45 protein-coding genes and 1 tRNA gene (1 of these 46 cut by a window edge) are annotated in these 46,147 nt (G+C 38.2%); 17 read left to right on the top strand and 29 right to left on the bottom strand.

All coding sequences use genetic code 11. The features are described 5' to 3' along the window. Together fabF and BM015_RS10590 are read right to left on the bottom strand one after the other, a co-directional pair. Positions 1-920: the 5' portion of a beta-ketoacyl-ACP synthase II gene (gene fabF / locus BM015_RS10585; protein WP_090658100.1), read on the bottom strand. Its footprint begins 334 nt before the window's first position; the window shows 920 of its 1,254 coding nt (coding positions 1-920); its start codon is at positions 918-920; the stop codon falls past the left edge of the window. A gap of 189 nt (positions 921-1,109) precedes the next feature. Beyond that, entirely contained in the window at positions 1,110-2,756 is a 1,647-nt protein-coding gene (locus BM015_RS10590; protein ID WP_177191879.1) for a DUF4836 family protein, read from the bottom strand. 314 nt (positions 2,757-3,070) lie between these two features. Here BM015_RS10590 and BM015_RS10595 point away from each other — a divergent pair, with 314 nt between their 5' ends. Both BM015_RS10595 and BM015_RS10600 read left to right on the top strand, forming a co-directional pair. Next, on the top strand, positions 3,071-3,982 hold the full coding sequence (locus tag BM015_RS10595; RefSeq protein WP_090658104.1) for a UbiA prenyltransferase family protein: 912 nt from the start codon (positions 3,071-3,073) through the stop codon (positions 3,980-3,982). Positions 3,983-3,984: 2 nt separating this feature from the next. Then, positions 3,985-4,614, top strand: coding sequence for a class I SAM-dependent methyltransferase (locus BM015_RS10600; protein WP_090658106.1), 630 nt, complete (start codon positions 3,985-3,987; stop codon positions 4,612-4,614). Here the strand turns inward: BM015_RS10600 and BM015_RS10605 are convergent, their stop codons facing one another. Beyond that, complete coding sequence (locus BM015_RS10605; RefSeq protein WP_143075821.1) at positions 4,615-5,058, bottom strand: hypothetical protein; 444 nt, start codon at positions 5,056-5,058, stop codon at positions 4,615-4,617. It abuts the gene before it with no gap. Positions 5,059-5,182: 124 nt separating this feature from the next. Here BM015_RS10605 and BM015_RS10610 point away from each other — a divergent pair, with 124 nt between their 5' ends. Together BM015_RS10610 and BM015_RS10615 are read left to right on the top strand one after the other, a co-directional pair. After that, positions 5,183-6,106, top strand: coding sequence for a LuxE/PaaK family acyltransferase (locus BM015_RS10610; protein WP_245751359.1), 924 nt, complete (start codon positions 5,183-5,185; stop codon positions 6,104-6,106). A gap of 33 nt (positions 6,107-6,139) precedes the next feature. After that, positions 6,140-6,221 (top strand) — tRNA-Leu (locus tag BM015_RS10615). A gap of 108 nt (positions 6,222-6,329) precedes the next feature. Here the strand turns inward: BM015_RS10615 and BM015_RS10620 are convergent. From BM015_RS10620 to BM015_RS10675, 12 genes are all read right to left on the bottom strand, one after another. Next, positions 6,330-6,704, bottom strand: a complete 375-nt coding sequence (locus tag BM015_RS10620; protein WP_090658112.1) for a hypothetical protein — start codon at positions 6,702-6,704, stop codon at positions 6,330-6,332. A 48-nt stretch (positions 6,705-6,752) separates the two neighbouring features. Continuing rightward, on the bottom strand, positions 6,753-7,226 hold the full coding sequence (locus tag BM015_RS10625; RefSeq protein ID WP_090658114.1) for a Dps family protein: 474 nt from the start codon (positions 7,224-7,226) through the stop codon (positions 6,753-6,755). A gap of 60 nt (positions 7,227-7,286) precedes the next feature. Then, positions 7,287-9,428, bottom strand: a complete 2,142-nt coding sequence (gene dcp / locus BM015_RS10630) for a peptidyl-dipeptidase Dcp (protein WP_090658116.1) — start codon at positions 9,426-9,428, stop codon at positions 7,287-7,289. Positions 9,429-9,548: 120 nt separating this feature from the next. Then, complete coding sequence (locus tag BM015_RS10635; protein WP_090658118.1) at positions 9,549-9,854, bottom strand: RNA recognition motif domain-containing protein; 306 nt, start codon at positions 9,852-9,854, stop codon at positions 9,549-9,551. 200 nt (positions 9,855-10,054) lie between these two features. Further along, entirely contained in the window at positions 10,055-10,234 is a 180-nt protein-coding gene (locus BM015_RS10640) for a DUF3606 domain-containing protein (protein WP_090658120.1), read from the bottom strand. Positions 10,235-10,282: 48 nt separating this feature from the next. Then, complete coding sequence (locus BM015_RS10645) at positions 10,283-10,573, bottom strand: winged helix-turn-helix domain-containing protein (RefSeq protein WP_090658122.1); 291 nt, start codon at positions 10,571-10,573, stop codon at positions 10,283-10,285. A 51-nt stretch (positions 10,574-10,624) separates the two neighbouring features. Further along, positions 10,625-11,209, bottom strand: a complete 585-nt coding sequence (locus BM015_RS10650) for a hypothetical protein (protein WP_090658124.1) — start codon at positions 11,207-11,209, stop codon at positions 10,625-10,627. 9 nt (positions 11,210-11,218) lie between these two features. Then, the gene (locus tag BM015_RS10655; protein WP_090658126.1) at positions 11,219-11,821 is read right to left on the bottom strand and encodes a hypothetical protein; all 603 of its coding nucleotides are present in this window, start codon (positions 11,819-11,821) and stop codon (positions 11,219-11,221) included. 81 nt (positions 11,822-11,902) lie between these two features. Then, on the bottom strand, positions 11,903-12,583 hold the full coding sequence (locus BM015_RS10660) for a hypothetical protein (protein ID WP_090658128.1): 681 nt from the start codon (positions 12,581-12,583) through the stop codon (positions 11,903-11,905). Positions 12,584-12,589: 6 nt separating this feature from the next. Next, on the bottom strand, positions 12,590-12,874 hold the full coding sequence (locus BM015_RS10665) for a 2TM domain-containing protein (RefSeq protein ID WP_090658130.1): 285 nt from the start codon (positions 12,872-12,874) through the stop codon (positions 12,590-12,592). 19 nt (positions 12,875-12,893) lie between these two features. After that, entirely contained in the window at positions 12,894-13,340 is a 447-nt protein-coding gene (locus BM015_RS10670; RefSeq protein ID WP_090658132.1) for a DoxX family protein, read from the bottom strand. Between the two features lie 113 nt (positions 13,341-13,453). Further along, a complete protein-coding gene (locus tag BM015_RS10675; protein ID WP_090658134.1) occupies positions 13,454-15,685 on the bottom strand; it encodes a TonB-dependent receptor in 2,232 nt (743 codons plus the stop codon). A 271-nt stretch (positions 15,686-15,956) separates the two neighbouring features. On the opposite strand from BM015_RS10675, the gene BM015_RS10680 reads away from it, so the two are divergent. Beyond that, positions 15,957-16,352 (top strand): hypothetical protein, encoded by a 396-nt coding sequence (locus tag BM015_RS10680; protein WP_090658136.1) that lies wholly within the window; start codon positions 15,957-15,959, stop codon positions 16,350-16,352. 73 nt (positions 16,353-16,425) lie between these two features. On the opposite strand, the gene BM015_RS10685 is transcribed toward BM015_RS10680, so the two are convergent. Then, positions 16,426-16,617, bottom strand: a complete 192-nt coding sequence (locus BM015_RS10685) for a CsbD family protein (RefSeq protein WP_090658219.1) — start codon at positions 16,615-16,617, stop codon at positions 16,426-16,428. A 208-nt stretch (positions 16,618-16,825) separates the two neighbouring features. Between BM015_RS10685 and BM015_RS10690 the strand changes: the two genes are divergently transcribed. Further along, entirely contained in the window at positions 16,826-18,889 is a 2,064-nt protein-coding gene (locus BM015_RS10690; protein WP_090658138.1) for a prolyl oligopeptidase family serine peptidase, read from the top strand. A gap of 48 nt (positions 18,890-18,937) precedes the next feature. Then, entirely contained in the window at positions 18,938-19,114 is a 177-nt protein-coding gene (locus BM015_RS22015) for a DUF6728 family protein (protein ID WP_317040534.1), read from the top strand. A gap of 33 nt (positions 19,115-19,147) precedes the next feature. Here the strand turns inward: BM015_RS22015 and BM015_RS10700 are convergent, their stop codons facing one another. The 4 genes from BM015_RS10700 to ybeY form a co-directional block, all read right to left on the bottom strand. After that, positions 19,148-19,912, bottom strand: a complete 765-nt coding sequence (locus BM015_RS10700; protein ID WP_177191880.1) for a peptidase associated/transthyretin-like domain-containing protein — start codon at positions 19,910-19,912, stop codon at positions 19,148-19,150. A 68-nt stretch (positions 19,913-19,980) separates the two neighbouring features. Further along, a complete protein-coding gene (gene mnmG / locus BM015_RS10705; RefSeq protein ID WP_090658144.1) occupies positions 19,981-21,849 on the bottom strand; it encodes a tRNA uridine-5-carboxymethylaminomethyl(34) synthesis enzyme MnmG in 1,869 nt (622 codons plus the stop codon). Between the two features lie 68 nt (positions 21,850-21,917). After that, positions 21,918-22,583 carry a CAP domain-containing protein gene (locus BM015_RS10710; RefSeq protein ID WP_177191881.1) on the bottom strand — a complete coding sequence of 222 codons (666 nt, stop codon included), beginning with the start codon at positions 22,581-22,583 and terminating at the stop codon, positions 21,918-21,920. Then, positions 22,567-23,010 (bottom strand): rRNA maturation RNase YbeY, encoded by a 444-nt coding sequence (ybeY, locus tag BM015_RS10715; RefSeq protein WP_090658150.1) that lies wholly within the window; start codon positions 23,008-23,010, stop codon positions 22,567-22,569. Before ybeY ends, BM015_RS10710 begins: the two co-directional genes overlap by 17 nt. A 65-nt stretch (positions 23,011-23,075) precedes the next feature. Here ybeY and BM015_RS10720 point away from each other — a divergent pair, with 65 nt between their 5' ends. Beyond that, a complete protein-coding gene (locus tag BM015_RS10720; protein ID WP_090658152.1) occupies positions 23,076-23,297 on the top strand; it encodes a FeoA family protein in 222 nt (73 codons plus the stop codon). Between the two features lie 17 nt (positions 23,298-23,314). Further along, the gene (gene nadD, locus BM015_RS10725; protein ID WP_090658155.1) at positions 23,315-23,884 is read left to right on the top strand and encodes a nicotinate (nicotinamide) nucleotide adenylyltransferase; all 570 of its coding nucleotides are present in this window, start codon (positions 23,315-23,317) and stop codon (positions 23,882-23,884) included. On the opposite strand, the gene chrA is transcribed toward nadD, so the two are convergent. The 7 genes from chrA to BM015_RS10760 form a co-directional block, all read right to left on the bottom strand. Then, a complete protein-coding gene (gene chrA, locus BM015_RS10730) occupies positions 23,875-25,143 on the bottom strand; it encodes a chromate efflux transporter (RefSeq protein WP_090658157.1) in 1,269 nt (422 codons plus the stop codon). The two genes, nadD and chrA, sit on opposite strands and share 10 nt — an antisense overlap. 85 nt (positions 25,144-25,228) lie before the next feature. Continuing rightward, positions 25,229-26,176 (bottom strand): isopenicillin N synthase family dioxygenase, encoded by a 948-nt coding sequence (locus BM015_RS10735; protein WP_090658159.1) that lies wholly within the window; start codon positions 26,174-26,176, stop codon positions 25,229-25,231. 141 nt (positions 26,177-26,317) lie between these two features. Beyond that, positions 26,318-28,465, bottom strand: coding sequence for a PspC domain-containing protein (locus tag BM015_RS10740; protein ID WP_090658161.1), 2,148 nt, complete (start codon positions 28,463-28,465; stop codon positions 26,318-26,320). Positions 28,466-28,477: 12 nt separating this feature from the next. Continuing rightward, positions 28,478-28,849 (bottom strand): PadR family transcriptional regulator, encoded by a 372-nt coding sequence (locus BM015_RS10745; protein ID WP_090658163.1) that lies wholly within the window; start codon positions 28,847-28,849, stop codon positions 28,478-28,480. 190 nt (positions 28,850-29,039) lie between these two features. Then, positions 29,040-31,283 carry a patatin-like phospholipase family protein gene (locus BM015_RS10750; protein ID WP_090658165.1) on the bottom strand — a complete coding sequence of 748 codons (2,244 nt, stop codon included), beginning with the start codon at positions 31,281-31,283 and terminating at the stop codon, positions 29,040-29,042. 102 nt (positions 31,284-31,385) lie between these two features. Further along, a complete protein-coding gene (locus BM015_RS10755) occupies positions 31,386-31,898 on the bottom strand; it encodes a DUF2480 family protein (RefSeq protein WP_090658168.1) in 513 nt (170 codons plus the stop codon). Between the two features lie 93 nt (positions 31,899-31,991). Further along, complete coding sequence (locus tag BM015_RS10760; protein WP_090658170.1) at positions 31,992-34,106, bottom strand: peptidylprolyl isomerase; 2,115 nt, start codon at positions 34,104-34,106, stop codon at positions 31,992-31,994. 510 nt (positions 34,107-34,616) lie between these two features. On the opposite strand from BM015_RS10760, the gene nadA reads away from it, so the two are divergent. After that, positions 34,617-35,627: a quinolinate synthase NadA gene (gene nadA, locus BM015_RS10765; protein ID WP_090658171.1), complete on the top strand. Its 1,011-nt coding sequence runs from the start codon at positions 34,617-34,619 to the stop codon at positions 35,625-35,627. A 71-nt stretch (positions 35,628-35,698) separates the two neighbouring features. Here nadA and BM015_RS10770 read toward each other — a convergent pair whose 3' ends face one another. Next, entirely contained in the window at positions 35,699-36,784 is a 1,086-nt protein-coding gene (locus BM015_RS10770) for a mannose-1-phosphate guanylyltransferase (RefSeq protein ID WP_090658173.1), read from the bottom strand. 15 nt (positions 36,785-36,799) lie between these two features. After that, positions 36,800-37,765 carry a KpsF/GutQ family sugar-phosphate isomerase gene (locus BM015_RS10775; protein WP_090658175.1) on the bottom strand — a complete coding sequence of 322 codons (966 nt, stop codon included), beginning with the start codon at positions 37,763-37,765 and terminating at the stop codon, positions 36,800-36,802. A gap of 235 nt (positions 37,766-38,000) precedes the next feature. Here BM015_RS10775 and recQ point away from each other — a divergent pair, with 235 nt between their 5' ends. The 7 genes from recQ to BM015_RS10810 all read left to right on the top strand — a co-directional run bounded on the left by recQ (position 38,001) and on the right by BM015_RS10810 (position 45,914). Then, complete coding sequence (gene recQ, locus BM015_RS10780) at positions 38,001-40,298, top strand: DNA helicase RecQ (protein ID WP_090658177.1); 2,298 nt, start codon at positions 38,001-38,003, stop codon at positions 40,296-40,298. A gap of 207 nt (positions 40,299-40,505) precedes the next feature. Then, a complete protein-coding gene (locus BM015_RS10785; protein WP_090658179.1) occupies positions 40,506-41,168 on the top strand; it encodes an XAC2610-related protein in 663 nt (220 codons plus the stop codon). Positions 41,169-41,657: 489 nt separating this feature from the next. After that, the gene (locus tag BM015_RS10790) at positions 41,658-42,842 is read left to right on the top strand and encodes a tyrosine-type recombinase/integrase (RefSeq protein ID WP_090658181.1); all 1,185 of its coding nucleotides are present in this window, start codon (positions 41,658-41,660) and stop codon (positions 42,840-42,842) included. Next, entirely contained in the window at positions 42,775-43,485 is a 711-nt protein-coding gene (locus BM015_RS10795; protein WP_090658183.1) for a thermonuclease family protein, read from the top strand. Before BM015_RS10790 ends, BM015_RS10795 begins: the two co-directional genes overlap by 68 nt. After that, on the top strand, positions 43,482-44,576 hold the full coding sequence (locus BM015_RS10800) for a hypothetical protein (protein ID WP_090658185.1): 1,095 nt from the start codon (positions 43,482-43,484) through the stop codon (positions 44,574-44,576). Before BM015_RS10795 ends, BM015_RS10800 begins: the two co-directional genes overlap by 4 nt. Positions 44,577-44,582: 6 nt before the next feature. Next, on the top strand, positions 44,583-44,948 hold the full coding sequence (locus tag BM015_RS10805; protein ID WP_090658187.1) for a hypothetical protein: 366 nt from the start codon (positions 44,583-44,585) through the stop codon (positions 44,946-44,948). 273 nt (positions 44,949-45,221) lie between these two features. Continuing rightward, complete coding sequence (locus tag BM015_RS10810) at positions 45,222-45,914, top strand: HEAT repeat domain-containing protein (protein ID WP_143075822.1); 693 nt, start codon at positions 45,222-45,224, stop codon at positions 45,912-45,914. The last annotated feature ends 233 nt before the right edge of the window (positions 45,915-46,147 follow it).

Consider the following 46,147-nt stretch of genomic DNA (forward strand, 5'->3'; position numbering starts at 1 on the left):
GTGGCATGTGCATTTATATAATCCACATCCCCGGTGTTAATGCCGGCTTCGTTAAGCGCTTTCCGCATACTCAGTTTAGCACCACGGCCATCGGGTGGCGTGCCGGTTAAATGGAATGCATCAGCCGCCTGGCCTGTGCCAATAAGCTCTCCATAAATGGGCGCATTTCTTTTAATGGCATGTTCATAATCTTCCAGTATTAAGGCGCCGGCGCCTTCAGCCAAAACAAACCCATCGCGGTCTTTATCAAACGGACGTGATGCTGAAGCCGGGTCATCATTTCTTTTTGATAAAGCCTGCGCAGCATTAAAACCACCGATAGAAGAAGCTGTAATCGGCGCTTCCGATCCGCCGGCAATCATCATAAAAGCTTTGCCTGCACGTATTGTATCAAAAGCATTTATAATAGCTGTGTTGGAAGAAGCACAGGCTGATACCGGGCAATAGTTAGGCCCGTACAACTGGTAGCGGATTGAAATTACACCTGCTGCAATATCTTCTATTTTTTTAGGCACAAAAAAAGGAGAGAATTTAGTGCCATCGCCCTGATACAACAGGCTAACCTGTTCTTCAAAAGTGCTGATGCCTCCATTGCCGGAGCCCCAGATAACGCCAATATCAGCCCTTTCTTCTTCCGAGTAAGTGGAAAAATCTATCTGTGCGCTTTGTACGGCTTCTTCCGTGGCAGCTATAGCATATTGAGAAAAAAGATCGTATTTGCGGAGGTCTTTTCTTTCAAAATATTTTTCCCCGTCAAAATTTTTAACCTCGCAGGCAAAACGCGTTTTATATTTTGAAGCATCAAATTTTGTAATGGGCGCTGCACTGCTTTTACCCGCAACAATATTATCCCAGAATTCCTTTACCGAATTACCAAGCGGCGTTATGGCTCCTATCCCTGTTATAACTACTCTTCTCATGTATCAAATTTGAATTTTCCTTCCGGCATAATTGGTATTGCCAAAAACTGTGAATCTTAATTTTCTTATTGGCAATTTATAAATATACTATACAAACTGACAGGCATTAATATAAATATCAAAATTAGTGAACAATTCTGCAAACTAAATTTGGCAGCACTTTATATATACCGGCCTTAAAGTAATTAACTATTGGCCGTTAACCGAATCTTCCGTTATATCCAAACTGCCGGAATCTTTTAGGTGTGATGATACCATTCCTTTGCGCTCCATCGCTTCCGCGTGGGCAGCAACAATAAACTTAACAAGGCTTGCCATGCTGTTTTCGTTTTCATTTACGAAATTCAGCCGGTACGTTGATGCGATTGTTTTTCCATCGCCTTTATCTGCAAAAGCAACAAAGTTTTTAAAGGTTTCCTTTGCGTTTCCTGCAATCTTGTAACTGTAGTAATTATTATGTGCATGTATATCTGCTGAGGCAGAATCTTTCATTGGCTTATTGCGCAAGAACTGATTAATATCGAAATAAACCATCATTGATTTATTATTTAAATCTTTTTCAATGCCGGCAGGCAAAGGTTGTTTTTTATCAGGAGCCTGGTAAGTTTTTATCAATTCATCAGATGAAGCAATAAAAAGATTATTGTTGCCCGTTTCTATCACAAAGCCATGGCCGCCAGACAAACCTAACTGGTATTCATCACCATTCTTCGTTAATATCTTTTTATCCAGCAGGCCTGTAATTACTTTATCAAAAGCAGCTTTGTCGCCAATGGTTGCAGCAAGTAAAAAGCCACCATTTTTTATACTGTTCTCCATGGTATTTTGAGGATGGGAAGAAAACATAACCGCTATATCGCCGCTAAAAGCATTCATTATATCGGCAGTAGTAAAGCCTATATTGGAAGTAAATCCATCAGCTATAGCATCAAAACCAAGGTACTTTAAAATATCAACCAGCAATTTAGGATTGAAGGATACGATCCCAAACCCCGTTAAGGTATCAGGATAACTTTCAATCATTTCCTTTTTTATTTCCTGCGCCGGGTATTTATTAATAATGCCTGATAAGGTTTTATTATAGTGCGTTTCCGCAGAGGCGTTAATCACTCCTTTTTCAAAATTGATAACCCCGGCCGTGTAACTGCCTTCTGCCAGTTCAGATACTTTCGACATGCCCGGAACGCCCACTTCATTCAGCCTGCCTGCCGTATTTGTATAAAAATGTATATCACCCGGTTTTGAAAAGGGCTCTTTAAAAGCATCGGTTGATGCAATGGATCCAGATACTTTCTGGTTAAATAAACCTGTTAATTGTGATTGCAAAAGAGAATCGGGGCTATCGCTGCCGCTAACACCTGTAACAATTAAAACTTTGCCTGTCCATCCTGCAATAATATTATTATGCAGCTCAAGATATTTATAACCTGCAGCCGCCGAAATAGTGCTGCCTGGTTTTCTTGCTTTAAAAAATGCTTCCAGTTTGTTCTCATCGTTCACCTCAGCTATTAATGCGCCGCTTTTTATATGGCCCTGTTGTATTGAGTTAGTTTCCTTTGTAAAAACATAAAAAGGCTTGCTTATATCCACACCTGAATTCTCTATATCTTTCCATTTCAATCCATCGCCATTTTGTTCACTCATTATATCAGCAAGCGAGTCAATTGTAATGCCCGATGAAGCAACCTTATCCATAACAGATTTTGAATCTACTACAAAAACAGCCGATGCATCTTTTGGAACATATACTGCCAGCGATGACGTTGCCTGTTTACAGCTATTGAAAGCAAACAGGGCTGCACAGAATATAAAAGCTGCTGCAATCTTATTTTTCATTCGTACAAGTTTATTATTTAATGGTCTCATGGAACCTCGCCATATACATTCCCTTGTGTGCGAAGATTATCATGCTCGGTTTCATTCGTACAAGTTTATTTTTTAATGGTCTCATGGAATGCCCTTCAATAATCATTGCGTTGGGTATGCCTGAGATTTACGGCATTTCATATTGAATGAATTTAACGAAGATATTTATTACCGGCCATTATTATTCCCACGGAACTGCGAAAAAAGGATGAGCGCAAAAGCCGGGTTAACCGCCGGTTTATTTTTAAACCTGCAAAATCACGATGGCATTAACTTGCAGGCCAATGCTTAAGTTTATACGCTCGGTTTTCTTTGGCAATTATTTTATAGGGATCATTGCAATTGCACTCTCCATTGAATCCTGCGTGCAGTTACGGCTGCCTTTAAATTCCATAATGTATTATGCCATCCTTTTTTGCACAACCGTTTTTTATTACACGTATGCTTATCTGGGCCCGTTGAATACAGGCAAAATAATGAACCCGCGAAAAGCGTGGTACAACAATAACCACACATTTGTTGTATGCAGCCAGTTTTTTTTATTCGCTATGGCTATTGTTTTAAGCATTTATTTTTTATATAAAAATTTTACAGCCATTAAATCATTGCCTTCAGTATACTGGCTGTTGGCGGGCATTGTAGCGCTTGCCGGTTTTTTATATTATGAATTATTGCCAGGTGCAGCTTTTAAAATCAACCTCCGCAATACAGGCTGGCTTAAAGCTTTTGTTATTGGGTTTGTTTGGGCATGCGTTGCCAATATTCTATCATTTATTGCTGTGCAAATTGAAAGCGGCCCGCATAAAGTGGAGGCGCTTTTTTTAATATGGCTGTTTATAAAAAATTTCATGTTCTGCACTGTAAATGCCATCATATTCGATATAAAAGATTATGCAGATGATTCAAACAGGCAGCTGAAAACATTTGTAGTGCGCTTTGGATTAAGGAATACTATATTTTATATTCTATTGCCTTTGATTGTGATTGGGCTGATTTCCCTGGTTGCTTTTTCCATAAGCCATCATTTTGGCTTACCCGCCATCTTAATTAACCTGTTCCCATTTATTCTATTATTTATGATTGCATGGAGCATGCAGTGGCCGCATAAAATTTTATATTACCTTGTAATAATAGATGGCATTATTTTTTTTAAGGCTATATGTGGAATTATTGGAATGAATTTTATTGATTTTTAATTATGCGAAACGATTACAACGGCATTGCAAATTATTACGACAGGCTTAGCCGCATTGTGTTTCAGCGTTCCATAATAAAGGCGCAGGCTTACCTGCTTGAATTTGTGCAGGATAACAACCGCATATTACTGGTTGGCGGCGGCACAGGCTGGATTTTGGAGGAAATTTCGAAACTCAACAAACAAAATGTATCGGTTGTATATGTGGAGAAATCTGCTAAAATGACTGAGCTTTCCAAAAAAAGAAAATATAAAAATATATCCGTAGAATTTGTAAACAGTCCTGTAGAAACTTATACCACGCAACAGCAGTTTGATATTATATTAACGCCGTTCCTGTTCGATAATTTCATCGATAAAAAAATAAAATATATCTTTTCAAAGCTTGATACTTACCTTAAAAAAAGAGGGTTCTGGTTATATGCCGACTTTGTAAATGATAAGCAAAACAACAAAGCCTGGCAGCAACTGCTTTTAAAAACCATGTACACTTTCTTTAAACTTACAACCAATATTGAAACCCAAAAGCTGGTTGACCTTAAAGGCTATTTTGAAGAAAAATATGTAATGATAACACAGCAGTTCTATTACAAACATTTCATTCAGGCTGTTGCTTACAGGAAAATAAGATGATTATTGTTTCAGGAAAACAAGGTCGGGCGATTGCACCGTATCACTGGTATGATTGGCTTTATCACTCATCCAGAAACGGAAATAACTTGTATCATCTGCAAGTGAACAGGCAGCGAGGTTTGGCGGGTTAATATTGCCGTAATTATAAGTAAAAACAAAGTCTGCCTTTACGTTTTTCGGCGGGTCGAAATTGGGGATTAAAAAACTGTCAACGCGGGAAAGTGAAGCACAGTTAGCCACTTTTGAAATGCGCTGCACCCAAATTGTGTCAACAACATCACCTTCTTTATCGGTACATGTTAATTTAAACTCAACCACTGAAGGCTGCGGAAACACGGTTGCATTTACGCTTTCAAATTTTAATGCAGGTTTTGTATTGTAAGTATCCTTAGAGCAAGTTACAAATGCGAGCACCAATAAAACAGCGGCTGATAATTTCTTCATTTCTTTGCAATTAATATCAAATTTATACAAAAGGAAACAACATTTAAACATCAGCAATTAAGACTTCATTGTGAGCACTTCATTTGTTAACAAAATTTTTCAGGTTAAAAAAAACTTCACCGGATTGGCGCTTGAATTATTTCATTACCAGCATAAACAAAATACTGTTTATAAAAGTTGGTGCGATTGTTTGGGGATTGATATAAACAACATTTTATCAATTCAAAATATTCCCTTTTTGCCCATATCTTTTTTTAAAACACATAAAGTTTTAACCGGCAATGAAGCTTACGAACTTTTTTTTGAAAGCAGCGGCACCACGCAAACCAATAAAAGCCGGCATTATATAAAAGACATAAATGTTTATACAGAAAGTTTTACCAGGGGGTTTGAATTGTTTTACGGTGATATTAAAGAATGGTTCATTATAGGTTTGTTGCCATCTTATCTTCAGCAGCAACACTCATCGCTTATAAAGATGGTGGATGAATTAATAAAACGAAGCGGCCATGCTGAAAGCGGGTTTTACCTGGATGAAGTTGAAAAACTATACCGGGTTTTACAACAACTTGAACAGCGTCAGCAAAAAACTTTATTAATCGGTGTTACCTATGCTTTGCTTGATTTTGCGGAGCAATATTCAACTCAACTTTCATCAATCACAATAATGGAAACGGGTGGCATGAAGGGCAGGCGCAGAGAAATTACACGCGAAGAAGTGCACGCTATTTTAAAAGATCGTTTTAACCTTCAACAGGTACATTCAGAATATGGGATGAGCGAACTGCTTTCGCAGGCTTATGCCAAAGCCGGCGGCATTTTTAGTTGCCCGCCATGGATGAAAGTGCTGGTTCGGGATGAAGATGATCCGCTGCTGATAAAAACCAGAGGCAAGGGCGCTTTCAATATTATTGATCTTGCCAATGTAAACAGTTGCGCTTTTATTGCCACAGATGATGTGGGAGAAGTATTTGAAGACGGCAGTTTTTCTGTTGCCGGCAGGATGGATGGCAGCGATATTCGCGGTTGCAGTTTGATGGTTTTATAAATGCTGTTATATTTGCGCTCCGTTCTTTTTAATGCCCGGGTGGCGAAATTGGTAGACGCACCGTCTTCAGGTGGCGGCGCCGCGAGGTGTGCTGGTTCGAATCCAGTCCCGGGCACAAGCCTTCAATAATTGAAGGCTTTTATTTTAAATATTTTCGGGGATATACAAAAGGAGCCATGATGTTAATCATAGCTCCTTTACTTTTTAAAACCAGCCGCTTAATTTATACAGCCGGTTCTAATTTTTTGAACTCTTTTTTTGTGGCTGCAAATCTTTCCCTGAATGCTTCATAGCGTTCCCTGTTTGCTACGTGATTTATATCCTGCTTAACGGCTTCAATATCTAAATTTTCATCTTTTGACAAAGCAGCCAGCTTCATTTTTGTTATATGCATTTCATGCCTCAGGTCATCTAATTCTTTTCGCAGTTCTGAAAAGCTTTTTTCATAAAGCTTTATGCGTTCTTCAACATCATTGCTATTGTTATGTGTTTTAAGCCAAAGCACATAATCATTAAATATCCTCAGCACATTAATATCTGAATTCATTTCAGCAATCCAAAGCCTGTATTTTAAATGCAGGCGCATAACTGATGCCATTGTTAGAAATATTTAAGGTTCATTATTTTTATAGCATACGGGAAAAAATTATTTTAAATGGGCGCGTAACATCCAGGCCATTTTCTCATGCTTTTCCATCAGGCCGGTAATAAAATCTGCAGTGCCGGCATCATGTAATTTATCATTGAAATAATTAATGTTCTCACGTAAATGAATGATAATTGTATCATGATCATTCAACAGCGATTTTATAAACCCTTCAGCGCTGTTGGGCTGAACAGTTTCTTCTGTTAAATGCGTGAGCTCAATATATTGCCGCAAAGTTGCTACTGCATAATGGCCAAGCACACGAATGCGTTCCGCAATTTCATCAATCATATCCTGCAAAGCCTGGTACTGGCTTTCGAAGTACAGGTGCATGCTATGAAAATTGAGGCCTTCAACATTCCAGTGAGCACCTCGTGTTTTTGTATATAAAATAAATTCATCAGCCAGAATGGAGTTTAAAGCATGTGATACTGATGTAAGATTATCTGATTCTATTCCAATTGTTGGTTCCATAATAATAATTCAATTTGAGTTTTCAATATAACTAAGATATAATAAAAAATGCCAATAAAATTAATTAACCGGCAGGCCTAACTCTCTTTCCATAGCTTTTATATCGGGCTCATGTCCGCGAAAATCTTTAAACATCTTATTATAATTTTCTGTATTGCCGCGGGATAAAATCATATCGCGAAAACGCTGGCCGTTAGCCCTTGTTAAACCGCCATTTTCTGTAAACCATGAATAGGCATCTTCTTCCAGCATCTTCGTCCATTGATAGGCATAATAACCTGCAGCATAACCGTTGCCCCATATATGCAGGAAATAGCTGGAACGGTAACGCGGTGGTACCTGCGGCAGATCAAGGCCTGTTACATGCAGGGCATTTTTTTCAAAAGCATCTGCATCTGTTATGATTGTATCTGCGGGTAAAGTATGCCATTGCATATCCAATGCCGCAGCCGCTATAGCTTCCGTTAAAGCATAGCCCTGGTTAAAGGATGAAGCCTTTTTTATTTTATCAACCAGTTGCTGCGGAATAGGCTGGCCGGTTTTATAATGCAGTGCATAATTATTTAGCACTTTTGCATCCAATGCCCAATGCTCATTAAACTGTGAAGGAAATTCAACATAATCGCGGGCAACGTTAGTGCCGGAAAGCGATGGATAATTTTGATGTGCAAACATGCCGTGCAATGCGTGGCCAAACTCATGAAACATGGTTGTAACGTCGTCAAAACTTATGAGTGCAGGCTGGCCAAGCGCCGGCTTTGTGAAATTGCAAACATTATAAATAACCGGTTTTGTTTTTAATAAGAAAGACTGATCAACAAGATTACTCATCCACGCTCCGCCTGATTTATTATCGCGTTTAAAATAATCGCAATAAAATAGCGCCAGCGATTTGCCATTTTTATCAAACACTTCAAACACGCGTACATCGGGTTGGTAAACTGGTATATCATTGCGCTCTTTAAACGTTAACCCATATAATTGATTAGCCGCATAAAAAACGCCTTTTTCAAGCACGGTGTTTAATTCAAAATAGGGCTTTATTTCGCTTTCATCAAGGTCGTATTTTGTTTTGCGCACCTGTTCCGCATAAAATTCCCAATCGTAAGGCTGTAACTGAAACCCTCCATTTTGTGCATCAATCAATGCCTGGATATCGGCGGCTTCCTGTTTTGCCTTGCCGGTAACAGCGGGTACCAACGCATTCAAGAACTTATTTACAGCCTGTGGTGTTTGCGCCATTTGATCCTGCAATTTCCAGGCGGCATAATTTTCAAAACCCATCAGCTTCGCTTTTTTTGCACGAATGGCAGCAATGCGTATAATGCCCGCCCGTGTATCATTTGAATCGCTGCGTTCTGCCCGTATCCAGGAAGCTTTGAATAATTGTTCCCTTGCAGTACGGTTACTTAAAGATTGCAGCGCCGGTTGCTGTGTTGTATTTTGTAAAGGAATAAGCCACCCGTTCATATTCTTTGCTGCGGCATCCTGCGCAAATGCATCTTTATCTGACTGCGGTAAACCAGTTAAAGCGGCAGCATCTTCCACATGCAAGGCGCCTTCTTTTGCTGCGTTAACCAACTGGTTAACAAATTTTGCAGTGAGCGTTGCCTCTTCTGCATTTAATTTCTTCATCTGTTCTTTATCTACCGCGGAAAGTTTAGCGCCAGCCAATACAAACTGCTGGTAATAATACTCAACAAGCCGCCCGGATTCTTTATCGAGTTTAAGGTTATTGCGGTTTTCATAAATTGTTTTAACACGGTTAAACAATTTATCATTCAAATACATTTCATCATGCACGGCTGAGAGTTCCGGGGCAATAGTTTCCTGCAGTTGCTGCAAAGTATCATTTGTATTGGCACCCGTAACTGCATTAAAAGCATTATTTACGCGTCTTAATAAAGCCCCGCTTTTTTCGAGTGCAACAAATGTGTTTTCAAATGTTGGCGCTGCTGTATTACCAGCTATTGCCTCAATTTCATTTAATTGCTGTTTAATGCCTTCACGCAAGGCCGGCTCATAGTCTTCATTTTTTATTTTATCAAATGGCGGCGCCTGAAAAGGTAAAGTGCTGGCGCTGCTGAACGGATTGGATGCCGGGAGATCGTTTTTAATATTCATATTCACATCACTGTTATTTTTAAAAGATATTAATGCGGCAGAGATGCAGGCAAAAAACAACACAGCTATGTATTTCATATATTGTACGTTTTTACTAAAATACGCATTCTGTTATTTCAATAATAATTTATAACAGCCCCGTAAAACAAAAAAGAGCTCACTGTTTGTGAACTCTTTTTTTTAATGCGGTTATAAAGCTTACCACCTGCTGTTGCTATTACTGAAAGACCTTCTGTTGTTGTTATTGCTCCTTGGCCTTTCTTCACGAGGCTTTGCAACAGTTACGCTGATGGTCCTGCCATCAACAGATGCGCCATGTAATTCTGCAATTGCTTTTTCTGCTGCAGCATCGTCCGGCATTTCAACAAAACCAAAACCACGGCTGCGGTTTGTGAATTTGTCAGTAATAATTTTTGCTGAAGAAACTTCACCGTATTCTTCAAAATACTCTCTTAAGTCTTCATCCTGTACGTTGAAACTTAAGTTTGAAACATAAATGTTCATGCTTGTGTTATAAATTTAAATTAACTAAAGACTGAGAAAATAATATCGTAAAGAATCGGGATAACTATTAGCAGAAAATTCTGTAGCAGAAAATCTTGTTCAATTACTAAAACTATAAACTCAAAAATCGGCGCAAAGATACGTTTAAAAAGCTATGTATTTTCTAATAAATACTTTATTTATAATTCTTAACAATAAGGTTAATTGGATTGTTCCTGTAATAACTGCAATGTTTTTGAAATAGAATAACCCGATTGCTCAAATGCTTTTTGAAAAGCTGCAGGGCTGATATTAAACTTTTTTGACCAGTATGCAATTTCTTTGGAATGATTAAAATTAGTCTGAACGTTATTGCTGATCTTTTCTTTTGGTTGTGTCATTTAATTTTTATTATACCGGTTCAATTTACGTGCCTTTTTTTATAAAATTTATTTTTTTACCTGCAGGTATTGCTGTAGCGATTTTACATATTCTTCAAAAGCTTTAATACCTTTTGCCGTTATTTTACAGGTAGTATTTGGATAATTATCCTTAAACTCTTTTATCACTTCAATATAACCGGCCTCTTTTAATTTTTGGATCTGCACACTCAAATTTCCTGCGGTAGAATTTGTTTTTTCTTTTAAAAAAGTAAACTCAGCCTGCTTTACACTTATCAGTAAACTCATTACTGCAAGCCTTAACTGTGAATGTAATATCGGGTCTAAATCTTTAAACATTATGCTGCCCTGCTTTTATCTTCAACCAATAATATTCTTCTTAGTTATCTTTCAATTATGATATAGCTTTTTGAAACGCGCCCTTAATATTAAACCCGGCACCAGCCAAACTATGAGTGCGGTAACTGCCATTAACAAATAAATACTTGCACTTTGAACAAAGAAAGAAACAATGGCAATTAGCATGCAAACAAGCCCGCAAATAATATGGTAACGGAATTTTGTAATCATGCCTGTAATAAATGAAGCAAAAGCAGTAAGCAATAAAACAATCGTGATTATAATGTAACCGGCATTTATAAAATTGCCGCAAAGCGCTGCAAATACCGACAGAAAATAACCCGTCCATACATAATCGATTACTTCGTCGGTGAATGTTTTTGCTTTTTTCTTTTTTTCTTCTCTGTATTGAACCCATGCCTGTATAAAGAACACGGGCGTTAAAAGAAATAAAGGATGAAAAGGAAATGACATTGTATTGCTTTCAACAAGCCAGGAAAGCACACAACAAATAAAAATACTTATACCATATATAATACCGCCCAGGCCACTTTCATAAAAATAACCTTTGGCTTCATGTATCATACGGTTGATAAGCTTAAAGCTTTCTTCGCCTGTTAACTGTTTTTCTTCCATAACAAAATTTTATTGTGATTTATATTTTGCCCGCAACAAATAGCCGGGAATTATCCAGGCAGCCAGCATAGCGGCAGGAACACATAAAAACTGGTAATCGTAAACTTTAATAAAGGTTGACAGGATGCATAAAACCCAGCAGGCAATGCCGCCATATATCAATGGTTTAAACTTAATGACCACGCCGGTTAAAAATACCGGCATTCCATAAATTGCAAGCAGTATGTGAACGATGTGCGTATAGTATTCGCCCGATGTAAGAGGCCCCACAAGAAAACACAATAAAAAAATTACAATGGCAAAAGTTATCCATACATAACTAATTATGGAATCGGCATAAGTAACCGCTTTTTGCCTCCTGCGCTTTTTCTTTACATAATAAGCCTGGTAAATAAAAACAGGAATGGTTGCAAGCCAAACAATATAGTGATATGTATAACCAAACACATGCAATAAAACAAACTGCATAATACTGCACGCAAAAACCAGCCAGCCCCAAAGCAGGTACATAAAACCATCTTCTGCATACTTATCTTTTGCACGGTTTATCATGCTTTCAATAAGCTGAAGGCTTTGCTGCGGAGAAAAATTGTTTTCAGGATTTTCAATCATTTTGGAAAGTTAAGAAGTTGAATGATTGACAAATTGATCGGGTTGATACGAGTTAACCTATCAACTCAATTAACCAATCAACTATTGATATGTTGCCCAAACTTTTTCGCTTTGCTCCAGGCTCCAGCGCGGGTGCAATGGTTTTACCTGTTCTGCTTTGGCCAGTTCAACGGCTTTTTGCACCAATGGTTTTGCAGCATCTTTTCCGCCGCCAAATTGTTCCGGCGTACCATACACGCTCATAGCCTGCAAATAAGCAGCGCGGGGATTATTAGGATTTAACTGTATTGCTTTTTGCAAATCATCTGCAGCCTGTGCTCCATACGACATGTAACGGCTTTGCGGGTCAACAATCATTTGCTGTGTTGCAGCCATGTTGCGCACTGTTAATATTTCTGATTTTGCTTCGTTATCTTTTGCAACAGCATCAGCTTTATCTGCAATGGCATTAATACGTGCAGCAAGCGCATCAACTGTGCTGCCAAGGTCAGAAACCTTTACTGCAGTTACGCCTTTTTCATCGGGAAAATACATCCAGCCAATGCGCGACAAAGCAATACCCTGCCAGTAATATGGAAGCCACTGTGTTTTTTCTGCATCACCAATTCGTTGAAATGCCGCAGCTATGTTTTCATAATCGGCAACAGTTTTTGCAGAATCAAATTTTTGAAGCTGTTGCTGCATTGCAGCAGTGTATTTATCGCTCTGTGCCTGCGCTGCAACAGTACATACAATGGCGGCAGCTAATAGTAATTGTTTCATGGTTTATTAATTTTTATAATGATTGTTTTGCTGATTTTTTAACCGTTCATATTCCTGTTCATCTGTAAAAATGCTCTTGCCCTGGTAGGCAGCAAGGTATTGCATGAGTATGCCAAAGCCCCAGCCAATGATTGGCCATATTGGCCAGAAATAAGAACCGGGCCCGGAAGAAAAATACCATACGGCAATTAAGAATGCATTTACTACAACATACACAGAAAAACTGCGCTTGAACATGGCTCTTTTTTTGGCTATTTTCCATAGCGCTTCATCGCGTTCATCGTTATTCATATATGATGGTTTTAGTTTCTTATTTAACCGCGAAATAATAAACCCAGGCTATAAAGAAAATTTGCTCCGGTATTCTGAACCACAAATAATTTATTCCGTTACCAGAGTAATCTGATTTTTCAAGATTCACTTTTTTCATAGCTGCATAAATATTCGCAGGCAGAATCAACAAAAAAAATACAATCAATAAAATGCCTGTAATTTTTATAGTTGATGAAACAAGCAAGCCTACTGCTGCCAGCACTTCTATCATGCCGGTTATTAATACAATTTGTTTTTTGGCTGAAAAGAATGGAGGCATCATCATAGCCATACCATCAGGAAATTTAAAATGACCCATAGCTGTAAATGAAAGCATGGCCGACATAGCAATTCTTCCGCTTAAATTAATTTCAGTACTACCGATTAAAGCCGTTATGCCAAGGCATAATACAAAAACTCCGATAAGAACAATTAATGGCTTCATAACAATTTCCAGGTTTTGCTGAACAATGCAGATAGCTTCATAATAACCGGCCTTACGCCTGCAAGGCGCAAAACCGGTATGTATATATGGATTGCTGCTTTCAATATTTTGTTTTATAAATTATTATCAATCGCATCCTGGCTGCGGTCTATGCCCCAGCTTAAAAAGCAACCGATAAAATAACTGCGGTTTGCGGGCGGCAACACAGCCTGTTTATTTAAACCATTAAACGAATAATTATATCCATAAACCTGCTTCTGGCCAAGCACATTGGTGGCGCTTGCAAACAACACAATAAATGTTTTTGCATTTTTCTTTCCAAGTGTTGGCAAATATTCTGCACTAATGCCCATGCTGTTATAATTGGGCGTTCGTCCGTGATCGTTTATTATATATTTATTACCGGTTCCATTGTACAGAAAATTATAATAGGGCCTGCCTGTTGCAAAAGTGTAGGTAGCATTAAATCCCGCTTTCCATTTTGTAACAAATCTTTTTACAACAAGCGATGCAGTATGATGCGCCGCAAATGTTGGCTCAAGCATTTCAGGATAGTTTGCATAATCCCTTTTTGTATCAAGATAAGAATAGCTTAACCAATAATCAACGTTTTTAAATGTTGTTTTATCGCGCAAAAATAATTCAGCGCCTTTTGCAAAACCGGTTCCGCTGTTGTTATAGCTTGGAAAGCTTTTTACGAGATCGTGATATTTTTTATAAAATGCTTCAACACGGAATATACGGTTGTTGGCTGTTTTTTGATAGTTAACAATGTAATGCGTTGCCCTCGTGTAACCAAGATTGGTGCTATAAAAAAGTTCATTGTTCAAAGGCTTTTGATAGAAGATACCATACGCCATTGATACCTGGCCGCCTTCGCTTGTTTTATATGCCATTGAAATGCGCGGTGCAATATTCGCCTGTTTTATTATAGATGAATATTCATAACGCCCGCCTATTTTTAAAGCAAGGTCATTCGTAAGATAAATATCTGTTTCAGCAAAAGCCGCTGCATAATTATCTTTTAAAGTGTTGCTGTAATTACTATCAATATTGATGTATTGATTAGGACTATATCCATACCAATACTCACCGCCAAAACGTATAGCGCTTAAACCACCCAGTCTTTTTTCAAACACTTCTTTTATCTGAAATAAATCCTGCCTGCTTTTTAAATGAAAGTTCTTGCTAATCCACGGCTGGTAGTTGAATGTTTTATCATTGTTGGAAGAATCCTGCACCTGCTGGCTTATATCATCGCGGTTAGTGCTGTAGGAGAGGCCAAGGTTCATTTTCCAGCCATTACCTAAAGTTTGCCTCCAGCTAAGATTATTATACCAGTTGTGATTAACAATGTTGTAAGCATCTTTATAAATGCTGCTGTCAATATCGGACCTGCGTAAGCCAAGATGGTTATAATTAAACGTTGTGTAATACTTAATGATACCGCCGTTTGTTTTTATGCGGAAGTTGGCATCGCCGGAATGAAATTCGGGCATATCAAAATAATCTGGCGTTTGTTTTACGATCTTAAAATATACATAAGGATTAGCATAATTATAATCAACGCCCCAGGAAAAGTTTTTCTTTTTTGAAAGCTTTTGAATACCGCCACCAACAACTATGGGAGAAACAATGGCATTACCTGCAGTGCTGTCAGGAAAATCTATTGACTCAAGAATAACTGCAGATGATAAAGCCTGGCCATATAAAGCTGAATAACCACCAGTTGAAAATACAGTTCCTTTAAACAAAAAAGGGGAGAAGCGGCCACGTGTTGCAATATCTGGAACGCTGGTATAATATGGGTTGTTTACCAATGTTCCGTCAATAAACTGTTGTGTTTCTTCACCGGTGCCGCCGCGCACAAATAAACCTTGCTGATTGCCTATTTGCTGTGCGCCGGGCAATGTTTTTAACGCAGCAGTTATGTCTGCATTGGCTCCCGCCGTTGTAGCAATATCAATAGAGTTAAGCACCGTTGCAGCACGTTTATTATCGCCTGCTTCAAAAGCACCTGCGGTTACCGTTACCGCTTTTAATTCATTAAATTTTGGCTTTAATGAAACATTCATTGTTAAAGGCTGACCATTTAAAACAACAGGTGCTTCATAGTCTTCAAAATCATTGCTGGTAATAGTTATAGTATGTGTGCCTGCTTCTGTTGTTGTAAAACTGAAATTACCTGATGAATCGGAGGTAGTGCCGTCGTAAGAATCTTTCACGGTAATGCTGGCGGCAATAATCGGTTTTCCCCTATTATCTTTTAAATGACCGGAAATTTTGGTTTGCGCTATTGCACTTATCCCTAAAAACAAGAAACATATAATAAGGAAATTTTTCATTAAGCCGCGTTTCAATTTTCTTTCACAAACGTAGAGTAGTTTATAATATAAACCAAATTATATTTTAAATTTCCGGATTGTTTTTCGGTGAATAGCGGTTTAAAGAAGGTAAAGATGATGGTTGATTAACCTAGAAAACAAACTATAAAAACATTGATTATTTATTGCTTTCAACTCTTCCAGCAACTATTGTTATAAAGGTGTTATAAGCTTAGTCCTGCTTAATCTTTTTCCAATATTCAGCATCTTAAATAACGTAAATACAATCAATATGAAAAAGATAACAATTATAATTCTTTCATTCATGCTTGCTGCAGGTACTGTATCTGCGCAAAAGGTAGTTGTAAGGCCCAGGCCTGTCCCGGTTGCACCACATCCGAGGGTAGTTTATTATCCAAGACCTTATTATAACCCTTATTGGAATCCATATTTTTATGGAGGTTTAGGTTTTAACTTATATAATCGCCCGGCCTACCGGAATCATGTTACCAAAATGGAGAGGCAAATACAGGACATAGAAAACGATTATAAGGACCGGATTGAATCTGTGAGATCTGATAATGATTTAACAGGCAAGGAGAGGAGGCAAAAAGTTCGCGAATTAAAGCATGAACGCAACCAGGAAATTGCTAATTTTAAAAGCAATTATTATAAACAGTTTGAATAATAAATAAGTTTTAAAACAATTTTTAAAAAGCGGCCTGCAAAAAAATTTGCAGGCCGCTTTTTTACATGGAATATTAATTTGTTTCTCCTTTTAGCCATTTAACCAGCTCATCGCGGGTTTTACCGGTTTTCTGCTGAATACGGCCCCACAGTTCATCGTCTTTACCTTCTTCGTGTTTTAAATCATCATCAGTAAGATCGCCGAATGCCTGCTTTAATTTTCCTTTCCATTCATTCCACATTCCTTTAATTTCAAGTTTGTCCATAAAAGAAATTTTTTGGTTAACAATGCTGATGTTAACGCCAGAACTATACCACAAGTGAATACTCATTAAGACGCTGCTGATTTAAAAATTTACAATCATTTATTGTTGCTATAAATACACAGAAACATTTTAGAATGAACAGCATTTAAAATAAAAACTATCAGCTTCATTATATTTTTTAATTTTCACATCAATCAAATTACTGTTTATGAAAAGCATAATTTTTATATTCCTTGTTTTTGGTTTTTATGCAAATGCGCAAACAAAATTTCAGCCGCCAGCAACGCCTTCCATCCCTGTTGTAGATACATTGCATGGCGTTTTACTAACTGATAATTACCGCTGGCTTGAAGACAAAACTGATTCAAACGTTATTGCGTGGACAAAAGCCCAACATGATTATGGTATTGAGTATTTAAATTCAACACAAAAAATACACGACGGATTAAAAAATGATATCGCCAATTATATTGATATGGATTATGAAGGCCCTTTGAATAAAGAAGGTAAGAGGGTTTTTCAAACCGTTAAAAGAAAAGGTGATAAACAATATAAACTTTATACCATTTTAAATGGCAAACCGGTTCTTATATGGGATCCTGTTAAGCTTGATACATCGGGTAACACATCTACACAAGGCATTGCTTACAGCTATGATGGCGAACGCGCTGCAATAAGTGTTCAGAAAAGCGGCGCAGAAATTTCTTCAACTTATATTATAGATACAAAAACAGGAAAGATATTATATCCTGCGCTTGAAAACACATTCGGTTATCAATGGACAAAAGATCAGCAACATGCATATTTTACCATTCGCACACAGGATGATGTAAACAAACAAACACCATTAAAAACTTATTTATGGAAAGTTGGCGATCCAATAAGCAAAGCAAAATTTATTGGTACAACGAAAGATGCAAAGAATAGTTTTTTTGTTTACGATAACCGCTACAGCAATGTGAGTTTTTATGGCGAAGGCGATTTTTACAGCAACAAAGCATATATGTTTAAAACCGGGACAACAGATTCCGGAAGATTGATTTACCAGGGAGAAAAATCGAATGCTTATCCTGAAGCCATTGGTGATAAATTATACATTTTTACCAACGATAATGCACCTAATTACCGGCTTATGGTTGCCGGTGTAGATAATCCTGAATACAGTAACTGGAAAACATTAATTCCCGAGAGCGAAACGGTGATGCAGGGTTATGTTGTTACAAAGCACAACATCATTATCCAGGATAAAAAAGATATTCAAAGCAGGCTTACTTTATATGATTTTGATGGCAACAAAATAAAACAGCTCGAACTGCCCGAAACAGGTAATGTTGCAGGTATAGGTTATGACCGCGAAGAAGATTCTGTTTACCTCACGTTAAACACATTTACATCCACACCTAAAACATTTGTTGCTTCGGCCAATGATTTTAAATGGCGTTTGTATTATCAAAGAATATTGCCGGTTGATATGAGCAATATTGTTGGCGAGATTAAATTCTTTTTTTCCAAAGGCAGTACGAAAGTACCGGCATTTGTTGTGCATAGAAAAGATATTAAGTTAGATGGCAATAATCCTGTTCTGCTGAATGCTTATGGCGGTTTCCAGGCGGGCATTCAACCGGGCTATTTTGGTTTTTATGCCTCGTTAATAAATCGCGGCGTTATTGTAGTGCAGGCCGGCATTCGCGGCGGCGATGAATATGGTGAGAAATGGCACCGCGATGGCATGCTTGATAAAAAGCAAAACTGCTTTGATGATTTTTACAGTTGCGCAGAATGGCTTATTAAAGAAGGCTATACAAACACCAATAAAATAGTTGCTATTGGCGGCAGCAATGGCGGATTATTAATGGGTGCTGCAGCCACGCAGCGGCCCGATCTTTTTAAAGCCATTGTTTGTGAAGTGCCTTTGCTTGATATGTTGCGTTATGATAAATTCCTGATTGCCCGTTACTGGATTCCCGAATATGGTACGGCAGACAGCGCTAAAGATTTCAGATGGCTATTGCGTTATTCACCTTATCAAAATATTCGTAAGGGTGTAAACATGCCCACGATGCTTGTAACGGCCGGTGCTAACGACAGTCGCGTTGACCCCATGAATGCGAAGAAATTTATTGCCGCAGCCCAAAATAATGACGGGCAAATAAGCCCGGTAATTTTGCACATGGATTATAACAGTGGGCATGGCAGCGGGCAAAGCACCAAACAATCTATTGATAACTGGAGTTTTATTTTTGAATTCATATTGAATCAGCTGCAGTTATAACTCCCGGCGCCTTTTGTATTACCCACATTGAAGCTTAACTTTGTGCGTATGGGCATCTGGCGACAAATACAGGAATATCTTTTCATAAAAAAACGCGACCCGAACGCCCCAAGCAATTCTTATATCAAGATGATGCACGGCATGAACCGCATTTCATTGCTGCTGTTTATAGTGTGCCTTATAATTATGCTGGTAAGGTTTATTATTATTCCTTTGTTCAGATAAAATTATAAAATACTGATAATCAATGGTTAGCGATTAGTTTATGAAGTCTGTGCGCCTTCCCCTTTTCAGGAACATATAATTTTTATAGCACTGCTCAATGTAGTATCCCAGTTCAAGGTCATTCATTAATTGAAGTTCTTCATAAGATGGCCTGTAAAAATCCATAAAAGAATTCAGCTCTGTGCTATCAAGCTTTGTTAGCCTTTTTACGAGATATTTTGTGTAGCGGTGATCAATGTATTTATCCTGTTCATCCTGCAATAATCTTTGCTGGAAAGACAGCATCTGTTTATTTCGCCTGAAACGAAAGGCATTGATAATTTCATCAAGATCCAGCGCTGCAGTTACGCTGCCTGGAACATAAGATTGAGCGCTTGGCGAACTCTGCGAAAACCGTATGCCGGGCTTACGATAATTAAATGCCTTCACATAAGCTTCCCTGTTTGTAACGGAATCAAACCTGTAATCTCTTGTTTGCACTTTTACTTCGGGCAACCATTTGGCATCAACATATAAAGCAATATCGAAATTTTGCGGATGCGTTATGGTGTCTGACGGGTACTTCTGCGTTTGCTTATTCAGGTAACTAAACCAAACAGAATCATTTCTTCCCACATAAATAGAATAATGGCCGAGAGAGTCGCTGATAGTATGCCTGCCCTGCACTGTTTGTATTGTTACGGCTGTAAGCGGCGCTTTACTGTAATAATCTGAAACGGTGCCACTGATAACAACCTGGCTGCGGACAGTAATTGTTAACAGCAAAAAGAGGCAAGGAAAAAAAAGCTTCGGTTTCAATTAATTACGTTGAAGTGTAATATTACAATGAGTATGAAAATAATCGCGCAATCAAAAGTTAAAGGTTTTCATCTTCCCATATAAACCATCAGTATTTGCACATCGCTGGGATTTACGCCAGAAATACGGCTTGCCTGGCCGAGCGTTCTGGGCCTGATTTTTTTAAACTTTTGCAACGCCTCTGCACTTAGTGCAGACACTTTATCGTAATTAAAACTTTCAGGAATCAAAGCATTTTCCATAGCTGACATACGTTGCGCCAGTTCCTGCTCCTTTTCAATGTAACGCTCATATTTTACCTGGATTTCAGCCTGTTCAATTATATCCCTTGAAAAAGAATGCAGTCTTTCCCGCAATGCAGGAATTTCTTCTATCATTTCCGGAAGAGTAACGTCAGGCCTCAGCAATAACCTCATGGTTTTTTGCTTCTCTTCTATTTCAGCGGAATTAATTTTTTTAAGGTAAATATTTGCTTCTGCCGGCAATAACGAATAAGATTGGAGTACAGTTTTAATTTCTTCAACACCTTTTTGTTTGGCTAATACCAATTCCATTCTCTCCTGGCTGGCCAGCCCTAACCGGAAGCTTTTTTCAGTAAGGCGTAAATCAGCATTGTCCTGCCGCAAAAGTGTTCTGAACTCCGCACGGCTTGTAAACATGCGGTAAGGTTCTTCCGTTCCTTTACTAATAAGGTCATCAATCAAAACACCAATGTAGGCTTCATCCCGGTTTAATATAAGCGGTTCACTTTCAATAACTTTCTGATGAGCATTTATTCCGGCCATTAATCCCTGGCAGGCGGCTTCTTCATAGCCGGTAGTTCCATTAATTTGTCCCGCAAAGAAAAGATTGTCTATAATTTTTGTTTCAAGAGAATGTTTTAACTGGGTTGGCGGAAAATAATCATATTCTATGGCATATCCCGGCCTGAACATTTTAGCGTTCTCAAATCCGGGCATTTTGCGGATTGCTTCGTATTGAGTGTCTTCCGGCAAAGAAGTTGAAAAGCCGTTTACATATATTTCAACCGTATTAAAGCCTTCCGGTTCAACAAATATCTGGTGGCGGTCACGCTCAGCGAAGCGGTTTATTTTGTCTTCTATGCTGGGGCAATACCTTGGACCGGTTCCTTCTATGCGGCCACAAAACATCGGGCTCCTGTCAAACCCTTTCTTTAATGTTTCATGAACTTCCTTATTTGTGTAAGTAATGTGGCAAGGCAACTGTTCAGAAGCTTTTATTGTGTTTACAGGCAAAAAAGAAAACCCAGTTATCTCTTCGTCCCCTTGTTGAACTTCCATCGCACTATACTTCAGGCTACGGCCATCAATTCTCGGCGGCGTTCCCGTTTTTAGCCGGTCGCTTTCAAAACCCAGTTCCACTAACTGCTCTGTAATGCCCGTAGCATTTTTTTCCGATATTCTTCCACCACCAAAATTCTTCTCCCCTATATGAATAATGCCATTTAAAAATGTCCCGCTGGTAATTATAACAGTCTTAGATTGTATCTGGTGACCCAAGCCGGTAATCACACCATTCGCTCTACTGTCTTTTACGAGAATTCCTTTAACCGTATCCTGGTAGAAATCAACATTTTCAGTTTGCTCGAGCATTGTTCGCCAGGTTGAGGCAAAAAGCATCCTGTCGCTTTGCGCTCTTGGGCTCCACATTGCAGGGCCTTTGCTTTTATTAAGCATTCTGAACTGAATCATGCTTTTATCTGTAACAATGCCGCTATAACCGCCCAAAGCATCAATCTCCCGCACAATCTGGCCTTTGGCAATGCCCCCCATGGCAGGATTACAGCTCATTTGGGCTATTGTCTGCATATTCATGGTAATTAGCAGCACTTTACTGCCCAAATTGGCAGCAGATGCCGCAGCTTCACAGCCTGCATGACCTGCACCAACAACTATTACATCATATTCCGGAAACATTTGGCAAAGATAAACGCATGTTTTTCACGTGAAACATTTTAAACAAGCCTTTAGGTATATAAGGAGTATTATTGAGCGCAGGCAAAATCCTCAACCAGAAATGTATTACCATTAGCATATTTAGCTATGGATATACCGGTGTTTACAAAAGATGAATTCATTAAGGCCTTACGATGCCCTAAATTAGAAACATTTATATCCAGGTAGAGCATTACAAGCATAAATAAAGGGTCAGCCTCTCCTCCTCCATAACTTATATTTTCACCACCGCAATTTTTTAAGCCAACCTTCTTAAACCGGTCAATAAAAGTCTCTCCGTTGGTTGAATTATGAGAAGGATTAGCATTTGATGAAGTAATATCTTTTGCATGGGCCTCTGACATCTTCATTAATGCGGGATTTATCTGCAAAAGTGCTAAAGAAGCCCCGCTTTTTAAATCTTTTTCAAGCGAAATAAGGTTTGCTCCCTTCAATTGCGGATATGTTTTAACTACCGGCATTACGGCACTTTCAAAAAAGCCTTTAGGATTTTTGCGGCTATAATTCACCCAATACAAAAAATTCTTTTCCGGTTCGGATAATCTATTAAATCCCGGCTGCGCTTTATTCCATTGTATTATTTCCTGGTCATTCATTTCAGGCTTGGGAAGTTCAGCCTCCCGGAATAGTAACGTTTTCTGGCTTTTGCAGGAGAAGGCGATCAATAAAAGAAAAATGCTAAGAATTTGCTTCACGTGAAACATTAAACTGTTTTAAATAATAATCTTCTTTTTCACGCATTTGCGCTTTTTGAGGCTTTGTTTTATCGGTATAGCCACAAAGGTGCAATGCGCCATGAACCATAACTCGTAAAAGTTCGTTTTGGTATTCAACTTCAAAGGTTTTAGCATTCTCTTTTATTCTGTCTACACTTAAATAAACTTCTCCATAAACGGGTTCTCCCTCTTCAGAAAAAGGAAAAGTTATTACATCGGTTAACGTATCATGATTCAGGAATTGTTTATTTATCTGTAAAAGATAAGCATCGGAACAGAAAATATAGCTCAGTTGATCCAATGCTATGCACTCTTCCTCAAATAATGCAATAACCAAAGCTTTTACCAGGGACTTATGTTTGATATTAGCTATCTTGTCAGCGCTGTGCAGGTATATTTTATTCATTTGTTTCAGATTTCGTAAAGTTAAATAGCTATATAGCTAATAGCTTTGTAAATATTTTTGCGATTATGAAGTTATCTGATTTACGCCTGGGTCAAAGGGCAAGCATTATTGATTTTTCTAAGAGTGAAATATCAATCAAGCTCATGGAAATGGGCCTCGTGCCGGGCGAGATTATCTACATCGAAAAATTTGCACCCTTCGGCGACCCTATTTCAGTAGCCGTTGCAGGTTATAGCTTAAGCCTTCGTTTAAACGAAGCAGAGCATATTTCTGTTGAAATTTTATAAGATGCTATTTTTTGCCTATGAATATTGGTCTTTTCTTCGGTTCTTTCAACCCAATCCATACAGGTCATTTAATTATTGCCAGCACCGCTTTAAATAATTTACCGCTATCCCAGGTATGGTTTGTTGTTTCCCCGCAAAATCCTCTTAAAAAAAATCAATCGCTGCTTGCTGCTGATAAACGGTTATTGCTTGTTCAAAAAGCAACAGAAGATGATTCCAGGTTCCTGGTTTCTGATGCGGAATTTAACCTGCCCATTCCTTCTTATACAATTGATACATTAAACTATTTTGAAAAACAGTATTCGGAGGACACGTTTTACCTGATAATGGGTTCAGACAGTTTTTTACAACTGCCCCAATGGAAAAGTTATAAGGAGCTTTCAGAAAAAAACATTATTGTATATCAACGCCCCGATTATATTATACCTGAAACAACCCTGGCTGCAAATATTACTTTACTCAAATCTCCTTTGCTCAATATATCAGCCACTTCAATTCGAGATTTAATAAAAGATGGCAAGAACATAAAATACCTTGTTCCGGAAAAAGTACAGCAATTAATTGAGCAGGGAAATCTTTACAAGTGATAATAACTTACAGCCAATCCAATCAAAAGGCATAAAAGCGGAATAAACTGTGGGCGTATTTTAGTAAAAGCAAGCAAACAGAAAGTGCCGGTAATAACCATAATATTAGCAAAGGGAACAACAGACCCCACCGTAATATCTACAGAAATATCCTTCATTAAAAAAATAGTTGACCCGGTCATAATCCCAACCACAGAGGCATTGATACCTTCAAGCGACCGGTAAATGACGGCGTATTTTTTAAGATTTTGCCAAACCGGGAAGAAAAATAGGACCAATAAAAAACTCGGCAGGAAAAGAGCAATTGAGCCAATAACACAGCCAAGCAACTGCATTTTCACTCCACCTTCTTTTAAAGCAGAGCCGCCCATAAAAGCGCCTACTGAAAATACAGGCCCGGGAATTGCACGCACCATTCCTGAGCCAGTTAAAAAATCATCTTTATCAATTCGAAGAGCCCCTGGATTCTTTTCTTCTATACGTTCTGTTGCCGGGCGGGTAACATACTGCTGATACATCATAGGTATTAATACATCACCACCGCCAAATACAAGGCTCCCAAAACGGTAAAAGTTTTCAAAAAGATTATAAGGCCCGCGATTAGGCCAGTTATCTTTACGGGCAGTTTCACTCACATACCCGGCGAGACCTAAAACAGCAAAAAAAATGAGAATATTCGCCCATTTTATTTTTCTTGGCGGAGTCCCCTTTTGAGGAATGCGTTTACTGCTAAAATTTGTGGCTATTCCTGCAGCAATAATTATTGCCGGAAAAGACCAGGGCGTTTTAAAAAGAAAGAAGCTAATGATAGCAGCAACAATTGAAATTACAACGGTAATGGTATTAGTTACTGCCACCCTTGCCATTTTATAGGCTGAATAAGCAATAAAACCAACAGACATTGGCTGAATAAATTTAAATGTTCCTGCAACCGCTTCTTTATTGCCCATGTACTCAACCAAAAAAGAAAACGCGCCCATAAGAATGCTTGCCGGCGTTATCCAGATTAGTAAAGTAAGCGCAGCAAGAGGAATGCCTCCTCTTTTATATCCAATGAGAGTAAGCGTTTGGGTGGATGAAGCGCCCGGCAACATCTGGCAAAATGCATTATACTCTAACAGCTCCTGTTCAGTAATATCATGACGGCGATTGACAAAGTTTTTTATCATCATTCCAAAATGACCCTGAGGGCCGCCAAAAGCTCCAATGCTGTGAAAAAGCACGGCTTTAAGAAACCTGATATGCCGGTAAATCGTCAATTAAATTAGGTTTAATTTATTGATTTATAATAAATTACACATTATAGATTGCAGTTAGCTTAAATATTATGTTATTCCAAAGAGATTATTTTTTTAATCCTATTTCTTTCAGACGTTCATTAAGATATTCACCGGCTGTTATATCAGCGTATGCTTTTGGATGGTTTGCATCAATGCATTCATCTAAACAAGCAAGGCTCATTTCACTGCGGGGATGTAAAAAGAAAGGCATAGAAAACCTGCTCGTGTGCCACAGTTCCCTTGGTGGATTCACTACACGGTGTGTTGTGCTTTTTAATTTATTATTGGTTAAACGCTGAAGCATATCACCCACATTTACAACGATCTGTTCCGGTAACGATGTAACGCCAACCCAGTCTCCCTGTTTGGTTAAAATTTGTAAGCCATCCGCAGATGCGCCCACGAGCAATGTGATGAGATTAATGTCTTCATGCTGCTCGGAACGGATCGCAGATTCAGGCTCTTGTGTTATAGGTGGATAATGAATGCAGCGCAGGATAGAATTACCTTCCTGAATATATTCATCAAAATAATTTTCTGGCAAATTCAAATACAATGCAATAGCACTTAATAATGCCGAGCCGCTTGTTTCGAAATTTCTGTAAACAGTATATAAGGTAGTTTTAAAAGCCGGTATTTCTTTTATATCAACATTTTCAGGATACTCTTCAATAACAGGGTTCCCATTTTCAATTGTTTGCCCAAACTGAAAAAATTCTTTTAAATCCGGTGCTTCGCTTCCTTTTGCATGTTCTTTTCCAAAACTCGTGTAGCCACGCTGGCCCGCCAATCCTTCAATTTCATATTCCTTTTTCTTTTGAAGGGGAAGTGAAAAAAACCGTTGTACTTCATCATATAACTTTTTAATAAGTTCATCCGGAATTCCGTGATTTTTCACAGACACAAAACCAACTGTTTCATAAGCTTCACCAAGTGCATTTACAAAGGCTTGTTTTTTTTCTGCATCACCGCTTAAAAAATCAGCGAGGTCAACTACGGGAATCGTTTCCATTATAGCAGGTTTGATAGAGTGCCAAAGTACAAAACCTTATGAAGTTTTTGTATGCTCCAAATTAAAAAACTCATTTTCTTCTAAAAAAGAACCCCGCTGAAATCAGCAAGGGTTCCGTTTAGTCCCAACCTTAACCGAGTTTTATAAAGAAAGCCTTTCAAAAAAAGCTGACGTTATATCACTAATATTTACTGCCTTCTTAATGTTTTTTATTTCCTTTAAACTTGCCTGCACTTTTCTTGCCGGGGAATCTGCTGCTTCGCCGGAAGGTTCATAATGATATTTTGTTGAATCCGGTTTTTCCGGCGCAGCGGGAGCTTCAATAGGCGGTGGCGGAGCAACATTGTCATCATCATCGTCATCATCATTATTTACCGGGTGTGTGCGCTGCAAGCCGTCAGCCGTCATTATATATTCTACATCATGATCCCAGTTATAGCCTTCATCATCATTTCTCCAATACCAGTCATCCACATCACCGCCAAGTTCTATATGCACATCATTCCCCCAACCTACGCCATTCGTTACAATGATTTTCTTGCCAACCGGAACATATACGGTTACATATACTGACTGGTTGCGGAATTTTTCATTCTTTGTAATTGGAATACCGCGGTCAAAGAATAAAGTTGAATCCTGCTGAGTTATATTGAAGGTGATTTTGTCTGCCCTGTTCTGCGCCAGTTGTTTGGTTGAACCATAGGCCAGCTTAAGCATTTTAACCTGGAAACTATCGTTACCTGATTTTAAAATACGAAGGTGAATATTTCTTACAAATGCAGTGTCTTCATCTAAAGAAGCAAATGGTTCAAAGTGAAAGAAACTACTGTTGAAATAATACCTGTAATTCTTGGCATATTTTACTTCCAGCTTATTAACTGCAGGGTTTGCAATTTGTATGTTATTTTCTGCAGGCGTGTTATGATAAGAAAAATCATTTCTTAAAGAAGCAAGCAGGCCTATGAAGCAAATCCAGCCTAAAATCCACATGGCCGAAAAACCAAACCTCATAACGTTGCTGTTGCTCTTAGTTTTAGATATCTTTCTTATAATCCAGGTGATAATGCCAATTACCGGAACCCATATAAAGAAGATATAAGTACCCCAAACAAGAATGCTTTGCCATCCGGCACTGATAATATAAGGTTTGAAAGGAAGTAACCCCGTTACAGCGATGCCAATACCAAATAAAGCGCCAACAATACTGATTAAAACTATGGCCAGGATGAAGTAAACGAATATCTTAATGATTATCCCGATTATATTTCCCAGGGTGCTGCCACTCTTGCGCACTGTGGTACCCGCTTCAGAAGAGAATTGTTTTCCCCGTTTACCAATTTCGCTGCCAACTTTTGCAGCCCTGTCGCCTACTTCCTTCCCAAATTCCTTGGCCCGTTCGCCAAAACCTTCCATATCTTTTTGAATGGTATTCTTTATGCTGTTCAAATCTACTTTTTCACCTTTCATTTCAAGCTTATCTGAAGTAGTTACAGCTTCGGGCGTAATCAGCCAGAGAATAATATATACTAATACTGCCCCCGGGCTAAATGAAAGATTAATGAAGTTTGGAAAATTGAAAGCGCCCCAATGATTCCAGTTAGTAACAAAAGATAAAAAAGGTACAATAAATAATAACCTCGGAATCCAAACGCTTACGCCGAAATAGGAAGCAAGGCCGCCGCACACACCACCGATTATTTTATTATCGGGGTCGCGAAAAAGGCGTTTGCGGTAAGACCCTATTTTTTCAGAAGCTGAACTCGGAATGGCTACCCATAATATTAGATATACAATAAATCCAAAGCCAAAACCCATTGTAAAAATGATAAAGAGAATACGCACTACCAGCTTATCTATTCCGAAGTAATTGGCAAGCCCTGCGCACACGCCACCAATAAGCTTATTGTTTTCATCCCTGTAAAACCGTTCCGGGCGAACAGAACCGTGAGTTTGGGAACCTGCTTCGGAAGTAAAGGTCTTTTCTTCTGCTGCTCCGGAGGTTTTGCCATTTTGAAAATCAGCATCCTGGGCTTCAAAATCTTCAGGCCGGCCAATGCTGTGCATTATTGTATCCACATCTGCATCCGTAATACAAGGCTGGCCTTTTTTCAACTGCTCGCTGAATAATTCGCCAATCCTGCCTTCTATATCATTTATTATTTCATCCCGGCCTTCCTCATTTGCAAAAAACTGCCTCAGGCTTTCGATATACCGCTTCAGCATTTCATAGGCGGTTTCCTCTATGGGAATTACGCGGCCCTGAAAATTTATATTGATTACCTTTTTCATTTTACTTTTAGTTTATTGGTTATTGTTGGGTGTTTGTTCAGGAGAAACAGGTTCATCGTTTTGAGCTGTTAGCGTTTGCACCGCTTCTGCAAGCTCCTTCCATGTTCGTTCCAGTTCAGCATAAAACTGTAACCCCTGATCAGTCATTAAAAAATATTTGCGCGGCGGGCCTGAATTGCTTTCAACCCAGCGATAAGTTAAGTAACCGGCATTTTTTAGCCTGGTTAACAAAGGATAAAGTGTACCTTCCAAAATCTGCAGGTTTGCTCCTTTCATTTTATCAACAATATCACTTGGGTAAACTTCACCTTGCTTTATAATTGATAAAATACAAAACTCCAGTACACCCTTTCTCATCTGGCTTTGTGTATTCTGAATATCCATACAAGAGTTTTTATTAATTGATAATACAAATCTATAACTATTTTCAATACTATGCAATACATAATACTAAGTTTTTAAAGGTAATCTTTAAAGCAAATTATTAGCTATTGCATATTATATTGAAAATCAATCGTTTGAAATTTTACAACAATTTAATAATTGGATGGGCGGCAAAATATCTTGATGAAATTTATTCTGCCGATTCCAAGGTAGCCTTACTTAGGCTATCAATAATAGAAAAACTGCGTTGATTTGCTTCGTTATTAAGCGAATTGGCAATTCCCTTTTTCTCTGCCGCTGTGAGATGAAAGCTCAGCGAAGCAGAAATGGTATTAGGCAGGGCTTCATAACTAAAAGAAGTTTTATAAAGGTTAGGGCCATAAGCATCCAGCATATAATTTACCTGGTCTTTTTCATAATAATCCTGCACATTAAACCAATTGTTCTGCAAAACAAAAACCGGCTTGGTTATTAACCCGATTATTGAATTCACTTCATAAGGCCGTGACCAATCTTCTGCCGGCCTGTCGCGTATTTCAACTAAAACAACTTTTGATGTGTTTTCTTTAAGCCAGTCTTTAAAAAAGTTTATAAACCGCAGGCTTGTTTCATGCCCGAAATTATCCCGCAGCCCGCCATCCATTACATCTATCTCAGGCTTTGCAGGCATTTCCACATTTGGCAGTACAAAAGGAAATGTTGCATTCATTCTTAAAACTGTAAGAAAGCGGGTGTTGCCGGGGTTTTGATTTGCAAAAAAAGATTGATAGTCCAGCCCATCCACATCATAAATGCCAAGATTATTTTGCATGAATGATGGCTTCATCATAAACTTCATTTGCTGAGTACCAATCATCATTTTGCGGCCATCTCTCGTAATGGCTGTATTAAAAATCATGGTAGGAATAATGCCGCTGCTTTCTGCCTGCAGATAATTTTTCAAACGCTTATTTAAAATACCATTTGTATTGGCATTCAGCTTTTGCTCAAATGCATAACCGCGATCGAGTATAAAAGAGTTTCCGTCAAAGTTAAATTTACCAAACGGGCCAATCATATCCCGTGCAACAAGAGATGTAAATACCGGGTTCAAAAGATCTTTACAAATATTGTCGATGTATCGTTTTTGTTGAAGAGATGAAATTTTTCCCTGCTGCTTTTGCAGGTAAAGTTCCCTGAAATAGGCAGCGCCGATCATGCCGCCGGAAGCACCCGTTATTAATGCACATTGAGAAAAAAAACTGCCATTGGTTAAGGTATCGAGCTTTGTTAATACGTTCATGGTGAAAGCTGCGCTGCGGTTGCCGCCGCCGCTTACATCAAGAATAAACATTACAGGCCTGCTGTCTTTTTGTTTTGCCTTCCAGTTATTTAATATTGAAACAAAGGCTGCGCTGTCTTTTGTTATTGCATCTTTCGTTGTTAGTGCATTAAGCGCCTCTCTGTTGTATACGGGTTTTTCTTTAGTGTTATAATTTAATCCATACGCTTTATTACGCGGATCGATTAACCTGTTTATAAACATCCAGTTCACCAACAAATAAATTACGATCCCCACCGGGAAACTCCAGCTTCCCATAAAAAGTGACAAGGCTCCGGCCACAGCAATTAATATGGTAAAGAATAAAGTGATGCTCGCTGCAGCGGGTATTTGCAGGTAGCGGTTTTCAGCAAACAACCCTATTAAAAGCAATACAATAAAGGCGATGAAAACCGCTTTCACCGCTTCTACATGATGACGTTTAAAAATTGAATTGATGAACTCCTGGCTGTAATGCTTAACATTCCGGGGTTTGCGTAAACCAAGTGTAGCGCTTAGAAAAAAATCAACACGCATTTCTCCCTTCTCAATTTTTGAGTTTTTGATCATGCGTGAGGCCCTTTCATATTTTTCATTAGCTGATGTAAAATCAGTGGCCATCCTCCTGTAAATTTTCCGGTCAGCACGAAAAAAATAACCAAACGCAATAGTGAGCGCTAAAATAAATCCGCCTAAAAAACCCCCGGTAAGCGATACAATTTCAAGTGTTGACGATAGTTCTTCTGTTCGCTGGTAATCAATTGTAAAAAACAAATAACACAGTAAAAAAAAGAAAGGGATAACAGCATTGTTAATGCAGAATTTTAAAAACGGCTGTGCTGTGGTTGCAAGAAATTTTATATGCCGGCTATGCAGAATAAAGGTTGTGATATTCCAGCTCATAATAAAAGCGCCAACCGCCAACCCAACAAAAAAAGCGCTAAGCGCACTCACCTTGCCCAAATATTCCGGGGCAAGCATTAAAGTATCTGCTCCGTATGGTTTTAAAAAATGTCCACTGATTGTTGCAAAAAGAATAGCCCAAAACAATAGTAAAACCTGGTAACGCCGAAAATGCAGGAACAACAGTTGCACCGGTAACGAATAAAAAAAACCTGCTAAATATTTTTTCATGTGCCGTACTTAAACACAAGCCATAGAATGGATTTACTATTATGAAGATAAAATATTGAGGTTTAATTCATGCAAAAACTTATTTATGATTGCAGAAGCTGTTTACCTTTTCTTATAAACAGGAACGGTGCTGCAAGGTTCTCCATACATAATGCTTTTTACATAAGGCAACAATCTGGTGGTTATTTTTAAATAGGCGCTGTCTGGTATTGGCGTTTCTCCGCATCCCTTTACAACTACTCTTTTATCTCTGTATTCTTCGGCATTAATTGCATTAATGTTTTGTTGCAAAATGCTTTCAATAAGTTTTTCTTCATTTCCTAAAACAACATTTTTTGCAACAGGCTGCAGGTAAGTGGCAGCAAGCATGTAAGCCCAAACCGGTATAATGGCCTCCGCAGAACAAACAACAGCAACATTCATATTTTCAAAATCCTGCCAGTTTGTGTTCTTTAATGTTTCACGGAAATCCTTTTCACGTATAATTAATCCACGAAATAAATAATCTTTTAAATCGAACACCTTAATGGTTTCTTTAGGATAAAAATCCTCCAGGTTAAGTGTAACAAGCCCGCTCGCCTCAACCCTGTTTACAATCATCGTCCCTGTTTCCATATTCTTTGTTTACAGCAAATTTACGAAACACCCATACTATAAAAAACAAAGGCCGCCCGACGGGCAGCCTCTGCAAAAATCTTTTTGTTTCTATTAATAAAATTTAGAACGATAATCTTTTATATCTGCCGCTTTGCGCAAAGCTGTTACAGCCTGCGAAGCCTGCTGCCTGAGCATTTGTTCTGTTTGCTGCTGCTGCATTTCTGCGCTTTGACCCAGGTTGGAAACACCCGAAACACCTTCGCCCTTCACTGCAAAAACGCCCATTTGCCCTGCAATCGGTGCGCTTACTTTATTTAAAAGCTGTTTATTAAATGCTGCACCAATAAATCTTGGTTCAGCGCCCAATGATGGTATTACAAAAGCAGAGAAACTAATACTGTCTGCTGTCTTAATTTCCTGGCCGGCGCTCTTTGAAATTTCTTCCAGCGTAGAACCTTTTATTTTCTGAGAAAGAATTATTTGCGCTTTCTTTTCATTACGTACAATAGGCTCAACAACCTGCTGTACGGCAGCCGGTGAAGCCAGCCCTTTCTTGCTGATGCCTGTAACCATAGCAACAACATAATTATTTCCAATATTTACCGGTTCTGAAATATCGCCGGCTTTATGTTCATATATCCATCTTACCAGTTCCCTGCTTTCGCCAGGGCCTGCAATTGTAAAATCATTTTCCTTTATTTCCTGTGATGGCATTACCAGCAGCTTATCTTTTTTAGCATTGTCCTGAAAAGCCTGCGGTGTGCGGCTTGATGCTGCAAACCGGGAGGCTGCATTGTTTGCCGCATTATCCGTTTCAGCACTGGTTTCAATTGGCTTTGTTAAGTAAGCAATTTTATAACCGGTTTCATTTCCTTTTTGGCCGAGTATTTCAACATAATGATAGCCATAAGCTGTGTGAACAGTTTTTGTTTGTCCAACATGGCCGGTAAAGGCAAAATCATTAAAGTTTTCATCCATTTGGCCTGAAGGGAAATTCTCATACCTGCCACCATTTGCTTTACTTCCCGGATCATCTGTATATCTAACCACAACTGAATCGAATGGAACACCTGATTTAACCAAAGCAATAGCGCTGTCAAGCCTCTTTAAAGCCGCACTGTCATCCCTTACGCGAATAAGCGTTCCGCTGTTTGGATCTTGCTGATGCGTGGCTACAAGAATATGACGAACAGTAGCCGAATCCGGTATTTGCTGTTTGGCAACCATTTTGGCAATAGCATAACTGTTACCATCAAGATAAGGCCCATACACCTGGCCCGGTGCAAGTCTGAATAATGAATCCTTTATAGATTGTTTTATTTCTTTACCGCCAATTACACTATTGTAATAATTATTATTGCCGGATGATTTCGTGCTTAAAAATGCTTTTTCATCGGTGGATGATGCAAGTTCAGGTTTAAGCTGTTCCATTTCATTACGAACCGCAGCAGAATCAGCAGCACTTGGATTTGCATTGAAAGAAACATAAGAAATAGTACGTGTTTCTTCATCACGTTCAAACTGGGAAGAATGCTTTTTAATATAAGCCTCCATATCAGCAGTAGAAACCTTAACCGCACTGTCTGCAATTGAGCTGTACGGAACATATACATAAGATGCCTTTGCAATTGAATTGTTATCAGCATTCATTTTTTCGGTCATCCATTTAGGTATATAAATGGCTCCGGTTATAAGCGACTCATATTTCTGTGCCTTTGTTTGCATAATTAACGGATCAATGTATGCCTCGTTAAAACCTGCAACATTAGGATCGTTGGAACGGTTCTTTAATTCGCCTATTTGTTTTTTTGCAGTATTCACATCATACATGCCCGTTTTAGGATCGGTAAAAAACTGCTGCATAAATTGCGGCGGGTTGCTGCCAAACAATAAATCAGATTTTTCATTGCCGGTAACAGTTATACCAAGCTTTTCTGATTCCTGGTCCATCAAAGTTTGATTAATCATATAATCCCATATCTGCGGAATTAACATGCTGCGGGAATACTGGCCGTTATTCATTTGCTCATAAAATGTTACTTTATGCTCAAACTCTTCGTGTTCAATCGACTGGCCGTTAATTTTACCAATGGTGGTTCCGGCACCTGCAGATGCGTGGCCTTTATTAAAGAAATAATCCTGCAGAATAAAAGCGAGCAGAGATATTGCAATCGCACCAAAAAGTATCCAGGCTGCTCTTTCCCTGATTTGTTGAATGAGTGACATAGTGATTTTTAAAGGATGGCAAAAATAGGGGAATTGAAGTTTTGAACAAATTGTGGATAACAGGGCTTCCTTATATATTATTAACGCTTCTAAATATCTTAAACATTTTTCCGTGAAACGTAAATACACATTGGCCTGTTTATTTCACTGATTTTATGTGGGTAAACCTCATTTTCAATTTTTCCGGGCCTGAATAAATGGAGAATAAAAACAGGCTTTTTTCACGAAAGGTGGTTTTCAGGCATTCTCAACACAATTTTTAAAATTGCTTCTAACATTTATAAACTGTGAATTTTATTTAATTGTTTCTGACACCCGCAATATCAACACATGTTAAAATCTATTCAAAACATAAGCTGAATGCACATTTCAATTGTGAAATTAATGTGGAATAATCATGGATAAGCTGGCTAAGTTTAACTTTGCATGGTGTGAATAAATAAGTTTTAACCATATTCACACTTGTAATAGTAATAGGTTCTTTTATTAAAATATTAATATAAATATATTATGGCAGATATTAACATTAATGAAGCAGACGTTGAGTTGAAAGGTTTTGTTGATGTGGACATTAATCCGGCGCTTGATCTTTTTCATGAAATAGAAGTGTTGAAAAAAGAAAAGAATGCCGTGGTGCTGGCGCATTATTACCAGGAACCTGATATACAGGATGTGGCCGATTATATCGGCGACAGCCTCGGGCTTGCCCAACAGGCCGCTAAAACCAGCGCCGATATGATTGTATTTGCCGGCGTACATTTTATGGCAGAAACGGCTAAAATCCTTAATCCTTCTAAAAAAGTTGTGTTGCCGGATTTAAAGGCCGGCTGCTCTCTCGCCGACAGTGCCCCTGCAGCTGCGTTTAAAGCTTTTAAAGAACAGCATCCCGGCCACGTGGTAATTTCTTATATTAATTGCACTGCCGATATAAAAGCCATGAGTGATATTATCTGTACCAGCAGCAATGCTCAAAAGATTATTGAAAGTGTTCCCGCTGATCAGCCTATTATTTTTGCGCCCGATAAAAACCTCGGTGCTTATCTTATTAAAAAAACAGGAAGGGATATGGTGCTGTGGAACGGAGCTTGTATGGTACATGAAATTTTCAGCCAGCAAAAAATATTAAAACTAAAAGCACAGCATCCTGATGCAAAACTTATTGCACACCCCGAATGTGAAGAAGCTATACTGCAGTATGCTGATTATATAGGCAGCACTACGCAGCTCTTAAAATTCGCCGTAACAGATGCAGCTAATAAATTTATTGTGGCTACGGAAACCGGCATCCTGCATCAAATGCAGAAAGATGCGCCAGGCAAAACTTTTATACCGGCGCCGCCTGATAATATGTGCGCCTGCAACGATTGCCCGCACATGAAGCTGAATACGCTTGAAAAATTATACCTGTGCATGGAATATGAACAGCCTGAAATTTTAATGGATGAACAGATAAGGCTTGCTGCTTTAAAACCTATACAAAGAATGCTGGAAATAAGTAAAGCTGCAGGGCTTGGCGGATAAGAAGTTTTATACATAATAAAAAAGCTGGTTCAATAATCAACCAGCTTTTTTTATTTATTGCACTTATAGAATTATAAATATCTGTCGCCTTTTTTCTTTTTCACTTCTGCTAAAAATTCTTTTACCTGTTGCTCTTTTTCTTTTTTGCAGATTAACAATACGTCTTTGGTATCTACTACTATAAAATCTTCAAGGCCCTGCAGTACCAGTAATTTATTTTCTTCTGATGATATCATTGTGTTTTGCACATCAAAAGCTATAACATGCTCGCCCGTTATGGCATTGCCTTTTTTATCTTTTTCAAGGTTAGTGTAAGCGCTGTTCCAGGTGCCAAGGTCGCTCCAGCCGAAGTCTGCAGGAATAACATATACATTTTCGGCTTTTTCCATAATTGCATAGTCAATGGAAATACTTACACATAAAGGATAAATGCGCTGAAGTGCATTCTTTTCTTCAGGTGTATTAAAATTTTCCTTTTCTGTTGCAAACAATTCATACATCTCCGGCTGAAACTGTTCAAACGCAGCTAAAACATCTTTAGCTGTCCATATAAAAATGCCGGCATTCCATAAAAAGTCACCGCTGGCTAAAAATGTTTGAGCCAATTCAATATCCGGCTTTTCGGTAAATGTTTTTACTTCATACACATTTTCATCCTGCACAGTACCGAGGTCGTATTGTATATAGCCATACCCAGTATTTGGATAGGTTGGCTTTATACCCAGTGTTACAAGTGCATTATTATTTTTGGCAAACTTTAAAGCCTGCAGGCTTAGTTTTTTAAAGACATTAACGTCAATAACCAGGTGGTCGCTTGGCGCAACAATAAGTGAAGCTTCGGGGTCTTCCTGCAAAAGCTTGGAAGCAATATAAGCAACACAGGGAGCCGTATTTTTCCTGCTGGGTTCTGCCAATATGTTTTCAGGATTTAACTGCGGTAATTGCTCTTTAACAATATCCACATACTCGTCTGAAGTTATTATATAAATATTTTCAGGTTTAATAAAAGAAGCATACCGGTTATAGGCAGATTGAATAAGTGTTTCGCCTGTGCCAAGAATATCTAAAAACTGTTTTGGAAAAGAAGCACGGCTTTTAGGCCAAAACCTTGTACCTAAACCGCCGGCTAAAATAGCTACGTAATTATGTTTGTTCATTGCGGGGCTAAAATATTAAATTATTCCTTCACGAATAAGGTCGTGCAAATGTATAAAACCGAGATAAGAATCCTGTTCATCCACAACTATTAATTGTGTAATGCTGTTACTGTTCATTTTTTCAAGCGCTTCCACAGCAAGCGCTGTATTCAATATGGTTTTCGGGTTTGCCTTTGAAATCTCAGATGCTTTTAAATGTTTTACATCATCTGTCTTTTCAAATAATCTTCTTATATCGCCGTCTGTTATAATGCCCGTTATTTTTTTATTATCGTTTAAAACAACCGTTGCGCCAAGCCTGCCATCTGAAATGGAAAAGATCACATCTTTAAATAACACATCTTCTTTAACGGAAGGGCTTCCATTCATTTTATAAATATCATTCACCCTTAAATAAAGCCTTTTACCCAAATTACCACCCGGATGAAATTTTGCAAAATCATTACTGTCAAAACCATTTAACTGCATAAGGCAAACAGCCAGTGCATCGCCCATAACCATTTGCGCCGTTGTGCTGCTTGTGGGCGCAAGATTATTGGGACAGGCTTCTTTACTCACCGTTGTATTTAAAAAGATATCAGCATGCTGCGCAAGAAAAGAAACATTATTGCCGGCAATGGCAATTATAATGTTACCAGCGTTCTTAATTAAGGGAACAAGCACTTTTATTTCATCGCTTTCGCCGCTTTTGCTCAGTATGATAACAACATCTTTCTCCTGTATCATTCCCAGGTCGCCATGAATGGCATCCGCGGCGTGCATGAATAAAGAAGGCGTTCCGGTAGAGTTTAATGTGGCTACAATTTTTTGGGCAACGATGGCGCTTTTGCCTATGCCTGTAATAACCACCCTGCCGCTTGCATGACGGATAGCATTCACTGCTTTATCAAAAGAATCATCTATAAAGTTTTTAAGGTTGGCAATAGCATTCGCCTCCTGTTCTATAGTATAAAGTGCAGAACTTTGTGCGCTTGTTTTCATAACCGGCAAAAGTACATTCTTGTTTTATAGTGATATAAATACCCGCAAACAACTTTAACGAATTAAGCATTAACAAAAACTTATTATAACTTATTTTTGTTTCTACCATCTGAAAGAACTACCAGAGCAGCCCGTTTTTGAGCGGGCAGATTTTGGCAAATCGATTGGAATTTGTACCTTAAGAGTTTTATTAGAGCTCCCGTTTAAAAAAAAGAGAGACGGAAATTTGTGAACAATGGCAAAGAAATCACTTGCAAAAGAGTCAACTGAAGTTTTGACTGAGAAAAAGAATACTGCAAAAAAAACAGTTTCTGGAAAAACCAAAAAAAATCCAAACAGCAACCACGACATTTACGCTGCATTACAACATCATTTTGGGTTTGAACAATTTAAACAGGCACAGGAAGAAGCCATAAACAGCCTCCTCAGCGGCCGCGATACATTCGTAATAATGCCCACAGGCGGCGGCAAAAGTTTATGCTATCAATTACCGGCCATGATGCTTGATGGCTGTGCCATAGTGGTAAGCCCGCTTATCGCTTTAATGAAAAACCAGGTGGACCTGGTAAGAGGCTATAACGAAAACGATACTGTTGCACACTTTCTAAATTCTTCGCTCAATAAAGGGCAGATAAAAGAAGTGAAGGACGACCTTACAACCGGCAAAACAAAATTGCTCTATGTGGCGCCCGAAACTTTAACCAAGCAGGAAAACCTTGATTTTTTCCGCGAACTGAAGATCTCCTTTTTCGCTGTTGATGAAGCGCATTGTATTTCAGAATGGGGCCACGATTTCAGGCCTGAATACAGGAGGCTGCGGGAAATGATGGACATCATTAATGAAGAAATCCCTGTTGTTGCATTAACAGCAACGGCAACGCCGAAAGTGCAGAGCGATATTGTAAAAAACCTCGGCCTGCGCAACCCCAACATTTTTATATCGTCTTTTAACCGCCCTAATCTTTATTATGAAATTCAGCCGAAGGTTAAGAAAGAGCAAACGGTAAAATCTATCGTTCGTTTCATTACAAATATGGCGGGCAAAAGCGGCATTATTTATACGCTTAACCGCAAAACCACCGAAGAGCTCGCAGAGGTGTTGGTGGCCAATAATATTAAAGCCGTTGCCTATCATGCCGGCCTCGATTCTAAACTAAGGGCCGAAAGGCAGGATATGTTTTTGAATGAAGATGTGCAGGTAATTGTAGCCACCATTGCTTTTGGGATGGGTATTGATAAACCCGACATAAGGTTTGTTATTCACTTCAACATACCCAAATCAATAGAAAACTATTACCAGGAAACAGGCCGCGCCGGCCGCGACGGGCTGGAAGGAAAATGTATTCTTTATTATTCGCATAAAGATGTGAGCAAGCTGGAACATTTAATGCGCGACAAACCATTAAGCGAACGCGAAGTGGGCGCACAGTTAATAAATGAATCTGTTGCTTATGCCGAAAGTTCTGTGTGCAGAAGAAAGATATTGCTGCATTATTTTGGCGAGGAGAGAGAAGAAGAAAACTGCGGCGCCTGCGATAACTGTCTTCACCCTAAAGAAAAAATAGAAACAAAAGATGAGGTGGTAAAAGCCCTGAAAGTAATTAAGGCGCTTGACGAAAAATTCCCGGCAGAGTATGTGGTGAATATTTTGGTGGGTAAACTAACGCCGCAGGTAATGATGTTTCGCCATGAAAAATTTCCCGAATTTGGTTTGGGTAAAGAAAAAGACGAACACTTCTGGAACAGCCTGCTGCGCCAGATGCTGCTTGGCAACATTATAAGAAAAGATATTGAAGAATACGGCCTGCTTAAGTTTACGGAAGCAGGCGTTAAGTTCATGAAAAAGCCAACTTCATTTAAGATTGTGCTGAACAACCTGTTTGAAGATGCGGATGAAGATGATGAAGAAAGCGAAGGCAGCGGCGGCGGTGCGGCAGCAGACCAGCGGCTGTTTGAAATGCTGAAAGAACTGCGCCATGAAGAAGGCAAGAAGAAAAAGCTTCCGCCGTTTGTTATTTTCCTCGAAAGCTCGCTGCAGGATATGGCAACCATGTACCCCACCACTTTGGCCGAACTTGAAAAATGCCAGGGCGTAAGTAAAGGCAAGGCATTAAAATTCGGGAGGCCGTTTGTGGACCTTATAGCAAGGTATGTGGAAGAAAACGATGTGGAAAAGCCCGATGATTTTGTAATGAAATCTGTGGTAAATAAAAACAGCAATAAAATTTATATTATTCAGAACATAGATAAAAAGATACCGCTGGCCACCATTGCCCGCAATAAAGATTTAAGGCTGGATGGCTTGCTGGAAGAAATGGAAACCATTGTGGCAAGCGGCACCCGGCTTAACCTTGATTATGCCATTGATGATATGAACCTGGATGATGATGATAAAGATGAAATAATAGATTATTTTAAAAACTGCCAGGATTCATCATTACAGGTGGCGCAGGAAGAATTATCAGACAGCGGTTATAACTGGGAGCAATTAAAAATTATGCGAATTAAGTTTTTAAGTGAATTTGGAAACTGATGGTAACACAATTGTGAGTGGTGAATGGTCAGTTGTGAGTGTTAGAAGCAAGACGTCTGTATTTTACGCACATCTCACTATTCACCACTCACAAATCCAACACTAAATATTTTCATTCTTTGTGCAGAAGCCTGTGGTTTTAAAACGCAGGCTTCTGTTTTTATGATATCATATTATAAACATAAATTAGTGCATCGGTGTAATTATATGGAACACAGCTTATTTAAAGTTTTTCTTCTATTCTTGTTTTCTGCCTGTGCCGGCAATGCTTCAGATGATAAAACAAATCCCTCTTTACCTTCCTTCACAGACAGTTCATTAACAATAACAAAAGACACTTTGAAAATTACTTATGATACTATCTTATATCCCTTTTTAGATTCTTCATACAACCTTGCACTTCATGTGTTTAACACAAAGAGTTATAATGAAAAAGAAAGCAATTCGACTATAACATTCAACCACACCCGTAATAACAAAACAGAAATGTTATTTCAGGATTCTGTTTATTGCATGAGTGCCCTTATTGAATGGAAAGACTTTAATAACGATAATAATAAGGACGTCTTAATTTTTTACTCAACCGGCGCAAGAGCAAATCCAACTTATCATCTTTATTTGGTTGACACAACAGAACATAAACTTACCTATGTAAAAAGGTTTGAGGATTTGCCAAATCCTGAATTTGATTCAAACAATAATATTATTTACAGTTCAGCATTACACGGCGTACGGGTTATTACTTCATTTTATAAGATCAATTCACAAAACCAACTGGTTAATCTTGGGCATTCTATTGACACCGATTTTGGTGACTCGGTGGAGTTTGATAGAGCACTTAAGGAAGTTTTAAAAGAGCAAAGAAAATAGCGAATGCCGGTAAAGCACCCCATGTAACTAAGCAATGTGGCAATTAAAGGACAGTATATTTAGTTTTTTATTTTTCTGATGGAAGTAAAAGACCAGGCAGGGCATTTCTTTTTATCCTTTAAAAAAATTTTCTTCCGGTGATTGTAATTTTTAAAAAAAGCTTTTACTTTATACTTCCATATTGATTTTTTTAACCAGCAGAGCCAGTACAAAAACGATAGCTTAAATTAGAACCAGAACCCGGACTTAAGATTATACCATCAGCATTAAAACATCAATAGGCGAAACTTGCGGAAACATAACCAGGCGTTGCGGGATTGCAACCGGATTGTTGGAAAAGGCACTTCGCAAGAGCTTCACGGAAAAGGGTTTTGTTTAAGCTGTTCTCAAATACTCATGTTGCTTTTAAAAAGGAGTGTCCTCTTTTTAAATTAAACAATATTGCGTTATTTTATAGTGCAAATTTTTTAATCCGTAAAAACTTAATCCGTGGCCGCCCTTACCTACAAGATTGTTTTACACAGAAGTAAAAGCTGCATTCTGGTACAGTTTGAAGTTAACAATGCATGGAACAAAAGAATACAAGCTGTGCCGGGTGCAAAATGGAGCAAAACGCTGAGAGGCTGGACGATACCAGACACGCCTGAAAACCGCAGTAAATGCGGTTTTAAATTGAATGATGTTGTATTGAAAGAACAGGTTGCCCCTCTGCCTGAAAAACCCGTTTCGCCAAAAGTTACCAAAGAAGCCTTATGCCTTATAAGTGAGGAAAACAAACGGGAAATGCAAAAATTTTTAGAACAGCTTACTTTAAAAACCTACAGCCCATCAACCATACGAACATACAGAAACGAATTTGCGCAATTATTACAAGCCCTTCGCCTGCATAATGTGCAGGCTCTGCAGCCTGCGCAACTGCAACGTTATTTGCTGTGGTGTATTAAAAACGGTTTAAAAGAAAACAGTGTACACAGCAGGCTTAATGCACTAAAATTTTATTTTGAGCAGGTGTTGCACCGGGATAAATTCTTTTTTGAAATACCAAGGCCAAAAAAACCAGCACAGTTGCCCAAAATTTTAAATGAAACTGAGCTTAAGAGAATGTTTGCTTCTCTCAACAATATTAAGCATAAGGCTATTTTGTTTACTGCTTACAGTGCAGGTTTAAGAGTAAGTGAAGCTGTGAAACTAAGGATACAGGATATAGACAGCAAACGGATGGAGATTTTTGTACAGCGCGCCAAAGGCAAAAAAGACCGGGTTGTAAATTTAAGTCCGTTGGTGCTTGACGTATTAAGGCAATATATGCTTTTGCAAAAGCCAAGGCCTGTATATTATCTTTTTACAAATCCGGATGGAAGCAGCCCGTATAGTGAAAGAAGCGCCCAGAAAATTTTTCAAATGGCACGGAATGCTGCGGGAATACATAAAGATGTAAGCTTTCATAGCCTGCGGCACAGCTTTGCCACACATTTGCTTGAAAAAGGTATTGATGTGAAGTATATTAAAGAGTTGTTAGGTCATTTTGATATACGCACCACCGAAAGGTATTTACATGTAAGCAAAGAAAAGCTGGTAAATATTGTAAGTCCGCTTGACAGTTTGTATGAAGAAGAAAAGCAGTTGTGGATTACCGACACTAACAATACAAAAAAGCGAAAAGAAGGGCATTGATTTTCAACGCAAATTTTTTTTTTGTGAATGCGTACTATTCGGTAATATTGGTGTTAGCGGCAATGGTAGCGGACACTCTCTAATGAAACAATCATTTCTTATTATATTGACCCTTCTAACTCTTAACTGCTTTGGGACAACCACCAAAGTGACGAGAGTTATTGACGGCGACACCTTTGAAACTGAAACAGGAGAAAAGGTTAGACTTGTTGGTATTAATGCTCCTGAGATAAGAGACATATTTGGCGAAGAAGCAAAGCAACACCTAATTAGTTTAATCGAAAATAAAACTGTTGATTTGGAAGCCGACCATATTTCAAGCGACCGAGACAGATACGGCAGACTTTTACGATATGTAATTTTAAACAATACCGATATAAATAAACAAATGGTTCTTGACGGCTACGCCTTTGCATATTTAAAATATCATTTTGACAAAGAAGAAGAATATAAACAAGCTGAATTATTTTCAAAACAAGAAAACAAAGGCATATGGAATAACCAACAGAGCGAAGCAATTAAAAAAGAACAGGCGAAAAATGATAATAATATTTTCTCTTACTTCACTTTTAAAAATGTTATAGTAACTGCATCGGTGCTTCTATTACTAATTGCTGGAATTTATTACTACTATAAAAAATGATAGCTGCTAATAATAAAGCTTTCAACGAAATTTTTTTGACGGAAATCAGCAAATTTGATAGCCGCAAATACGCTTATGATACTTTCTTTAATTGCGACGAAAAGAGGTTTTCAAAAATTGCAAGACAATACGGAATTCAAAATGGTTCTGGCGCATTAAATTATATGCTCAAAACCTTCTACTCATGGAAAAGTAATCATGTTAGACCAAACGGAAGTTCAAGTTATAACATCGTCGCAAGCACTGCAGCGACTTTTACAATTGAAGAAAAATTTATTGAGGCATATACACAACTTGCAAAACATATAAAACATAGCTTTCCTAAAAAAATTGAACTTAAGGACGTTAATCAAACATTCTCCACAATATTGACAAATATTGAAACTTTTAATCTTGAAAAAACAAGTTATTATTCAAGATACATTTACAAAGGCGACGAATTAGAAAATTATCAAGAGTATGTAAAACGAATTTTTGAGTTTTACACAAAAATGATATTTGAAAATTTAAACAATGACATTCCGTTATTTAAAAAAACCTATACTGATGTAAATACTGCATTTCTTGAAATAAAATTCAATACCTATTTGTATAATATTGAAATAAACATACAAGGAATAGCAAAAAAAATATTTGCAATAAAGAAAGTATTCGACTTGCCACATCCAATTTCTTATGAAGAATTAATTAATGACAACCTCTCAGATTTTTCACTTGAACAAATTACAGAAATTGCAAAAGCTAATAACACAACTAAAATAGATGCTTTCTTAACTGAATTCGAGATTGGAAAAATTGTCGATAAAAAGAAAGAAATTGAAAATTCAAAAAGGAGCGGCAACATTCAATATACTCTCAAAAGTAATAGTGGGATTTTAACTATCAATTTGCGGATTTTATCACCAACAGAAAAACTATTGATTGCTTTAAGAATATTATTATTTATTGCCGCGGCTGCATCGCTTATTTATTACTGCTTCTTTTTTACACAATCATATTTTATCTTTATTGTTGGTCTATTTGTTTCTTCGTTTCTAATATCGCCTATTTATGACAATATTGTAAAACTTTTTAAGGATACTTTTAAATAATAAACAATGGAAGAAAATAACAAACTCCAAAAATTTGACCTCGATGCTCTTCCTGCTTTTTTTAAAGATTTGACGGAGGAACAACAAAAGGCATATTTAGAAAAACTCGCTAATGATAATGCCGATTTAAAAAAGTATGCGAATGAAAAAATAATTGATAGTAAAGTCGCTGAAAGAGATATGGTTACTGACATAGAATTTCTGAAACAGGTTGAGACAGAAGGAAAGGTAATTAAAGTGAAACGAAAGTATAGAACTGGTTCAGGAGAAATGGATATAAACATCAGTGGTGGCGACAAAAAATTTATTATTCCAATATTAGTTGTCATTGGTATAATAATTATTGCAATGCTTTTCATCTTATTTCGATAATGGACATCGAAGGACAAAACCACATGCCGCTAACAAGGGTATTGCCAAAATGCAGGCTGACGTAACGTGTCTTTCGACTTTTTGTTTTTTAATTTAGCAGTAGTTCCAGCTCGACATTATAAATTTAGCTAAGTGCAAACCATCAACTTTAAAATATAAATTTGGCTTCAGTCGCCGGGCTTGACGGAATTCTATTTCCTGCACTTCGGCAATACTTTTCCGTTATGGGCAAGCGTAGAGCGACACGAACCGAACAAAACAGACATTAAGGAAATGGGATTTTTGACAAAATTATTTAGAGACAAGAAAACGAAAAGTGAACCGACACAACCAATGACGACTGAATATTTTATTGACATTGACCCAATATCAAATTCTTTTTCTATAGCATTCAAAGACTTTTATCAAAATCATTTCGTTGACGCATTTGAACTTTCTAGGGGCGATGTAGACACTTACTTTTATGACGCAATGACAACTGAAGAAAAAGAAATTGCGAAAAGACTAATCCGACAAAATTTAAAATTAAGACAAGCTCACCTTTTTAAAGCAGCAGGAATTTTAAAAGATGCTGAAGCTTTACCAATCTTATATGAACAGTTAAACAGCAATTCAGACCTAAGTTGGCGGTTGACAATTGGACAAGCAATTTGGCGACTAAACCGTGATGAAATCTATGGTGACCTTTTAAAACAATTAAAAAAATATCCGTCTGACACAATGAGAGAAGCGCATTTCGACCAAGTAACGGACTTGAAAAATGAAGAAAGTATTGAAATGCTGTTTGATTATTTAAATGACAAAAGTGGACTTGTAAGAACAATGACAATTTCTAAGTTAAATTATATTTTAGCAGGACAATATGAAGAAAAACCAAAGTTTGACAAAGACTATTTTTTGGACAAACAAAACGACAAAGAATTGAAGAGAGAATTACTTGACAAACTAAAAAACATTGACGATTGACAAGAACGCCAGCCCATAACACGGGTTTTGCGTCAGGCGGGTTGACGTGCAAAATTCAACGGCAGTTTTTCAATTGAACTTTAGTAATAATATCGGCTTTTGTGCTTCGATTACCCGTCCGAACGCAAAGCCCGGAAACGTTACATGCAAGCGGCCTGACAGTACGCTGTTCGACAGCTTGTAGTTTTATTCGACTTTTGTTTTTCAATTTTTTTGTTTTATTGCTTGGCTTC

Origin of the sequence: Parafilimonas terrae, assembly GCF_900115755.1 — a bacterium.
GTDB lineage: Bacteria > Bacteroidota > Bacteroidia > Chitinophagales > Chitinophagaceae > Parafilimonas > Parafilimonas terrae.

Bases quoted from the DNA above. Each gene is read 5' to 3' on its own strand.
- BM015_RS10600 (WP_090658106.1), top strand. From the start codon at position 3,985: ATGCGAAACGATTACAACGGCATTGCAAATTATTACGACAGGCTTAGC.
- BM015_RS10750 (WP_090658165.1), bottom strand. From the start codon at position 31,283: ATGAAAAAATATTTAGCAGGTTTTTTTTATTCGTTACCGGTGCAACTG.
- BM015_RS10675 (WP_090658134.1), bottom strand. From the start codon at position 15,685: ATGAAAAATTTCCTTATTATATGTTTCTTGTTTTTAGGGATAAGTGCA.
- BM015_RS10720 (WP_090658152.1), top strand. From the start codon at position 23,076: ATGAAGTTATCTGATTTACGCCTGGGTCAAAGGGCAAGCATTATTGAT.
- BM015_RS10620 (WP_090658112.1), bottom strand. From the start codon at position 6,704: ATGGCATCAGTTATGCGCCTGCATTTAAAATACAGGCTTTGGATTGCT.
- BM015_RS10635 (WP_090658118.1), bottom strand. From the start codon at position 9,854: ATGAACATTTATGTTTCAAACTTAAGTTTCAACGTACAGGATGAAGAC.
- BM015_RS10650 (WP_090658124.1), bottom strand. From the start codon at position 11,209: ATGGAAGAAAAACAGTTAACAGGCGAAGAAAGCTTTAAGCTTATCAAC.
- BM015_RS10605 (WP_143075821.1), bottom strand. From the start codon at position 5,058: ATGAAGAAATTATCAGCCGCTGTTTTATTGGTGCTCGCATTTGTAACT.
- recQ (WP_090658177.1), top strand. From the start codon at position 38,001: ATGGCAAAGAAATCACTTGCAAAAGAGTCAACTGAAGTTTTGACTGAG.
- BM015_RS10760 (WP_090658170.1), bottom strand. From the start codon at position 34,106: ATGTCACTCATTCAACAAATCAGGGAAAGAGCAGCCTGGATACTTTTT.
- BM015_RS10685 (WP_090658219.1), bottom strand. From the start codon at position 16,617: ATGGACAAACTTGAAATTAAAGGAATGTGGAATGAATGGAAAGGAAAA.
- BM015_RS10670 (WP_090658132.1), bottom strand. From the start codon at position 13,340: ATGAAGCCATTAATTGTTCTTATCGGAGTTTTTGTATTATGCCTTGGC.
- BM015_RS22015 (WP_317040534.1), top strand. From the start codon at position 18,938: ATGGGCATCTGGCGACAAATACAGGAATATCTTTTCATAAAAAAACGC.
- BM015_RS10810 (WP_143075822.1), top strand. From the start codon at position 45,222: ATGGGATTTTTGACAAAATTATTTAGAGACAAGAAAACGAAAAGTGAA.
- BM015_RS10805 (WP_090658187.1), top strand. From the start codon at position 44,583: ATGGAAGAAAATAACAAACTCCAAAAATTTGACCTCGATGCTCTTCCT.
- BM015_RS10755 (WP_090658168.1), bottom strand. From the start codon at position 31,898: ATGGAAACAGGGACGATGATTGTAAACAGGGTTGAGGCGAGCGGGCTT.
- BM015_RS10590 (WP_177191879.1), bottom strand. From the start codon at position 2,756: ATGAAAAATAAGATTGCAGCAGCTTTTATATTCTGTGCAGCCCTGTTT.
- BM015_RS10735 (WP_090658159.1), bottom strand. From the start codon at position 26,176: ATGGAAACGATTCCCGTAGTTGACCTCGCTGATTTTTTAAGCGGTGAT.
- BM015_RS10645 (WP_090658122.1), bottom strand. From the start codon at position 10,573: ATGTTTAAAGATTTAGACCCGATATTACATTCACAGTTAAGGCTTGCA.
- BM015_RS10655 (WP_090658126.1), bottom strand. From the start codon at position 11,821: ATGATTGAAAATCCTGAAAACAATTTTTCTCCGCAGCAAAGCCTTCAG.
- BM015_RS10640 (WP_090658120.1), bottom strand. From the start codon at position 10,234: ATGACACAACCAAAAGAAAAGATCAGCAATAACGTTCAGACTAATTTT.
- mnmG (WP_090658144.1), bottom strand. From the start codon at position 21,849: ATGTTTCCGGAATATGATGTAATAGTTGTTGGTGCAGGTCATGCAGGC.
- BM015_RS10785 (WP_090658179.1), top strand. From the start codon at position 40,506: ATGGAACACAGCTTATTTAAAGTTTTTCTTCTATTCTTGTTTTCTGCC.
- BM015_RS10800 (WP_090658185.1), top strand. From the start codon at position 43,482: ATGATAGCTGCTAATAATAAAGCTTTCAACGAAATTTTTTTGACGGAA.
- BM015_RS10775 (WP_090658175.1), bottom strand. From the start codon at position 37,765: ATGAAAACAAGCGCACAAAGTTCTGCACTTTATACTATAGAACAGGAG.
- BM015_RS10770 (WP_090658173.1), bottom strand. From the start codon at position 36,784: ATGAACAAACATAATTACGTAGCTATTTTAGCCGGCGGTTTAGGTACA.
- ybeY (WP_090658150.1), bottom strand. From the start codon at position 23,010: ATGAATAAAATATACCTGCACAGCGCTGACAAGATAGCTAATATCAAA.
- BM015_RS10660 (WP_090658128.1), bottom strand. From the start codon at position 12,583: ATGAAACAATTACTATTAGCTGCCGCCATTGTATGTACTGTTGCAGCG.
- BM015_RS10625 (WP_090658114.1), bottom strand. From the start codon at position 7,226: ATGGAACCAACAATTGGAATAGAATCAGATAATCTTACATCAGTATCA.
- BM015_RS10595 (WP_090658104.1), top strand. From the start codon at position 3,071: ATGCTTAAGTTTATACGCTCGGTTTTCTTTGGCAATTATTTTATAGGG.
- BM015_RS10690 (WP_090658138.1), top strand. From the start codon at position 16,826: ATGAAAAGCATAATTTTTATATTCCTTGTTTTTGGTTTTTATGCAAAT.
- BM015_RS10680 (WP_090658136.1), top strand. From the start codon at position 15,957: ATGAAAAAGATAACAATTATAATTCTTTCATTCATGCTTGCTGCAGGT.
- BM015_RS10795 (WP_090658183.1), top strand. From the start codon at position 42,775: ATGAAGAAGAAAAGCAGTTGTGGATTACCGACACTAACAATACAAAAA.
- BM015_RS10740 (WP_090658161.1), bottom strand. From the start codon at position 28,465: ATGAAAAAGGTAATCAATATAAATTTTCAGGGCCGCGTAATTCCCATA.
- BM015_RS10665 (WP_090658130.1), bottom strand. From the start codon at position 12,874: ATGAATAACGATGAACGCGATGAAGCGCTATGGAAAATAGCCAAAAAA.
- dcp (WP_090658116.1), bottom strand. From the start codon at position 9,428: ATGAAATACATAGCTGTGTTGTTTTTTGCCTGCATCTCTGCCGCATTA.
- nadD (WP_090658155.1), top strand. From the start codon at position 23,315: ATGAATATTGGTCTTTTCTTCGGTTCTTTCAACCCAATCCATACAGGT.
- BM015_RS10745 (WP_090658163.1), bottom strand. From the start codon at position 28,849: ATGGATATTCAGAATACACAAAGCCAGATGAGAAAGGGTGTACTGGAG.
- nadA (WP_090658171.1), top strand. From the start codon at position 34,617: ATGGCAGATATTAACATTAATGAAGCAGACGTTGAGTTGAAAGGTTTT.